The 56,269-nt window shown below is 72.6% G+C and carries 55 protein-coding genes, 1 pseudogene and 1 riboswitch (1 of these 57 cut by a window edge); of the genes and pseudogenes, 31 read left to right on the top strand and 25 right to left on the bottom strand.

Features of this window, described 5'->3' with window-relative positions; all coding sequences use genetic code 11:
* From DTL70_RS06230 to DTL70_RS06180, 10 genes are all read right to left on the bottom strand, one after another.
* On the bottom strand, nt 1–177 hold the start of the coding sequence (locus DTL70_RS06230) for an alpha/beta fold hydrolase (protein ID WP_114020841.1). The gene continues 1,137 nt to the left of window position 1, outside the view; only the first 177 of its 1,314 coding nucleotides appear in the window; its start codon is at nt 175–177; its stop codon lies beyond the left edge, outside the window.
* 92 nt (nt 178–269) lie between these two features.
* The gene (gene cobC, locus DTL70_RS06225; RefSeq protein ID WP_114020840.1) at nt 270–1,400 is read right to left on the bottom strand and encodes an Rv2231c family histidinol phosphate aminotransferase CobC; all 1,131 of its coding nucleotides are present in this window, start codon (nt 1,398–1,400) and stop codon (nt 270–272) included.
* Entirely contained in the window at nt 1,397–1,882 is a 486-nt protein-coding gene (locus DTL70_RS06220) for a cobalamin biosynthesis protein (RefSeq protein ID WP_342776462.1), read from the bottom strand. Before DTL70_RS06220 ends, cobC begins: the two co-directional genes overlap by 4 nt.
* Entirely contained in the window at nt 1,879–3,252 is a 1,374-nt protein-coding gene (locus DTL70_RS06215; RefSeq protein ID WP_114020839.1) for a cobyrinic acid a,c-diamide synthase CobB, read from the bottom strand. The genes DTL70_RS06220 and DTL70_RS06215 overlap by 4 nt, the downstream gene beginning before the upstream one ends.
* Nucleotides 3,253–3,283: 31 nt before the next feature.
* Nucleotides 3,284–3,892, bottom strand: a complete 609-nt coding sequence (cobO, locus tag DTL70_RS06210; protein WP_114020838.1) for a cob(I)yrinic acid a,c-diamide adenosyltransferase — start codon at nt 3,890–3,892, stop codon at nt 3,284–3,286.
* Complete coding sequence (locus DTL70_RS06205; RefSeq protein WP_114020837.1) at nt 3,892–6,078, bottom strand: putative cobaltochelatase; 2,187 nt, start codon at nt 6,076–6,078, stop codon at nt 3,892–3,894. Before DTL70_RS06205 ends, cobO begins: the two co-directional genes overlap by 1 nt.
* Nucleotides 6,079–6,253: 175 nt before the next feature.
* Nucleotides 6,254–7,825: a cobyric acid synthase gene (locus DTL70_RS06200; RefSeq protein ID WP_114020836.1), complete on the bottom strand. Its 1,572-nt coding sequence runs from the start codon at nt 7,823–7,825 to the stop codon at nt 6,254–6,256.
* Entirely contained in the window at nt 7,822–8,928 is a 1,107-nt protein-coding gene (locus DTL70_RS06195) for a CobD/CbiB family cobalamin biosynthesis protein (RefSeq protein WP_181860815.1), read from the bottom strand. Before DTL70_RS06195 ends, DTL70_RS06200 begins: the two co-directional genes overlap by 4 nt.
* 427 nt (nt 8,929–9,355) lie before the next feature.
* Nucleotides 9,356–9,475: riboswitch (cobalamin riboswitch) on the bottom strand.
* A 232-nt stretch (nt 9,476–9,707) separates the two neighbouring features.
* On the bottom strand, nt 9,708–9,920 hold the full coding sequence (locus DTL70_RS06185) for a hypothetical protein (RefSeq protein ID WP_114020835.1): 213 nt from the start codon (nt 9,918–9,920) through the stop codon (nt 9,708–9,710).
* A gap of 64 nt (nt 9,921–9,984) precedes the next feature.
* Nucleotides 9,985–11,328, bottom strand: a complete 1,344-nt coding sequence (locus DTL70_RS06180) for an inorganic phosphate transporter (RefSeq protein WP_114020834.1) — start codon at nt 11,326–11,328, stop codon at nt 9,985–9,987.
* Nucleotides 11,329–11,615: 287 nt separating this feature from the next.
* Between DTL70_RS06180 and DTL70_RS06175 the strand changes: the two genes are divergently transcribed.
* The 5 genes from DTL70_RS06175 to DTL70_RS06155 all read left to right on the top strand — a co-directional run bounded on the left by DTL70_RS06175 (nt 11,616) and on the right by DTL70_RS06155 (nt 17,642).
* Nucleotides 11,616–12,773 (top strand): alpha/beta hydrolase family protein, encoded by a 1,158-nt coding sequence (locus tag DTL70_RS06175; RefSeq protein ID WP_114020833.1) that lies wholly within the window; start codon nt 11,616–11,618, stop codon nt 12,771–12,773.
* Nucleotides 12,774–13,039: 266 nt separating this feature from the next.
* A complete protein-coding gene (locus DTL70_RS06170) occupies nt 13,040–14,317 on the top strand; it encodes a hypothetical protein (protein ID WP_114020832.1) in 1,278 nt (425 codons plus the stop codon).
* A gap of 214 nt (nt 14,318–14,531) precedes the next feature.
* Nucleotides 14,532–16,130, top strand: coding sequence for an ABC-F family ATP-binding cassette domain-containing protein (locus tag DTL70_RS06165; RefSeq protein ID WP_114020831.1), 1,599 nt, complete (start codon nt 14,532–14,534; stop codon nt 16,128–16,130).
* Between the two features lie 384 nt (nt 16,131–16,514).
* Entirely contained in the window at nt 16,515–16,742 is a 228-nt protein-coding gene (locus DTL70_RS06160) for a helix-turn-helix domain-containing protein (protein WP_181856496.1), read from the top strand.
* Between the two features lie 120 nt (nt 16,743–16,862).
* Nucleotides 16,863–17,642, top strand: a complete 780-nt coding sequence (locus DTL70_RS06155; protein WP_114020830.1) for an enoyl-CoA hydratase/isomerase family protein — start codon at nt 16,863–16,865, stop codon at nt 17,640–17,642.
* A 35-nt stretch (nt 17,643–17,677) separates the two neighbouring features.
* On the opposite strand, the gene DTL70_RS06150 is transcribed toward DTL70_RS06155, so the two are convergent.
* Complete coding sequence (locus DTL70_RS06150; RefSeq protein WP_181860805.1) at nt 17,678–18,481, bottom strand: hypothetical protein; 804 nt, start codon at nt 18,479–18,481, stop codon at nt 17,678–17,680.
* 191 nt (nt 18,482–18,672) lie between these two features.
* On the opposite strand from DTL70_RS06150, the gene DTL70_RS06145 reads away from it, so the two are divergent.
* From DTL70_RS06145 to amaP, 5 genes are read left to right on the top strand one after another with little or no spacing between them, the layout of a single operon-like run.
* Nucleotides 18,673–19,191, top strand: a complete 519-nt coding sequence (locus tag DTL70_RS06145) for an Asp23/Gls24 family envelope stress response protein (protein WP_114020829.1) — start codon at nt 18,673–18,675, stop codon at nt 19,189–19,191.
* A 60-nt stretch (nt 19,192–19,251) separates the two neighbouring features.
* Nucleotides 19,252–19,440, top strand: coding sequence for a hypothetical protein (locus tag DTL70_RS06140; RefSeq protein ID WP_114016966.1), 189 nt, complete (start codon nt 19,252–19,254; stop codon nt 19,438–19,440).
* A 4-nt stretch (nt 19,441–19,444) separates the two neighbouring features.
* Entirely contained in the window at nt 19,445–20,035 is a 591-nt protein-coding gene (locus DTL70_RS34925) for an Asp23/Gls24 family envelope stress response protein (RefSeq protein ID WP_342776461.1), read from the top strand.
* A complete protein-coding gene (locus DTL70_RS06125; protein ID WP_220183591.1) occupies nt 20,032–20,646 on the top strand; it encodes a DUF6286 domain-containing protein in 615 nt (204 codons plus the stop codon). Before DTL70_RS34925 ends, DTL70_RS06125 begins: the two co-directional genes overlap by 4 nt.
* Before the next feature lie 17 nt (nt 20,647–20,663).
* A complete protein-coding gene (gene amaP / locus DTL70_RS06120) occupies nt 20,664–21,260 on the top strand; it encodes an alkaline shock response membrane anchor protein AmaP (protein ID WP_114020828.1) in 597 nt (198 codons plus the stop codon).
* A gap of 108 nt (nt 21,261–21,368) precedes the next feature.
* On the opposite strand, the gene DTL70_RS06115 is transcribed toward amaP, so the two are convergent.
* The 4 genes from DTL70_RS06115 to DTL70_RS06100 all read right to left on the bottom strand — a co-directional run bounded on the left by DTL70_RS06115 (nt 21,369) and on the right by DTL70_RS06100 (nt 26,001).
* The gene (locus tag DTL70_RS06115) at nt 21,369–22,148 is read right to left on the bottom strand and encodes an SDR family oxidoreductase (RefSeq protein WP_114020827.1); all 780 of its coding nucleotides are present in this window, start codon (nt 22,146–22,148) and stop codon (nt 21,369–21,371) included.
* 92 nt (nt 22,149–22,240) lie between these two features.
* Nucleotides 22,241–23,062, bottom strand: a complete 822-nt coding sequence (locus DTL70_RS06110) for an SURF1 family cytochrome oxidase biogenesis protein (RefSeq protein WP_114020826.1) — start codon at nt 23,060–23,062, stop codon at nt 22,241–22,243.
* 54 nt (nt 23,063–23,116) lie between these two features.
* Nucleotides 23,117–24,163: a DEDDh family exonuclease gene (locus DTL70_RS06105; protein WP_245979052.1), complete on the bottom strand. Its 1,047-nt coding sequence runs from the start codon at nt 24,161–24,163 to the stop codon at nt 23,117–23,119.
* A 293-nt stretch (nt 24,164–24,456) separates the two neighbouring features.
* A complete protein-coding gene (locus DTL70_RS06100; protein WP_181860804.1) occupies nt 24,457–26,001 on the bottom strand; it encodes a S8 family peptidase in 1,545 nt (514 codons plus the stop codon).
* Between the two features lie 297 nt (nt 26,002–26,298).
* On the opposite strand from DTL70_RS06100, the pseudogene DTL70_RS06095 reads away from it, so the two are divergent.
* The 4 genes and pseudogenes from DTL70_RS06095 to DTL70_RS06080 all read left to right on the top strand — a co-directional run.
* Nucleotides 26,299–26,634, top strand: a pseudogene (locus tag DTL70_RS06095) (DUF485 domain-containing protein); the annotation flags it as partial.
* A gap of 125 nt (nt 26,635–26,759) precedes the next feature.
* Nucleotides 26,760–28,406 (top strand): solute symporter family protein, encoded by a 1,647-nt coding sequence (locus tag DTL70_RS06090; protein ID WP_181860803.1) that lies wholly within the window; start codon nt 26,760–26,762, stop codon nt 28,404–28,406.
* A gap of 186 nt (nt 28,407–28,592) precedes the next feature.
* Nucleotides 28,593–29,582, top strand: coding sequence for a GTP 3',8-cyclase MoaA (moaA, locus tag DTL70_RS06085; RefSeq protein WP_114020823.1), 990 nt, complete (start codon nt 28,593–28,595; stop codon nt 29,580–29,582).
* Between the two features lie 129 nt (nt 29,583–29,711).
* Nucleotides 29,712–31,319, top strand: a complete 1,608-nt coding sequence (locus DTL70_RS06080) for a serine/threonine-protein kinase (protein WP_245979050.1) — start codon at nt 29,712–29,714, stop codon at nt 31,317–31,319.
* Between the two features lie 206 nt (nt 31,320–31,525).
* On the opposite strand, the gene DTL70_RS33200 is transcribed toward DTL70_RS06080, so the two are convergent.
* The 4 genes from DTL70_RS33200 to tyrS form a co-directional block, all read right to left on the bottom strand.
* The gene (locus DTL70_RS33200) at nt 31,526–31,729 is read right to left on the bottom strand and encodes a hypothetical protein (RefSeq protein WP_147266734.1); all 204 of its coding nucleotides are present in this window, start codon (nt 31,727–31,729) and stop codon (nt 31,526–31,528) included.
* A 550-nt stretch (nt 31,730–32,279) separates the two neighbouring features.
* Complete coding sequence (locus DTL70_RS06070) at nt 32,280–32,534, bottom strand: hypothetical protein (protein WP_114020820.1); 255 nt, start codon at nt 32,532–32,534, stop codon at nt 32,280–32,282.
* Nucleotides 32,535–32,726: 192 nt separating this feature from the next.
* The gene (locus DTL70_RS06065; protein WP_181860802.1) at nt 32,727–33,104 is read right to left on the bottom strand and encodes a DUF3099 domain-containing protein; all 378 of its coding nucleotides are present in this window, start codon (nt 33,102–33,104) and stop codon (nt 32,727–32,729) included.
* A 294-nt stretch (nt 33,105–33,398) separates the two neighbouring features.
* Entirely contained in the window at nt 33,399–34,817 is a 1,419-nt protein-coding gene (gene tyrS, locus DTL70_RS06060; protein WP_114020819.1) for a tyrosine--tRNA ligase, read from the bottom strand.
* A 230-nt stretch (nt 34,818–35,047) separates the two neighbouring features.
* On the opposite strand from tyrS, the gene fabG reads away from it, so the two are divergent.
* Both fabG and fabI read left to right on the top strand, forming a co-directional pair.
* Nucleotides 35,048–35,752 (top strand): 3-oxoacyl-[acyl-carrier-protein] reductase, encoded by a 705-nt coding sequence (gene fabG, locus DTL70_RS06055; protein ID WP_114016956.1) that lies wholly within the window; start codon nt 35,048–35,050, stop codon nt 35,750–35,752.
* A gap of 4 nt (nt 35,753–35,756) precedes the next feature.
* Nucleotides 35,757–36,527 (top strand): enoyl-ACP reductase FabI, encoded by a 771-nt coding sequence (gene fabI / locus DTL70_RS06050; RefSeq protein ID WP_114020818.1) that lies wholly within the window; start codon nt 35,757–35,759, stop codon nt 36,525–36,527.
* 25 nt (nt 36,528–36,552) lie between these two features.
* On the opposite strand, the gene DTL70_RS06045 is transcribed toward fabI, so the two are convergent.
* A complete protein-coding gene (locus DTL70_RS06045) occupies nt 36,553–37,275 on the bottom strand; it encodes a FadR/GntR family transcriptional regulator (RefSeq protein WP_114020817.1) in 723 nt (240 codons plus the stop codon).
* Between the two features lie 29 nt (nt 37,276–37,304).
* On the opposite strand from DTL70_RS06045, the gene DTL70_RS06040 reads away from it, so the two are divergent.
* From DTL70_RS06040 to DTL70_RS06020, 5 genes are all read left to right on the top strand, one after another.
* A complete protein-coding gene (locus tag DTL70_RS06040) occupies nt 37,305–38,831 on the top strand; it encodes a CynX/NimT family MFS transporter (RefSeq protein ID WP_181860814.1) in 1,527 nt (508 codons plus the stop codon).
* A gap of 17 nt (nt 38,832–38,848) precedes the next feature.
* Nucleotides 38,849–38,965: an SGM_5486 family transporter-associated protein gene (locus DTL70_RS34740; protein WP_274709432.1), complete on the top strand. Its 117-nt coding sequence runs from the start codon at nt 38,849–38,851 to the stop codon at nt 38,963–38,965.
* A 205-nt stretch (nt 38,966–39,170) separates the two neighbouring features.
* Nucleotides 39,171–39,395 carry a hypothetical protein gene (locus tag DTL70_RS06035; RefSeq protein WP_181860801.1) on the top strand — a complete coding sequence of 75 codons (225 nt, stop codon included), beginning with the start codon at nt 39,171–39,173 and terminating at the stop codon, nt 39,393–39,395.
* A gap of 138 nt (nt 39,396–39,533) precedes the next feature.
* Nucleotides 39,534–40,049, top strand: a complete 516-nt coding sequence (locus DTL70_RS06030) for a SixA phosphatase family protein (protein ID WP_114020815.1) — start codon at nt 39,534–39,536, stop codon at nt 40,047–40,049.
* Nucleotides 40,050–40,388: 339 nt separating this feature from the next.
* On the top strand, nt 40,389–40,862 hold the full coding sequence (locus tag DTL70_RS06020; RefSeq protein ID WP_114020814.1) for a carboxymuconolactone decarboxylase family protein: 474 nt from the start codon (nt 40,389–40,391) through the stop codon (nt 40,860–40,862).
* Between the two features lie 71 nt (nt 40,863–40,933).
* On the opposite strand, the gene serB is transcribed toward DTL70_RS06020, so the two are convergent.
* A complete protein-coding gene (serB, locus tag DTL70_RS06015; protein ID WP_114020919.1) occupies nt 40,934–42,190 on the bottom strand; it encodes a phosphoserine phosphatase SerB in 1,257 nt (418 codons plus the stop codon).
* 320 nt (nt 42,191–42,510) lie between these two features.
* On the opposite strand from serB, the gene DTL70_RS06010 reads away from it, so the two are divergent.
* From DTL70_RS06010 to DTL70_RS05995, 4 genes are all read left to right on the top strand, one after another.
* Entirely contained in the window at nt 42,511–45,276 is a 2,766-nt protein-coding gene (locus DTL70_RS06010; RefSeq protein WP_245979048.1) for an FHA domain-containing protein, read from the top strand.
* 164 nt (nt 45,277–45,440) lie between these two features.
* Nucleotides 45,441–46,625 carry a GAF domain-containing sensor histidine kinase gene (locus DTL70_RS06005; protein ID WP_425470319.1) on the top strand — a complete coding sequence of 395 codons (1,185 nt, stop codon included), beginning with the start codon at nt 45,441–45,443 and terminating at the stop codon, nt 46,623–46,625.
* Entirely contained in the window at nt 46,618–47,256 is a 639-nt protein-coding gene (locus DTL70_RS06000) for a response regulator (protein ID WP_114020812.1), read from the top strand. The genes DTL70_RS06005 and DTL70_RS06000 overlap by 8 nt, the downstream gene beginning before the upstream one ends.
* Nucleotides 47,257–47,506: 250 nt before the next feature.
* Complete coding sequence (locus DTL70_RS05995) at nt 47,507–47,755, top strand: chaplin (protein ID WP_114020811.1); 249 nt, start codon at nt 47,507–47,509, stop codon at nt 47,753–47,755.
* Between the two features lie 86 nt (nt 47,756–47,841).
* Here the strand turns inward: DTL70_RS05995 and DTL70_RS05990 are convergent, their stop codons facing one another.
* Nucleotides 47,842–48,669, bottom strand: coding sequence for a hypothetical protein (locus DTL70_RS05990; RefSeq protein WP_114020810.1), 828 nt, complete (start codon nt 48,667–48,669; stop codon nt 47,842–47,844).
* Between the two features lie 115 nt (nt 48,670–48,784).
* On the opposite strand from DTL70_RS05990, the gene DTL70_RS05985 reads away from it, so the two are divergent.
* From DTL70_RS05985 to DTL70_RS05970, 4 genes are all read left to right on the top strand, one after another.
* Nucleotides 48,785–49,576: an ABC transporter ATP-binding protein gene (locus DTL70_RS05985; protein ID WP_114020809.1), complete on the top strand. Its 792-nt coding sequence runs from the start codon at nt 48,785–48,787 to the stop codon at nt 49,574–49,576.
* 13 nt (nt 49,577–49,589) lie between these two features.
* The gene (locus DTL70_RS05980; RefSeq protein WP_114020808.1) at nt 49,590–50,021 is read left to right on the top strand and encodes an NfeD family protein; all 432 of its coding nucleotides are present in this window, start codon (nt 49,590–49,592) and stop codon (nt 50,019–50,021) included.
* Between the two features lie 84 nt (nt 50,022–50,105).
* Nucleotides 50,106–51,083: an SPFH domain-containing protein gene (locus DTL70_RS05975; RefSeq protein ID WP_114020807.1), complete on the top strand. Its 978-nt coding sequence runs from the start codon at nt 50,106–50,108 to the stop codon at nt 51,081–51,083.
* A gap of 111 nt (nt 51,084–51,194) precedes the next feature.
* Nucleotides 51,195–51,962: a sulfite exporter TauE/SafE family protein gene (locus DTL70_RS05970; RefSeq protein ID WP_114020806.1), complete on the top strand. Its 768-nt coding sequence runs from the start codon at nt 51,195–51,197 to the stop codon at nt 51,960–51,962.
* 69 nt (nt 51,963–52,031) lie between these two features.
* Here DTL70_RS05970 and DTL70_RS05965 read toward each other — a convergent pair whose 3' ends face one another.
* Together DTL70_RS05965 and DTL70_RS05960 are read right to left on the bottom strand one after the other, a co-directional pair.
* Entirely contained in the window at nt 52,032–52,544 is a 513-nt protein-coding gene (locus tag DTL70_RS05965; protein WP_114020805.1) for an HNH endonuclease, read from the bottom strand.
* A 608-nt stretch (nt 52,545–53,152) separates the two neighbouring features.
* Nucleotides 53,153–53,692, bottom strand: a complete 540-nt coding sequence (locus DTL70_RS05960) for a YbhB/YbcL family Raf kinase inhibitor-like protein (RefSeq protein ID WP_114020804.1) — start codon at nt 53,690–53,692, stop codon at nt 53,153–53,155.
* A gap of 177 nt (nt 53,693–53,869) precedes the next feature.
* On the opposite strand from DTL70_RS05960, the gene DTL70_RS05955 reads away from it, so the two are divergent.
* Nucleotides 53,870–54,301: a barstar family protein gene (locus tag DTL70_RS05955; protein WP_114020803.1), complete on the top strand. Its 432-nt coding sequence runs from the start codon at nt 53,870–53,872 to the stop codon at nt 54,299–54,301.
* Between the two features lie 73 nt (nt 54,302–54,374).
* On the opposite strand, the gene DTL70_RS05950 is transcribed toward DTL70_RS05955, so the two are convergent.
* A complete protein-coding gene (locus DTL70_RS05950; protein ID WP_114020802.1) occupies nt 54,375–55,157 on the bottom strand; it encodes a sporulation protein in 783 nt (260 codons plus the stop codon).
* A 103-nt stretch (nt 55,158–55,260) separates the two neighbouring features.
* Between DTL70_RS05950 and DTL70_RS05945 the strand changes: the two genes are divergently transcribed.
* The gene (locus DTL70_RS05945) at nt 55,261–55,956 is read left to right on the top strand and encodes a DNA-3-methyladenine glycosylase (RefSeq protein ID WP_114020801.1); all 696 of its coding nucleotides are present in this window, start codon (nt 55,261–55,263) and stop codon (nt 55,954–55,956) included.
* Nucleotides 55,957–56,269: the final 313 nt, after the last annotated feature.

Raw genomic sequence — 56,269 nt, 5'->3', positions numbered from 1 at the left:
CCCCGGGCCGCCCTGGAGGAACAGCAGCCAGGGCAGCTCTTCGCGCTCGCGCCCCGCCGCGACGACCTCGCGCGCGTACACCTCGATCAGTTCACCGTCCGGCCGGTCGTGGTCCAGCGGTACGGGGAAGACGTGGTCGGTCAGCACGGTGCCGGGGTGCCGCAGGGTGGCGGGCATTAAAGGCCTCCTGTGGTGGGCGGTGGGGTGGTCGCCCCCATTCGATCAGGAGCCGGGCGGGACGGGCAGAGGGCGGTTGCCTCGCAGGCCCGTCACCGGCCCGCGGGCAGCGACTCCAGCACTTCGCCGAGCGCCGCTGTGAAACGGTCGGTCGTCGCGCGGTCCCTTACCGCCATCCGGAACCACGCGGCGCCGAGCCCCGGAAAGGTGTCACCGCGCCGTACCGCGAACCCCGACTCGCGCAGCCGCTCCCGCACGGTCGCCGCCCGCGGGTGCCCGACCAGGAGGAACGGGCCCTGCGGCTCCGGCGTGGCCTCGCGGACGCCCGCGCCGCGCAGCGTGGCCAGCCGTTCGAGCAGGTGCGCACGGTCCCGCGTGAACCGGTGCGCCGCCGCCTCCGCCTCGGCAAGCGCCCCGGGTGCGCTGCACGCCTGCGCGGCCGTCAGCGCGGGCGCCGAGACGGGCCACAGGGGCTGGTGGGCCGCCAGTGTCCGCACGGTGTCCGGGTCGCTGAGCACGTAGCCGACCCGCAGCCCGGCCAGCCCCCAGGTCTTGGTGAGGCTGCGGAGTACGACCGTGCGGCCCGGCAACGTGTCCAGCAGCCCTACGAGCGATCCCCGTTCGCCTGGCACCGCGTCGACGAACGCCTCGTCGACGACCAGCGTGCGCCCTGTGCGGGCGAGGCGCGCCAGGTCGGCGGCGGGGTGCAGCACGGAGGTCGGGTTGGTCGGGTTGCCGACGACCACCAGGTCGGCGTCTTCGGGCACGTCCCCGGGCTCCAGCCGGAAGGCGCGCTCGGGGCGCAGCAGCACCCGCCGTACCCGGTGTCCCGCATCGCGCAGCGCGGCCTCCGGTTCGGTGAACTGCGGGTGCACCACCGCCGGGTGCCGTGCGCGCAGGGCGCGGGCCAGCAGGACGAACGCCTCCGCCGCGCCGGCCGTCAGCAGCACCTGTTCCTCCGCCAGCCCGTGCCGGGTGGCGACCGCGCGGCGTGCGGGTCCGCTGTCCGGGTAGGCGGCGAGAGAGTCCAGCGAGGCGGCCAGCCGCTCTTTCAGCCAGGCCGGGGGAGTGCCGGTACGGACGTTGACGGCGAGGTCGGTCAAAGCGGCGCCCTCGCCCCGCACCTCCACGTCGCCGTGGTGGCGGAGCGTGGCGGCGCTGGGCTCCGGGGCCTGCGCTCCGCGGCCCGGGGCGTCGTGCGCGGTGGTCTCGTACGTGGTCATCCTTCCCTCCCCGGTACGGCGATCGCGGCGAGCGCGGCGGTGGCCCGCGCGGGGCCGCCGCCCTCCGGACGCGCGAGCGTCTTGGGCACCAGCAGTACGGGGGCGCCGCCCCGGACGTGGGAGCCGTCGCCGCCGCCCGCGGCCAGCAGCGCCGCCGCCTCGGCGACGGAGGGGGTGCCCACGGCCGCACGGGAGAAGTCCGAGGGGTGCGGCACCCTGACGCGGGCCAGTGCGCGCGCGTCGTAGGCGAGCAGCGGCAGCCCCGCCCGGCGGGCGGCGGCCAGCAGTCCGGGTTCCTCCGCGCGGGCCTGCACGGTCGCCAGTGCCGCCACGTCGCTCTCCGTCAGCCCCGCGGCGGCCAGGACACCCCGCACCAGGTCCCGCACCTCTGTGGCCGCCACGCCCGCGCAGGTGCCCACCCCGACGGCGAGGAGCCTCGGCCCCGCGCCGTCGGCGCCCCGGGGCGGTCCCAGCGGGCTCACGCGGCGCTCCGGGCTTCCCCGTGCCGCGCGCAGGCGGCGGTGAACCGGGCCGCCGTGCCGGGCGAGGACGCCCAGTGCACGTGCAGGTAGGAGGCGTGTACGTGGCCCTGGACGAAGCCTTCGGTGCGCCGCTGGGGCCGTACCTGCCCCCAGGCGGGCACAGGGCCTGCGCCGGGCGTCAGCTCGGTGCGGTGGAACTCGTGGCCGCGTACCCGGGTGCCGGCCCGCGCGAGGGCGCTGTCGGCCACGGCGACCGCCTCGCGGTAGCCCAGCGTGAGCCGTTCCGCCATGCGTCCCCGCGCGTCGAGCACCCCGCACATGGGCTTGCCGTCCAGTTCCCGCGCCAGGTACAGCAGTCCGGCGCACTCGGCCGCGACAGGGCCCTCGAAGGCCGCGATCTGCTCGCGCAGGGGGCGGTTTTCGGACAACTCAGGTGCGTACACCTCGGGGAAGCCGCCGCCGATGACGAGGCCCGCCGTCCCGCGCGGCAGCGCCTCGTCGCGCAGCGGGTCGAAGCCGACGACCTCGGCCCCCGCCGCGCGCAGCAGCTCCGCGTGCTCGGCGTAGGAGAACGTGAACGCCTCGCCGCTCGCGACGGCGATCCTGGGCGGTGGGCCGCACGCCGGTTCGGCGCCCGCCTCGTGCGCCGGGTCCCAGGCCGCTTCCGGCAGCGTCGGTGCCTGCCGCGCCAAGGCGAGCAGCGCGTCCAGGTCGCAGCCCTCGCGCACCCGCCGGGCGAGCGCCGCCACCGCCTCCACGGCCTCCGCGCGCCGCTCGGCCACCGGCACCAGGCCCAGATGGCGGGAGGGCGCCCGCACCACCTTCGTGCGGCGCAGCACACCCAGTACGGGCACCCCCGTGCCCTCCATCGCCTCTTTGAGCAGCTCCTCGTGGCGGTCGGATCCCACCTTGTTGAGCACCACGCCCGCGACCCGCACCTGCGGGTCCCAGGAGGCGAAGCCGTGCACCAGCGCGGCGACCGACCTGGACTGCGAGGAGGCGTCCACCACCAGCACGACCGGAGCCCGCAGCAGCTTGGCCACGTGTGCCGTCGAGGCCAGCTCGCCCGCTCCCGCGGCTCCGTCGTAGAGGCCCATCACGCCCTCGACGACGGCCAGGTCGGCCCCCGCCGCGCCGTGCGCGAACAGCGGTGCGATCCGCTCGGGGCCGCACAGGTAGGCGTCCAGGTTGCGCCCCGCACGGCCGGTCGCCAGCGCGTGGTAGCCCGGATCGATGTAGTCGGGGCCGACCTTGTGCGGCGAGACGGCCAGACCGCGTGCGGCGAAGGCGGCCATCAGCCCGGTCGCCACCGTCGTCTTGCCGCTGCCCGAGGACGGCGCCGCGATCACCAGCCGCGGTGTCCGGATCACGCGGTGCCCCCGGCGGCGCCCCGCGCGACGGTCACCATTCGATGCCCTTCTGGCCCTTCTGGCCGGCGTCCATCGGGTGCTTCACCTTCGAGAAGTCGGTCACCAGGTCCGCCGCGTCGACCAGCTCCCGCGGCGCGTTCCGGCCCGTGACGACGACGTGCTGGGTACCGGGGCGCTCCCGCAGTACGGACACCACCTCGTGCACGTCCACCCAGCCCCAGTGCATCGGGTAGGCGAACTCGTCCAGCACCAGCATCCGGTACGTCTCGGCGGCCAGATCGCGCTTGACCTGCTCCCAGCCCTCGCGGGCCGCGGCCTCGCTGCTCATCTCGCCGTCGGCGACGTTGCGCTGGATCCACGACCAGCCCTCGCCCATCTTGTGCCACGTCACGCTGCCGCCCTCGCCCGTCTCACCGAGCACCTTGAGCGCGCGCTCCTCGCCGACCTTCCATTTGGCCGACTTCACGAACTGGAACACCCCGACCGGCCACCCCTGGTTCCACGCCCGCAGCGCCAGCCCGAACGCGGCCGTCGACTTCCCCTTTCCGGTGCCCGTGTGCACCGCCACCAGCGGCCGGTTGCGGCGCTGACGCGTGGTGAGACCGTCAGCGGGTACGACACTCGGCTGACCCTTCGGCATTACGCCGCCCTCCGTGCGTTCCTGGAATCCCTTGCGTCCGTGGTGTGGCGGACGAGTTCGGCCACCGAGTCCGCGCGCAACGCGTCCAGCGTGACGGACTCGCCGCCGAGCTGGGCGGCCAACTGGGCCGCCAGCCCCAGCCGTACGTGTCCGGCCTCGCAGTCCACGACCACCGAGGCGACGCCGTCGGCCGCCAGCGCCCCCGCCGCCTGCCGGGTGCGCACCAGCGGTTCGGGGCCGCCCGTCGCCCGCCCGTCGGTGACGGTCACCAGCAGCGGGCGCCGCGCCGGGTCCCGCAGCCGCTCCACGCGCAGCACCTCACGTGCCCGCAGCAGCCCGGCCGCCAGCGGTGTGCGGCCCCCGGTCGGCAGCGACTCGAGACGGGCGGCGGCCGCGTCCACGGACGACGTCGGCGGCAGGGCCACCTCCGCTTCCTGTCGCCGGAACGTCACCAGGCCGACCTTGTCGCGGCGCTGGTAGGCGTCCAGCAGCAGCGACAGGACCGCGCCCTTGACCGCGCTCATCCGCTGCCGCGCCGCCATCGAACCCGACGCGTCCACCACGAACAGCACCAGGTTGCCCTCGCGCCCCTCCCGTACCGCCTCCCGCAGGTCGTCGCGGCGCACCACCAGGCCGCTGCCGCTGCGCCCCCGCGCGCGCTGGTACGGCGCCGCCGCCTGCACGGTGGCCGCCAGGTGCAGCTTGCCGAGCGCGCCGTGGGGGCGGCGTGCCCCCGTGGTGCGGCCGTGCGCCGTACGGGCACGTGAGCGCCGCCCGGCCGCGCCCTCACCGAGCCCGGGAACGGTCAAAACGCGCGCCTTGAACGGCTCGCCCGTCTCAGCGGTGGGCTGCTGCCCGGCGGCCTGGGCGCGCGGATCGGGCTCTCCGGTGGCCTCCCCGCCCGCGGGCTGACCGGACGGCGACCCGTCGGTCCGCTGCGGGGCAGCCGCCTCATCGGGGCCGGCCGTCCCGCTGTCGGCCCCCTCGTACGCGTCGTCCCGCGCGTCGTTTCGCGGGGCGTCGTCCTGCGGGGCGTCGTCCTGAGGGGCGTCGTGGGGGTGGGACTGCGGGGGGATGCCGCCGCCGGGGCCGCCCTCGGGCCCCTCGTCGCCGCCGTCTTCCGGTGTTCCGTTGCCGGGCCCGTCGTCCTCAGGCCCGTCGTCCTCGGGGGCGTTCTCCTCCAGCGTCCGGTCCAGCTTCTCCTCGTCCAGCCCCGGCGCGTCGAAGGGGTTGCGCCTGCGCCGGTGCGGGAGAGCCAGCAACGCGGCCCGCCTCACATCCGCCTGCTCCACCTGACCGCGCCCCGCCCACGCGGCCAGCGCCGTCGCCGTACGGGCCATCACCAGGTCGGCGCGCATGCCGTCCACCTCGAACGCCGCGCAGGTCGCGGCGATCTGCCGCAGCGCGGCGTTCCCGAGCCGCACCGTGGGCAGCAGCGCGCGGGCCGCCACGATGCGCTCGCGCAGCCGCCGCTCCTCCTCGGCCCAGCGCGCCGCGAACCCCTCCGGGTCGTCGTCGTAGGCCAGCCTGCGCCGTACGACCTCGACCCGCTCGTCCGGCTCACGCGAGGCCGCCACCTCGACCGTCAGCCCGAACCTGTCGAGCAACTGGGGGCGCAGCTCACCCTCCTCGGGGTTCATGGTGCCCACCAGCAGAAAGCGGGACGCGTGCCGTACCGAGACGCCCTCGCGCTCCACGTAGGAGGCGCCCATCGCGGCGGCGTCGAGCAGCAGGTCGACCAGGTGGTCGTGGAGGAGGTTGACCTCGTCCACGTACAGCACGCCCCGGTGCGCGTCCGCCAGCAGTCCCGGCTCGAACGCCTTCACGCCCTCCGACAGCGCCCGCTCGATGTCGAGCGCGCCCACCAGACGGTCCTCCGAGGCGCCGACCGGGAGCTCCACCATCCGTGCCGGGCGGGCCTCGGCCGCGTCCGGGTCGGTGCCCGCGTGCGGGCCATCAGGGCAGTCCGGGTCGGGTGCGGCGGGGTCGCAGGAGAAGCGGCAGCCGGGCACGACCCCCACGTCGGGCAGCAGCGCCGAGACGGCCCTGACGGCCGTGCTCTTCGCCGTGCCTTTCTCGCCGCGCACCAGGACGCCGCCAATGGCAGGGGAGACGGCGTTGAGCAGGAGGGAAAGCTGCAAGTCGGCTTGGCCGACGAGGGCTGTGAAGGGATAGGGAGGCGTCACGTGGTCACTCCTTCGAGTGGCTTGGATCGAACAGGTCGGGCTCACGGGCAGGCGACCGCGAGTGTGGAGCTTTCGGCTCCTCGCCGTCGCGGGGGTGATCCGGGCACCGTGAACTCGACAGCGGTTCGGGCACTGTGCTCCCCACCGATGTGGGGGTTCCAAGACTGCGGAACCTTCACGGCGGCGCCCCCGGCGGCACGAAGGGCAACCCCTCCGGCACGCCCTCCTCGATGAGGCGCAGCAGCGCCGCCGTGTCCGCGTGCTCCTCGATCAGATCGCCCAGCAGGTCGAGCTGCTCCTCGCGCAGGGCGGCGAACCGGGTGTCGGGCGCGGGCTCGAAGGCGCGGCCCGCGTCGGCGGCGACCCGGCGCAGGAAGGCGCGGCGGAAGCCGTCCGACTCCAGCGAACCGTGCCAGTGGGTGCCCCACACGGCCCCCACCCGGCACCCGTCCAGCTCCCCGCCGCCCGCCGAGCGGAAAAAACCCTCACCGCCGTGCACCTCGGCCACGCCGTGGTGGATCTCGTAGCCCTCCACCGGCTCGCCCAGCGCCGTGCCGTGCGGACGGGCGAGGGTCTTGCCGTGGGCGAACCGCACCCGAACGGGCAGCAGTCCGAGCCCGTCGACCAGCCCCGCACGCGACTCGACCTCGTCCTCGATCCGCTCGCCGAGCAGCTGATAGCCGCCGCAGATGCCCAGCACAGGGCGCCCCTCGGCGGCCCGCCGCGCCACCGCGTCCGCCAGGCCCCGCTCGCGCAGCCACTCCAGCGCCCCGACCGTCCCGCGCGTGCCGGGTACGACGACCAGGTCGGCGTCGGCCAGCTCCTCCGCACGGTCGCAGAAGCGCACCACCACGCCCGGCTCGGCCGCCAGCGCGTCCACGTCGGTGAAGTTCGACATCAGCGGCACCGCGAGCACCGCGACCCGCAGCACGTCGGCACCGTGCGGAGCCGCGACGGACGAGTCCCGCACCGCGCCCCGCAGGGAGACCCGCAGGCCGTCCTCCTCGTCGATGCCCAGACCGTGCCGGAACGGCAGCACCCCGAGCGTCGGCCGTCCCGTCAGCCCGCGCAGCATCTCCAGACCCGGCTCGAGCAGGCTCACGTCGCCGCGGAACTTGTTCACCAGGTAGCCCGCGACCAGCTCCTGGTCCTCCGGGGCCAGCAGCGCCGTCGTACCGAACAAGGAGGCGAAGACGCCGCCCCTGTCGATGTCGCCGACCACCACGACCGGCAGCCGGCACGCCCGCGCCAGACCCATGTTGACGATGTCGCTGCGCCGCAGGTTGATCTCGGCCGGACTGCCCGCGCCCTCGCACACGACCGCGTCATGGGTACGCCGCAGCTCCTCCAGGCAGCCCGCCACCGTCTCCAGCAGCTCCTCGCGCCGCCCGAACCGCACGCCCTGACCCTCGCCGGTGCGCCGGCCGAAGTAGCCCTGTGCGGACATCTCGCCCACCGGCTTGCCCAGCAGCACCACCTGACTGGTGCGGTCGCCGCCCGGCTTCAACAGCACCGGGTTCATCAGCGCGCTCGGCTCCGTGCGGGCCGCCGCGGCCTGCATGGCCTGCGCCCGGCCGATCTCGGCGCCGTCGAGCGTGACGTAGGAGTTCAGCGACATGTTCTGCGCCTTGAAAGGCGCCACGCGCAGCCCCTTGCGGGTCAGCCAGCGGCAGATGCCCGCCGTCACCACGCTCTTGCCCGCATCCGAGGTCGTCCCCGCGACCAGCAGTCCGCCCCCGCCGCTCACCGTGCGCCTCCCGCGCTCCTTGCGCCCCGTGGGCGCCGCGTCGTCCCACTCACCGCGCCTCGCCCGGCGCCGAACGCGCCTCGCCCGGCGCCGAACGCGCCGCGCCCCGCGCCGACCGCGCAGCAGACCGCCAGCGCCAGCACGCCGACACGGCGGGACAACCGCACCGCCCGCTCGATGTCAGCCGTCCGCACCTGAGCGCCGGGCCCGTTGAGGACCGGACGGTGCTCGACGCGCCCGCCGTAGGAGAGCGTCCCACCGAGCCGCACACCGAGCGCCCCGGCGAACGACGCCTCGACCGGGCCCGCGTTCGGACTCGGATGCCGGCGCGCGTCCGACCGCCACGCCCGCAGCGCGCCGCGCGGGTCGGACCCGGCCACGGCGGCCAGTACGGCGGTCAGCCGCGCCCCCGGCCAGCCCGCCGCGTCGTCCAGCCGGGCGGCGGCCCACCCGAACCTGCGGTGGCGCGGCGAGCGGTGACCGACCATCGCGTCCAGCGTGTTGACCGCCCGGAAACCCAGCATCCCGGGCACGCCCGCCAGCGCCCCCCACACCAGGGCGCCGACCACGGCGTCCGAGGTGTTCTCCGCGACGGACTCGACCACCGCGCGCGCCACGCCCTGCGCGTCGAGCCCCTGCGGATCGCGGCCGCACAGCGCGGGCAGCCGCTCGCGGGCCAACTCCAGATCACCGGCTTCCAGCGCCGCGGCCACGGCGCGCGCCTCCCGCGTGAGGGACGTACCACCGAGCACGGACCACGTGGCGGCGGCAGTCACCACGACGGCCCACACCGTCGCCCCCCTCGCCGCCCGCGACCCGCCGCCCGCACCGGGCTCGGCGAGCGCGCCTGCGCGGCGCCACGCGGGTGTGCCGGTGCCGGCCTTTGCGGGTGTGCCTGTGCCGGGCCACGCGGGTGCGCCCGCACCGGGCTTGGCGAGCGTGCCCGTGCCGGGCCCGGCGGGTGCGGCCGTACCGCGCCTGGCGGGTGCGCCTGTGCCGGGCTTGCCGGGTGCGTCCGCGCCGAACCCGGCGTGTGTGCCTGCGCGGCGCCACGCGGGTCTGCCCGTGCCGCGCTTCGCGGGCGCGCCCGCGCCCCGCGGCACGGCTCCCGCGGCACGCGCTGGGCCCCGGTCCGCGGTGGCGCGCCCCGCACCCCTGCCGGCTGCGGGGCCTCCCGCAGCCGCGCTCGCGTGTCCCACCGCGAGCGTGCCGCCCGCGCACAGCGCCACGTACAGCGCTCCCACGCCGCGGTGGTCGCGCCACATCCGTCGCTCCAGTGCGCCCGCGGCGCGGCCGAAGGCGGCGACGGGGTGGCCGCGTCGCGGATCGCCGAGCAGCGCGTCGATGAGGAATCCGGCGACGGCCCCACCGGCCTGGACGCCCACGGTCCGCTTCACGCGAGAGGTCCGGCGCACACATCCACGACGACGGAGGGTTCGGCCCGCAAGGGGGCGAATACGGCAGCGCAGCCACGCATGGCGGTGTCCTCACTCAGGGTCCTCGCCCTGGCTCGACTCGACCGGCGGCGAGAGTCTCCTGGCTCCCGGATCCGCGCCACCCCGCCTTCCAGCCCGCAAGGGCCGTGGCGTCGCTGGGATGGCGCTCCCCGGTGACAGTGGCGGGACCGCGCCGGATTCGCACCGGCTTCCTCTCCATGCCGCCGTTTGGGCACCGGCAGTCCACCACGCCCGACTGACCCCGTCAACTCGCCCTTGACCTGCGACGGGAGAGTGTGTGATCCCCCACGCCCACGGCGTCGGCCCGCCGCCGGCGCCGGGGGCGGCGTCCGAAGCGAAGCGCCCCCGGGGCGGTTTCCCGGGGGCGTTCGGAGCGGAGCGTGTATCGGGTCTCGGGGCGGGTCGAGGCTGGTCGGGCCGGGAGGTTACGCCGCGATCAGGTAGATGCCGTACGCCACCGCCGCCAGGCACAGCGCGTAGCAGGCGTACGCGCCGGTGCGGGCGAGCGTGGTGGGCCCGGCGCCGCCGGTGCGCGGGGAGTTGGTGACGATGCCCAGGGTGAAGACGCCGACGAGCCCGACGGTCGCCAGCAGGCTGACGCCGAAGACCTGGCCGAGGGCGGCCCAGTCGATGTTCATGCGGTCACTCTTTCTGGCTGGAGGCCCGGCAGGCGGGCTCGGGACGCTGCCCTGTTCGAGGGGGTCAGGAGATGCTGCCCGCGGAGGCGGGGCGGCTCGGGGCGGCGGCGGGTGGTTCACCGGGCAGCTGCTCGCCCGCGTCCGGCCGGGCGGCGGCCGACGTGGCGGATCCCGCGCCCACTCCCGCCGGTGCCGGGGGAGGATAGACGGCGCGTACGGCGGTGGTGACCACCCCCGCGGGCTCCGGCTCCGCAGCCGGCTCCCGCTCCGGAGACGGCGCCGGCATGGCGGCCTCCGTCGCGGGCTCGACCTCGTTGACGTTGGTGTGGTCCACCGGTGTGCGCCGGGAGCGGAGCCAGATGGCGCCGCAGATCGCCAGGGTGATGACGGCGACCGCCGCCACACCCCAGTCGCCCTGCTCGGCCAGCAGCGCGGCGCCCGCCGCGACGAGTCCGGCCGCCGGGAGGGTGAGCGCCCAGCCGACGACCATGCGGCCTGCCGTGCCCCAGCGGACCACGCTGCCCTTGCGGCCGAGTCCCGATCCCATCACGGCGCCGGAGCACACGTGGGTGGTCGAGAGGGAGAAGCCGATGTGCGAGGAGGCCAGGATGGTGGCCGCCGCGCTCGTCTGGGCGGCGAAGCCCTGCGGGGGCTGGATGTCGGTGATGCCCTTGCCCATGGTGCGGATGATGCGCCATCCGCCCAGGTAGGTGCCGAGCGCGATGGCCATGCCCGCCGAGGTGATGACCCACACGGGCGGGTTCGCGCCGGGGGCCAGGGCCCCGCCGGTGACGAGCGCGAGGGTGATGACGCCCATGGTCTTCTGCGCGTCGTTGGTGCCGTGTGCCAGGGAGACCAGCGCGGCGGAGGTGATCTGCCCGGCGCGGTAGCCCTTGGCGGTCTGCCCCTCGTCGGCGTTGCGGGCGAGGCGGTAGGTGACCCGGGTGGCGCACACGGAGGCGATGCCGGCGACCAGCGGTGCGGCGAGCGCGGGGATGAGCACCTTCATGACGACGACGTCGCCGTTGACCGCGCCCGTGCCGACCGCCGCGACCGTCGCCCCGAGCAGGCCGCCCATCAGCGCGTGGGAGGAGCTGGAGGGGAGTCCGGCGAGCCAGGTCAGCAGGTTCCAGATGATCGCGCCCACCAGCCCGGCGAAGATCACTTCGGGCTTGATGCCGGAACCTTCATCGATGATTCCCGAGGAGATGGTCTTGGCCACCTCGACGGACAGGAACGCGCCGAGGAGGTTGAGGACCGCGGACATGGCCACCGCCGCGCGGGGAGCCAGGGCCCCGGTGGAGATGGTGGTGGCCATGGCGTTGGCCGTGTCGTGGAAGCCGTTCGTGAAGTCGAACACCAAGGCCGTGACGATCACGATCCCGATGAGAAGCGTGATGTGTTCCATTCACCAGGCACAATCAGTTCGAGGGGCAGTCACGCCGTGAACGTAAGGACGGCGAGTGAACAGAAGGTGAACTGGGGCGGGCGTCGAGGTGTCACCCCCTGACGACATTTGTGTGTTCCAGGTCACACCGTGTTCCGGTGGGTCTGTCAGCGCAACACGACACCCCGGTCAGGGCGTCGGCGGCACCGACCGCACCCCCTCGGGCACCCGCCGTTACCCCGCACGGACGTCACCCTCCCGGCCCGGCCCACTGGTTTGCCCTGGCGCCTCGCGTCAACCTGGAGAGGATGCGTCTGCGAACCGCGGCACTGGCCGCGACCACCGTGCTCGGCACCGGCGCGGCCGCTCTGGCGGCCGGACGGTACGCCGCCGACCTCGCGCTGCGCCCCGTGCGTGCCCGCGGGGAATCCGCCGGCAGGCCCACCGCCGGGTTCGAGGGCACCAGGCTGACCGTACAGTCGCACGACGACGGCCGGATCGCCGTCACCCGCTCGCTGGCCGCCGGGCTGCCGGGGATCTACGGCCTGACCGGCCGTGGCACCCACGCCGTCGTCGGCCCCGTCGTGGAGGACGAGACGGCCGCGCGGTCCAGACCGCACACGGTCGTCCGCGAGCTGCGGCGGGTCAGCCGCGGCCGGCTCAGCACCGGCGCGACCGTCCGCCTCACCCCGCAGGTACACGTCGGCGACCCCGGGGAGGCGCTGGGCCTGGAGTACACGGACGTGCGGATCCCGGGCGAGCTCGGGCAGCTGCCCGCCTGGTTCGTCCCCGGCGCGCGCGGCAGCTGGGTCATCACCGTGCACGGCCTGGGCGCCACCCGCGAGCAGCCCATGACGCTGTTCCCCTTCTACGTGAGCCGGCGGATGCCGGTGCTCGGCATCGGCTACCGCGGCGATCCCGGTGCGCCCCCCTGCCCCGACGGCATCGGCCACCTGGGCAACTCCGAGTGGCGTGACCTGGACGCGGCGATCCGCTACGCCGTCGAGCACGGAGCCGCGCGGGTGATCCTGCACGGCTGGTCGAGCGGGGCCACGATGGCGCTGCACGCCGCCGCGCACTCCCCGCTGCGCGACCGTGTCGCAGGCCTCGTCCTGGACTCGCCCGTCCTGGACTGGCAGCACACCGTCCGCGCGCTGGCGTCCTCGCACGGCACCCCCAGGGCGCTGCTGCCACTCGTCGTGCGGGCGGTCCAGGGCCGGGCCGGGCTGCCGGAGGACCGGGAAGCGCCGCTGGTGGACCCGGCCGGGCTGACGGTGCCGACACTGCTGCTGCACGGCCCCGCCGACACCATCGCCCCCTGGGAGAGCTCCCGCGAGCTCGCGGCCCGCCGCGAGCGGCTCGTCTCCCTGCACCGTGTCCCGTACGCCCCGCACGCGGCGATGTGGAACGCCGACCCCCACGGGTACGAGGAGAAGCTGCGCCGCTTCCTGACGCCCTTCATGTGAGCGCACCCCGGGCGGGAGCGCGGCTGAGACGGCGTCACGCTGAGGCCCCCTCAGGAGCCGCCGTGTGCGGCGAGATGGCGCCCGGCGACCGGATATGGCACCCCAGGTTTGGGTTTCCCGGGAACAGCGTGAAGACTGCTCCTGTGACGACGTCCCGTACTCCGCGAGACAACCGGCTCCGCCTCGTCCCCCGACAGCCCGTCGCAGCCGCCCGGCGCACGGTGACGACCAGGCGCGCCGCCCGGACGCCCCGGCCTCCGGACGGCATGCTCCCCCGCGACCAGCTCGCCCGGCACGCCCGTGCCTCCCTCGCCGACGCCGTCCGCGTCGCCCACTGGGCCGCCGGCGCCGGTACGTCGCCGCACGCGGGCGACGGGGGACTCCACCGGGCCGCCGACGAGCTGCGCATGACCGTCGGGCAGGTGCGCGCGCACTGGGGGAGGGCCAAGCTGGCAGGCCTGATCGAACTGCACGGGGACACCGCGCGCGCCGGCTGGCGGCTGCGTGCCTGGGACCGGGACGACAGCGCGGTACTGCGCGGCTGGGTCGCCCTCTTCGACGCCTGGTCGCTGGCCCATCCCGCGCCGCTGCCGCACGAACAGACGCTGGTGGCGGAGGTCGTCGAGGCGGTGCCCCAGTTCCTGTCCGTGATGCACCTGTCCGGCGGGCCCGTCACCTTCGCGCTGCTGCACGACCTGCTGGGACGGCGCATGGCCGAGCTGCGCGCCGAACGGGACGGCGGCGGGCACGCGGCGAGCCGCGCCGTCGTCGGCGTCGCGCTGCCGGGCCTGCTCGACTGGGCGCTCGACGGGCTCTCCGCCGTCGGCGCCCTCACCCGCTGCGCCGACGAGGAGCCGGGCGGGGAGTCCGTACTCCGCCAGGGCTCGGCCGTCCTCACCCCGCTGGGGACCTGGGCGGTGTGGACCAAGCTGGAGCAGATCTGCGTGGCGGCCCAGAGCCCGGCCGGCAACATCGAGCAGTCGGCGGAGGAGATGCTCCGCGGCTGCGCCCGGATGACCCCGGGGCCCGCCCGCGACGAGTACCGCGCCTGGCTGGCCGCGCGCCCCACCTCGCACGCCGTCACCGAACTGCTGGAGGCCGCGCGCGGCGAGGACGCGCTCCTCAGAGGGCTGGCCTTCGAGGCGCTGCGGGTGGTCGGCGCGCCGGCGGAGGAGGCCGTGCAGGAGGTCGCGGACGAGCCCGCGCTGCGCCCGTACGCGCTGCTGTGGCTGGCCGAGCAGGCCGGTACCGACCCGGAGGACCTGGCGGGCGGCGCCCCCGGTGTGCTCACCCGCGAGGAGGCGACCTGGCTGTGGGTGGACACCGCGGCCGCCGTCACCGACCACGGTGAGGAACAGCTGCTGGTCGACCACCTGGGCACGGCCGTACAGGGTTCGGTGCCGGGGCTGCTGGAGGAGGTGCGGGCCACGGGCCACCCGCGCACCGTGCAGGTCCTCGTCGCCCTGGCGGCCGCGCACCCCGACCCCGCTCTCGCCAAGGCCGTACGCCGCGCCGCGTTCCAGGTGCACACCGGCGGGGAGTGAGCCGGCCGGTCCGCGTCGGGCCGGGCGGCCGCCGGGCCGCACCGCGCCCAGTGCCGGTGCGTACGGGCAGGGCGGCCGGTCCTGAAATGGGTTTGCGCTCCGCCGGTAGACTGGCTTCATGCCTCATCTCCTCGTGCATTAGGCGTGCGTACGCCGTCTCCGCTTCCGCACCGCATCCGTACGCACGTCCCACAGTCCTGCCTTGGAGTAACCAGTGATCACCGCTACCGGTCTCGAGCTGCGCGCCGGCGCCCGTATCCTCATCGAGTCGGCCACCTTCCGCATCGCCAAGGGCGACCGCATCGGCCTGGTGGGCCGCAACGGCGCGGGCAAGACCACGCTCACCAAGTGCCTGGCGGGCGAGGGCACGCCCGCCGCCGGGAGCGTGACCTCCAGCGGCGAGGTCGGCTACCTCCCCCAGGACCCGCGTACCGGCGACCTCGACGTGCTGGCGCGTGACCGCATCCTCTCCGCGCGCGGTCTCGATCAGGTGATCCGCAAGATGCAGGAGAACGAGCAGCGCATCGCCACGGGACAGGGCGCCACCCGCGAGAAGGCGATGAAGAAGTACGAGCGTCTGGAGACGGAGTTCCTCACCAAGGGCGGTTACGCGGCCGAGGCGGAGGCCGCCACCATCGCCGCGAGCCTCGGCCTGCCCGACCGGGTGCTGGGCCAGCCGCTGCACACCCTCTCCGGCGGTCAGCGGCGCCGCGTCGAGCTGGCCAGGATCCTGTTCTCCGACGCCGACGTGCTGCTGCTCGACGAGCCGACCAACCACCTGGACGCCGACTCCATCGCGTGGCTGCGGGACTTCCTCAAGACCTACCGCGGCGGCCTCATCGTCATCTCCCACGACGTCGACCTGATGCAGACGGTGGTCAACAAGGTGTTCTACCTGGACGCCAACCGCTCCACCATCGACATCTACAACATGAGCTGGAAGCAGTACCAGACCCAGCGCGAGGACGACGAGAAGCGGCGGCGCAGGGAGCGGGCCAACGCGGAGAAGAAGGCCTCGGCCCTCAACTCCCAGGCGGACAAGATGCGCGCCAAGGCCACCAAGGCGGTCGCGGCGAAGAACATGGCGCGCCGCGCGGAGAAGCTGCTGGCGGGTCTCGAGGCGGAGCGCCAGGACGACAAGGTCGCCAAGCTGCGCTTCCCCGATCCGGCGCCGTGCGGCCGTACGCCGCTGATGGCGGAGGACCTGTCGAAGTCGTACGGCTCGCTGGAGATCTTCACCGGCGTGGACCTGGCCATCGACAAGGGCTCCCGGGTGGTCATCCTGGGCCTCAACGGCGCGGGCAAGACGACGCTGCTGCGGCTGCTGGGGGGCATCGAGGACCCGGACACCGGCAAGGTCGTGCCCGGTCACGGGCTCAAGCTGGGCTACTACGCGCAGGAGCACGAGACGCTGGATCCGGACCGCACGGTCCTGGAGAACATGCGCTCGTCCGCGCCCGACATGGACCTGGTCGCCATCCGCAAGACGCTGGGCTCCTTCCTCTTCTCCGGGGACGACGTCGACAAGCCCGCCAGGGTGCTCTCCGGCGGCGAGAAGACCCGGCTGGCGCTGGCCACGCTGGTGGTCTCCTCGGCCAACGTGCTGCTGCTCGACGAGCCGACCAACAACCTGGACCCGGCCAGCCGGGAGGAGATCCTCGGCGCGCTGCACACCTTCACCGGCGCCGTCGTGCTGGTCACCCACGACGAGGGCGCCGTCGCGGCCCTCCAGCCGGAGCGGATCATCATGCTCCCGGACGGCGTGGAGGACCTGTGGAACGAGGAGTATGCCGACCTCGTCGCCCTCGCCTGAGCCCTCCTCGGCACCCGCACCGCCCCTCTCCTTGATCCACCCCCTTATGGATCATTCGGCCGACGGTTGATCCTTCATCTGAGTGAGAGCGGCTCGTACCCCCGGCGCGGTCTCGCGCCGGGGGCGCGCCTGTGTGGCAGGGGCGGCCCCGGTGCGCGCGCTTCCCGCCCGGTGCGTCCCTGACCTGCCGGTTCCCGGTGATGAACGGCTCCGAGGCGCGGTTGCACGTGCATCTGCATACGGCCGGAATCTCCTCCTCCCGGACACTCGTGCCGTGCACAAGTTCCCAAGCACTCGACGAAGACCTTGCCGAATGGGTGGCCAGATGGGGAGGGAGGGGTGATCATGAGAGTCACAGAGCGCACTTCCCATGAGGAGGCACGGGTGGCCGAGACTCTGAAGAAGGGCAGCCGGGTGACCGGCGCCGCGCGCGAAAAGCTCGCGGCAGACCTCAAGAGAAAGTACGACGCCGGGGCCAGCATCAGGTCGTTGGCGGAGGAGACGGGCCGTTCCTACGGGTTCGTGCACCGGATGCTCAGCGAGTCCGGCGTGACCCTGCGTGGCCGCGGCGGTGCGACACGGGGCAAGAAAGCCTCCTCGTCCTCGTCCTGAGCGGTCCGGTGAGTCGGATCTCGTCCGCCGGCGGACGCCCGCCGGTGAGGCTTTCGAGCGCCTGCTCCGGTGGTTACTCTTCAGTTAACCAAACTGCCGAGTAACCACCGGAGGACCTCGATGCCCCTGCTCGACAAGGACGGCGTGCACGTCACCGCCGACGGCGAGGTGGCCACGGTCACCCTCGCCAACCCGGCCAAGCGCAACGCGCAGACACCCGCGACCTGGCGGGCACTGGCCGAGGCGGGCCGCATACTGCCCGGGGCGGTCAGGGTCGTCGTCCTGCGCGGCGAGGGCCCGTCGTTCTCCGCCGGGCTCGACCGCGCCGCGTTCGAGCCCGAGGGCATCGAGGGTGAGCTCTCCTTCCTGCAACTGGCGCGCGGCTCCGACGAGGAACTGGACGCGGCCGTCGCTGAGTTCCAGCAGGCCTTCACCTGGTGGCGCCGCCCCGACGTGGTGAGCATCGCCGCCGTCCGGGGGCACGCCATCGGCGCGGGCTTCCAGCTGGCGCTCGCCTGCGACCTGCGGGTGTGCGCGGACGACGTGCGGTTCGCCATGCGCGAGACCAGCCTCGGCCTGGTCCCCGACCTGGCCGGCACCCACCCGCTGGTGGGCCTGGTCGGCTACGCGCGCGCGCTGGAGATCTGCGCCACGGGACGCTTCGTGCAGGCCGACGAGGCCGAACGAGTGGGCCTGGCCAACCTCGTGGTCGGCCACGGGCAGCTGGAGGACGCCGTCGCCGACCTGACCGCTGCCCTGCTCGCCGCCCCGCGCGACGCCGTGGTGGAGACCAAGGCACTCCTCGCCGGCGCCCCCACCCGCACGTACGACGAGCAGCGCGCCGCCGAGCGCGCCGCGCAGTCACGCCGCCTGCGCGACCTGGCCGGGCTGGGCGACTGAACGGAGCCGGTCCCGCCCCGGCCCGACCGTCCCGCTCACGCCCGGTCAATGGCGGTGATCAGCACCGCGACGGTCGCGTGTTCACCACCGTTGCCGCTGCCGCGCTCGCCGTCGCCGCCGTCGGCGAGCGCGGCGCGCGCCGCCTCCCGCGCGGCGCGTGCCGTATCGAGGGCCCGGCGGGTGGGGGAGAGGGCGAGCTGCACCAGGACGTGACGGCCCCGGTCCGCGCCCGTTTCCGTGACGTCGACGGCGTGGGGCGCGGGTCCGGCGGCCACCCGGGAGAGGGCCGGGCCCACGACCGGGGCGAGCCGGGCGACGCCGTCCACCGCGAGCACGGCCCGCGCCAGGTGCTCCGCGCCGTCGTGCGCGCCCCCCTCACCGCCGTGTGAGTCCCCTGGCGGCCCGGACGTGCGGGAGGAGTCCCCGGCGGCGCCCGCTTCCTCTCCCGCGGCGCTCTCCAGCCACTCCGTCACCCGCAGGTCCACCGTCTCCAGGGCCAGCCCCAGGTCCCGTTCGGCGGCGCTCAGCAGGGTGGCCCGCACGGCGTCGGCGGCGTCTCGCACCGGGCGGCTCTCCGTGACGGCCAGGTCGGCGCTGAGGGCGAGCGGACCGGGACGCAGGGCACTGGGCGGCGGCGGCACGGCTGGCTCGGACGTACGGCCCGGGTCGGCGAGCCCGATCCGTACCCCGCTCAGCCGGCTCCCGCGCACCGGGCGCAGCAGCACGCCGACTGCCGCCTCCTCCGCCACCCACACCCCGTCCGCGGCCTGGCCCAGCGGCAGGAGCCGCCCCAGTCCGAGCTGCTGCCTGACCACCTGGGTGAGTTTCTCCGTCGGCATGCCCTCACGTCCTTTCTCCGCTCTCCGCGCCAAGAGCGTTCCGCCCGCGGGCCCGCCGGGAGGGCTTCGGGCGTGCCGGTCACCCGGTCGGCCGGGGTGGCGCCCCGCGTGCCGAGCGGCGGAGGCTTCCCGCGCTTACCGTGAGCAGCGGAGCGGCAGGCCGCTCCGAACCTCCGAAAGGGGCGCAGGAGATGTCCGAGAGCAGCACGTCCAACCGCTCCGAGAACCGCCCGTCCGGCGGGGCCTCCGGCGAGCAGGGCGGTGGCAGGAGCGAGCCGGCGCGGCGCGGTTCCGGCGGCGGTCCCGCGGGGTCCAGGGGGCGCACCACCATCGCCGACGGGGTGGTCCAGAAGATCGCGGGCATGGCGGCACGCGACGTCGTCGGCGTGCACGCCATGGGCGGCGGCATGGCCCGCACGTTCGGAGCCGTCCGCGACCGGGTGCCCGGCGGCGGGCAGTCGTCGTCCGTCACCCGCGGCGTCAAGGCCGAGGTCGGCGAGGTGCAGACCGCGCTCGATCTGGAGATCGTCATCGATTACGGCGTCTCGATCTCCGACGTGGCGCGCTCCGTGCGTGAGAATGTCGTCTCAGCGGTCGAGCGCATGACGGGCCTCGAGGTCGTCGAGGTCAACATCGCGGTCAGCGACGTCAGGCTGCCCGACGAGGAGGACGACGACGAGGACGACCAGGACCGGCCCCGGCTGCAGTAGACCCGTGCCGGATGAGGGCGCGCCGCGCACGTGGCCGCGGTGCCGAGCGAAGGAGCGCAGATGAGCATGGCCCTTGTCGGCCTGATCGCCGGCCTGGCGCTGGGCTTCGCCGGATACTTCGGCGGATTCGGGGCCTTCCTGCTGGTGGCGGCGCTGGGCGCCGTGGGTTTCCTGGTGGGCAGGTTCGTCGACGGAGACCTGGACGCGGGGGACTTCTTCCGCGGCCGTGACGACGAACGCCGCAGGTGACCTCATGACCGACGGGCAGGCCCCCGTGGCCGGGCGGCACCCGCTGAGCGAGCGCGTCGGCGCGGCGGAGCGGGGCGCGACCCGGATCGCCGACCGGGTCGTCGCCAAGGTCGCGGCACAGGCGGCGCGGGAAGCGCTGCGCGCCCACAGGGACGAGACGCCGGGACAGGCCTCGGGCTCCGCACCGGACAAGCACCCCGGCCGGGCGCCCGGCCGGGACTCCGGCCACACGCCGGACGAGCATCCCGGCCGGGCGCCGGACGAGGACGCAGGCCGGGTGCCGGGTGCGGGATCCGGTACCTCGTCAGGTCAGGAGGGCGGACAGGTGCGGTCCACGGCGGGCGGCAGGGGGCCGGTGGTCGGGCGGCCGGTCCGCCGTACCTCGGTCACGGTCCGCGAGCGGACGGCGCGGGTGCGGATGGCGCTGGAGCTGCGCTACCCCTCCGACCTGGGAGCCCAGTGCAGCGCGGTCCGCCGTCGCGTCATCGCGCGGGTACGGGAACTGGTCGGCATGGAGGTGCCGGACGTGGCCCTGGAGATCGACCGGCTGCACTCCGTCCATCTGAAGGGCGACGGCTCCGGGAGGGTGACGTGAGCCAGGAGGGTGTCGTGGCCAGGGAAGGCGACGTGGCCAGGGAAGGTGCCGGCGGTGGCCACCGGCGGCAGGGCAAGGCGGGCCGGTTCTGGTCGACGCGCCGGGCGCCCGGCGGCATCACGGCGCTGCTGCTGTTCGCCGGGATCGGGTTCCTGCTCTACGACGTGGCCTCGGTGCGGGCCGGCAGGCCTGGCATGGCGTGGCGGCGCACCCTCACCGACGAGTTGGCGACCCGCCGCCTGGACGACGTCTTCGTGATGGCGGGGGCCGCGGCGGCCGCCGCACTCGGCCTGTGGCTGCTCGTGCTGGCGCTCACCCCCGGCAAGCGGTCCCTGCTGACGATGCGGCCCGACACCCCGCAGGTGCGCGCCGGGCTCGAACGCTCCGCGGCGGCGCTGGTGCTGCGGGACCGGGCGATGGAGGTGCCGGGCGTGCAGGGGGCTCGCGTCACGGTGCGGCGCCGCAAGGTCCGCGCCCGGGCGCAGGCCCACTTCAGGGACCTGGCCGAGGTGCGCACCGACCTCGAAGGCGCGCTGCGCGACGGCGTCGAGCAGCTCGGCCTGGCCCGCAGGCCCGGGCTGTCCGTCCGCGTACGACGACCCGGCAAGTGACAGGGAGACGAGAGGCCATGCTGCGGACCGTCAACCGGGTACTGACCGCGCTGATCGGACTGGTGCTGCTCGCGCTGGGGCTCGCCGTGCTCTTCGCCGCCGCAGGACTGCCGCACCGGTGGGGCGTCTCCATGCCGTCCGACTGGCCGTGGACGCGTCCGGGAGAGGTGCTGTTGACGGACGCCGACCGCACCAGGTGGCGCGACGAGGGCTGGTGGTGGCCCGTGGCCATCGCCGTGCTGGCCGTGCTGGTGCTGTTGGCCCTGTGGTGGCTGCTCGCGCAGCTGCGGCGCCGCCGGCAGAGCGAGGCGCTGATCGACAGCAGGGACGGTGAGGGCGCGGTGCTGCGCGGCCGCGCCCTCGAGGACGTCATCGCGGCCGAGGCTCAGGCCCAGCCGGGGGTGGACCGGGCCCGCGTCACGCTCACCGGGCGGCGGGACCGGTTGCGGGCCCGCATCGGGCTCGTGCTCGCCGCGCACGCCAGACCAGGACCCGTGGTGCACCAGCTGCGGGACGAGGCGATCCGGCACGCGGTGGACTCGGCCGGTCTCGGCACGCTCCCGGCGGAGGTGCGGCTGCGGACCGCACGGCACCGCGCGGAACGCGTCAGCTGACGCGCCAGGCGACCGCCGGGACCACCCCCGCGCCGCGTCGAGGCGGCGGCCGGACCCGGGTCGGAGACGGAATCGGAAACCGGGACGGCGACCGAGCCGGAAACCGGGTCAGAAGCCGTGCAGCGCCCCGCCGTCGACGGGCAGCATGAGGCCGGTCAGGTAGGACGCGGCGGGCGAGAGCACGAAGGCGGCGGTGCGGCCGAACTCCTCCGGCGTGCCGTAGCGGCGCAGCGGGATGGCCGCCGCGTTGCGTTCCCTGGCCGCGTCCCCGTCACCGGAGAGCGAGTCGAGGTACTGCAACCGCTCGGTGCCGATCCGTCCCGGCATCAGGCCCAGCACCCGGATACCGCGCGGGCCCAGTTCGTTCGCGAGTGTCTTGGCGAAGCCGGCCAGCCCGGGGCGCAGCCCGTTGGAGAGGGTGAGACCGGGGATCGGTTCGTGCACGGAGCCGGAGAGGACGAAGCCGATCACGCCGCCCTCGCCCAGCTCGCCCGCCGCCGCGCGGGCGAGCCGCACGGCGCCGAGGAAGACGCTGTCGAAGGCGCCGCGCCACTGTTCGTCCGTCAGGGCGTCCGCGGCGATGCCCGCCTGCGGCCCGCCGACGCTGACGAGGAGGCCGTCGAACCGCCCGAAGCGGTCGCGGGCCGCCGCGATCACCCGGGCGGGGGTCTCGGGGTCGGCGTTGTCCGCCTCGACGCCCAGCGCCCTGCCCTCCGCTCCCGAGGCCTCGACGCCGAGCCGGGCCGCCGCCTCCTCGGCGGACTTCTGGGACCTGCCGGTCACCACGACCCGCGCCCCCTCGGCGAGCAGCTGTGCCGCGGTGGCGAAGCCGAGGCCCCGGGTGCCGCCGGTGATGACGTAGACGCGCTCTGAAAGTCCAAGATCCATGGAACGCAGTCTGCCTGACGCCCGCCGCGCGGGGGACGGCCGGCTCCGCAGAGCTTTCCGGCAGACTGTGCGGGAAGCGCCGCGCGCCCGCCTTACGGCGCGACCTTCTCCGGCTCCCTGGCGGCGTCCTCCTCGGCCCCCGCGCCCGGTGCGGACTCCCTGGTCCGCCGGTCCTTCGCCTCTCTGCGCACCAGAATCACCCACCCCACGGGGACGGCGCCGGTGAACAGCCACCACTGCACCGCGTACGCCATGTGGGGGCCGATGCCGCTGTGGTCGGGCTCCGGCAGCACCTCGGGCTGCTTGGAGCCGGGCTTCGGCGAGGTCTCCATCAGCTGGACGAAGCCGCCGGCCAGCGGGCGGCCCACCGTGTCGGCCTGCTTCCTGCTGTTGATCAGCATGACCTGGCGGTCCGGCAGCCCCTTGGTGTCCTTGATGCCGCTGGCCTCGGTCGTCTCGTCGGGCATCATCCGTCCGGTGACCGTGACCTCGCCCTTCGGCGCCTCGGGGACCTCGGGGAACGACGTCAGGTCGCCCTCGGACTCGATCCAGCCCCGGTTGACGAGGATCGCCGAGCCGTCCTTTCGCACCAGGGGGGTGACCACGAAGTAGCCGATGGTGTCGCCGTCGGAGGCGGTGCGGTGCCGCACGACGACCTCGTGCGCGGTGTCGTAGGTTCCGCGGGCGGTCACCGTGCGGAACTTCTCGTCGTCGGCGGGCTCTCGGCCCACGCCCGTCAGCCGTCCGACCGGCACGGTCGGCGCCGCCAGGCTCGCGGCGACCTCCTCGTTGCGCGCGACCCGGCTCTCGTGGCGGTGCAGCTGCCAGAAGCCCAGCTTGATCATGGTGGGGATCAGCACGAGGCCGAGCAGGGTGAGGATCACCCACTGCCGGGACAACAGGAAGCGGTACACGCCTACTGACGGTACCCCTCGGGCCGCCGTCCGCCCGCGTGGACCCCCCCGGGTTCAGCCCTCCGGCGAGGGCGCCACATCCTGGAGCAGCTGGGTGAAGGCGGCTTCGTCGATGACGGGCGTGCCGAAGGCGCGGGCCTTGGAGAGCTTCGAGGTGGCCGCTTCGGGGTCGTTGGTCACCAGCAGGCTGGTCAGCCGCGACACGCTGGTGGCGATGTGCAGACCGGCCTCGATCGCGCGGTCCTCCAGCAGCTCGCGGTCCACCGACGTGTCGCCCGAGACGGCCACCCGCATCCCCTGCACTAGCCGGCTCCCCGGCTCGTAACGCCCCGGATTGGGGTAGGGGCAGGCGGGGCGCTTGCGTGAGGGGCGCCAGGTGCCGTAGCCGCGCGCGTGGGTGCCGTAACCGCCGCCCGCACCGCCACCGGGGCGCGGCACCACCGAGTCGGACCACTCGCTCAGCGGCGTGCACGCCAACAGGGGCAGCCGCGTCTCCTGGCTGGCCGCCAGGTGGAGGCTGGGCCGGAAGACCTCGGCCAGCACGCGTGCGTCGTCCAGCGCGTGGTGGGCCCGCTGCTGGACGACGCCGTAGTGCGCGGCGAGGGACTCCAGCTTGTGGTTGGGCAGCGGGAGTGACAGTTCCTTGGACAGCGCGATGGTGCACAGCCGCTGCCGCACCGGGGCCTCGCGCCGGGCGCGTGCGTACTCCCTGGAGATCATCGACCAGTCGAAGATGGCGTTGTGCGCGACCAGGACGCGGTCGGCCAGGCGGGCGGCGAACTCGTCGGCGATGTCGGCGAACAGGGGCGCGTCGGCCAGTGCCTCGGCCGTGAACCCGTGGATCCAGGTGGGCCCCGGGTCGCGCTGCGGGTTGACGGGGGTGTACCAGTGGTCCTCGATCTCGCCGCGCGCGTCCAGGCGGTAGACGGCCGCCGACACTATCCGGTCGTCGCGCGCCAGGCCCGTCGTCTCGACGTCGACCACCGCGTAGCCGTCCGGGTAGGCGGACGGCCAGATCAGCGGTGGCGGGGCGTCGGCGGCGGGTTGCGCGGGGATGCGCTCGGACATCCCCTCGGTGCGTGCCGTCTGGTCTTCGAGCATGGTCACAGAGAATACGGGGCGGTACTGACAGTGCCGTCAGGCACGCCCCCTGGAGGGCGGTGGGGGCCGCCGCACGGTGCGCCTCTGCGGGCGAACGGCCGCCGCCCGCGGGCGAGTCGGGAGAGAAGGAGGGGCGCGGCGGGCGAAGGGGTACCGGCGGCCAAGGGCCGGGCCGCTCGTTTCGCGGGGGCCGACGGCGGAGGGGCCGGGCCGCTCGTTCCGCGGTCCGGCCCCTCGCCTCACGTCACCTCACGTCGTGCCGTGTTCCGGGCGCGCGGCCCGGGCGGCGGGCGTCACTTGGTGACGGCCGCCAGCGCGTCCACGAGCCCGTGCCCGTAGAAGCTGTTGTTGCCCCGCACGCCGGTGCACTTGGCCGCGTACGTGCCGTTGCCGTCCGGGTCGTAGGCCTCCTCGGGGCAGGGCAGGGTCTGCGCCTGCGCCTTCAGCAGCCAGGAGATCTCCTGGGCACTGGACTTGGGGTGGGTGCTCTTGAGCAGCGCCGCCACACCCGCCACCTGCGGGCCCGCCATCGAGGTGCCCTGGAGGTAGGCGTAGTCGCCGTTCGGCATGGTGGACAGCACGCCGCCGTCCTTGGCCGGCTCGTCCGGCGTCTGGAACGCGCGGTCACCGCCCGGGGCCGTCACATCGATTTCATATCGGCCGTAGTTGGAGTAGTACGACTTCAGGTTCTCCGGTCCTGTGGCCGAGACCGAGGTCGCGCTGGGCAGCATCGAGGGCACGTCAGGGCAGGCGGCCGGGTCGATGGTGCGCTTGACGGGGGTGCTGTCGTTCGGGCTGGTGTCGTCCACGATCTCGCTCGCCGCCAGGTCCTGCGAGGAGTTGCCGGCCGAGCTGACCGTGGTGACGCCCTTGCGCTGGGCGTAGTCGACGGCGCGCCGCACCGCGTCGGCGATGGCCTTCTGGTCGACCTGGTCGTCGCAGTTGTAGAGCCAGGGGTCGACGTAGTAGCTGTTGTTGGTGACCTCGATGCCGTGGTCGGCGGCGAAGACCATGGCGCAGACGACGGCCTCGCTGTAGAACAGCGACGTCTCCGGCTCGCTCACCTTGATGGCGGAGACCTTCACTCCGGGTGCGGTGCCCGCGATGCCCACGCCGTTGCGGTCGGCGGCGATGATGCCGGCCACGTGGGTGCCGTGGTAGTCCTCGTCCGGGTTGTACGGGCGCCAGGCGCCGCGCGAGGTGTCGGCCTTGCCGCCGACGCAGTTCGCGGACTGCTTGGCGGAGAAGTTGGCCTTCAGGTCCGGGTGCGTGTCGTCGACGCCGGTGTCGATGACGCCGACGGTGACCTTGCGGCTGCCCTCGTTGACCTCGGCGGCCTTGTCGGCCTTGATGGCCCGCTTGTCCCACTGCAGGGACTCCAGGGGCTCCTGGTTCTTCGCCTCGGCCTTCTTCGCGAGCGTGGACGCCTTCTTGGGCTCCTTGACGAAGACGGGCTTGCCCACCTCCGTGGTGGTCGCGGCCTTCAGCGGCGCTGTGCGGGTGGCACCGGCCGAGTCGACTCCGTCGACCGCACGCAGCGTCTCGCCGAACTGCGGGTTGGCGGAGTGCGCGACGACGACGCCGATCTTCTTGTACGCCGCGACGACCTTGCCGTCAGCCTTGCGTATCTCCTTCTTGACACGTTCGACGGTACCTCGGTCGGTATCCGTGTTGACGACGTAGCTGAGCTTCTCGCCCGCCTTCGCCTTGGGGGCCGCGGTGGAGTCGGTGTCCTGCGCGTTCGCCGCCGCGGCGCCCGCCAGGCCCAAGGAGGCGGTCAGTACCAGTCCCAGCGGCACCGCGAGAGCGCGTCGCCGTCTGGAAGGTCTCGAATGCATGGGGTCTCCGTGTCGTCTGAAGTTGTCCACAGACGACGGAAGTTATCCCTGTGGGGCGGGTAACTGCAATGGATTGATGGAGAAAGTCCGAAGGCTGTGCGGAGCCGTGATCGTTTCTCTCCGTTCTTCCGCCGACCCCCTGTCGCCGAGCCGGGCCGCGCTCTACGATGCGCACCCGTGTGCCTGCTGAGACATGAGTCACACTCTGCCGTTTTTACCGTCCCTCTGTTCCCTTTTGCCTTTCCGCGACCCGCCCCTCGCGTTTCGACCGTCCCTCCCAGTCCTCCTGGAGTCATCGTGGACACCGCACCAGAACACGCGCATTCCGGCCCACCAGGCGGCCGGGACTACACGGACGTGCAGCACAGCGCCGAGTTCTCCGAACTGCGCAGCAGCTACCGCTCGTTCGTCTTCCCGCTGACCGTCGCGTTCATCGTCTGGTACCTGCTCTACGTCCTGCTCTCCAACTACGCGGGCGGATTCATGGGCACGAAGGTCGTCGGCAACGTCAACGTCGCGTTCGTCTTCGGCCTGGCCCAGTTCCTCACCACGTTCCTGATCGCCTGGTGGTACTCGCGCTTCGCCGCCGCGAAGCTCGACCCCAAGGCGGAGGCGCTCAAGACCCGGCTGGAGGCGGAGAACCTCCAGCGGGCCACCGACGCCGGGGGCACCGCACGGCCGGAGAGCGGAACCATCGGCCACCAGGCCGACCCGCGTGACCAGGACAAGGGCGAACTCGCCGGGCAGGAGGACGACGCATGAGCGCCACCCACGCGATCGCGGCGCCCGCCGTGCAGCTGGCCGCCGAGGGCGCCAGCGCACACCGGCCGCTGATCATCACGCTCTTCTCGGTCTTCGTCGCCATCACCCTCGCCGTCACCGTGTGGGCGGGCCGGCGCACCAAGGACGCCGCCGACTTCTACGCGGGCGGACGGCAGTTCAGCGGCTTCCAGAACGGGCTCGCCATCTCCGGCGACTACATGTCCGCCGCGTCCTTCCTCGGCATCGCCGGAGCCATCGCCCTGTCGGGGTACGACGGCTTCCTGTACTCCATCGGCTTCCTCGTCGCCTGGCTGGTCGCCCTGTTGCTGGTGGCCGAGCCGCTGCGCAACTCCGGGCGCTACACGATGGGCGACGTCCTGGCCTACCGGATGCGCCAGCGCCCCGTCCGCACCGCGGCCGGCGTCTCGACCATCATCGTCTCGATCTTCTACCTGCTCGCCCAGATGGTCGGCGCGGGCGCGCTCGTCGCGCTGCTGCTGGGCATCACGGGGGAGACGGGCAAGAACCTGATCGTCGTCTTCGTCGGCGTCGTCATGATCCTCTACGTCACCATCGGCGGCATGAAGGGCACCACCTGGGTGCAGATGATCAAGGCCTGCCTGCTGATCGGCGGCACCGTGATCATCACGTTCCTCGTCTTCCACAAGTTCAACTACAACCTCTCCTCCCTCCTCGGCGCGGCGGCCGAGAACAGCGGAAAGGGCGCGGCCTTCCTCGAACCGGGCCTGAAGTACGGCGCCACGACCACCTCGAAGATCGACTTCATCTCGCTCGGCATCGCCCTCGTCCTCGGCACCGCGGGACTGCCGCACATCCTCATCCGCTTCTACACCGTGCCCACGGCCAAGGCCGCACGGAAGTCCGTCAACTGGGCCATCGGCATCATCGGCGTCTTCTACCTGATGACCATCGCGCTCGGCTTCGGCGCCGCAGCGCTGCTCAGCCCCAAGACCATCACCGACTCCAACGCGGCCGGCAACACCGCCGCGCCCCTCCTGGCCCAGGAGATCGGCGGCGGCGCGGACTCCACCGGCGGTGCCGTGCTGCTCGCGATGATCTCCGCCGTCGCGTTCGCCACCATCCTGGCCGTCGTCGCCGGACTCACCCTCGCCTCCTCGTCCTCGTTCGCGCACGACCTGTACGCGAACGTCATCCGCAAGGGCAACGCCACCGAGAAGGAGGAGGTCAAGGCCGCACGCGTATCCGCCGTCATCATCGGCGCCGTCGCCATCGGCCTGGGCATCTTCGCCGGCAAGCTCAACGTCGCGGGCCTCGTCGCCCTCGCCTTCGCCGTCGCCGCCTCCGCGAACCTGCCCACCCTGCTCTACAGCCTCTTCTGGAAGCGCTTCACCACGACCGGGGCGCTCTGGTCCATCTACGGCGGGCTGATCTCGTCCGTGCTGCTGGTCTTCTTCTCGCCGGTCGTCACCGGCAAGGAGTCCTCCATGTTCCCGGACGTGGACTTCGCCTGGTTCCCGCTGGAGAACCCCGGACTCATCTCCATCCCGCTCGGATTCCTCCTGGGCTGGGTCGGCTCCCTCTTCTCGAAGGACGAGGGGGCCGGCGGTGCCAAGTACGCGGAGCTGGAGGTGCGGTCCATGACGGGCGTCGGCGCCCACTGACGGAGCGCTGAGCGGACGCACCCATGGGGCTCCGCCCCTCCGACCCCCGCGGCGAGGTGCCGGCGGGGTCGGGGAGGGCGGAGCCCCATGGCGTGTGCGAGGCCTGCCAGGAGCACGCCCTGGCAGGTGCGAGGCGCCGGAAGTGGGAGCTGTCGGATCGCACAAACGTGACTTACGCTGCAAAGTATGCTGCTCGACACCTACGGCCGCACCGCCACCGACCTCCGCGTCTCGCTGACCGACCGCTGCAACCTGCGCTGCACGTACTGCATGCCGGAGGAAGGCCTGCAGTGGCTCGCGAAGCCCGAGCTGCTCACGGACGACGAGATCGTCCGTCTGGTCCGTATCGCCACCGCGGAGCTGGGCGTCACCCAGGTCCGCTTCACAGGCGGCGAACCCCTGCTGCGCCCCGGGCTGACGGGCATCGTGGCGCGCTGCGCCGAGCTGGAACAGCGCCCCCGGATGTCGCTGACGACCAACGGCATCGGTCTGGAGCGCACCGCGGCGGCGCTGCGCGAGGCGGGCCTCGACCGGGTCAACGTCTCGCTGGACACGCTCGACGCCGACACCTTCCAGCGGATGACCCGGCGCAAGCGCCACGCGGACGTGCTGCGCGGTCTGGCCGCCGCCCGCACGGCGGGCCTGACGCCGGTCAAGGTCAACGCGGTGCTGATGCCGGGGCTGAACGACGGGGAGGCGCCCGACCTGCTGGCCTGGGCGCTGGAGGAGGGCTACGAGCTGCGCTTCATCGAGCAGATGCCGCTGGACCCCCAGCACGGCTGGCAGCGCGAGGGCATGATCACCGCGGGGGACATCCTGGCCGCGCTGCGGACCCGCTTCACCCTCACCCCGGAGGGCGAGGACGCGCGCGGTTCGGCCCCGGCGGAGCGCTGGCTGGTGGACGGCGGCCCGCAGCGGGTCGGCGTCATCGCCTCGGTCACCCGCCCCTTCTGCCGCGCCTGCGACCGTACGCGGCTGACCGCCGACGGCCAGGTGCGTACGTGCCTGTTCGCGACGGAGGAGTCGGACCTGCGGGGCGCGCTGCGCGGCGGAGCGAGCGACGCCGAGGTGGCCGGGCTGTGGCGGAAGGCGATGTGGGGCAAGAAGGCGGGGGCGGGCATCGACGACCCCTCGTTCGTGCAGCCGCAGCGCCCGATGTCCGCCATCGGAGGCTGACGGCACGGGCGGATGACGTCGCCGTGCCCTCGAAAGGCCCCAACCGTGTAGGTGATGTGTGCGGCCACGGTCTGGTTGTGGCCTCTGTGGGATATTGCCTCCTGCACGTTCACCGACGGGGGAGGGCACGTGGCAGGGTTCGTCGAGCGGGCAACAGTAGGCCCTCTGCTGGAACAGGATCCGGAAGAGATCGGCGGCTATCTGCTGCGGGGACGGATCGGCAGCGGCGGGATGGGCACGGTGTACCTGTCCGAGACACGGGGCGGGTTGCCGGTCGCGCTGAAAAGGGTGAAGCCCGAGCTGGCTGCCGACCCGATGTTCCGGAGGCGGTTCGAACAGGAGGTTCGTGCCTCCCGGCGTGTCCGAGGCCAGTACATCGTGCCGCTGCTCGACGCCAACACGGACGGCGACGTGCCCTGGCTCGCCACCGAGTACGTGCCCGGTTGCGCACTGGCGCCTTTCGTCGCCCGGAACGGACCGCTCCCGCCGGCCGCCGCGGTGCGGTTGACCGCGGGCATCGCGCAGGCGCTGGCGACTATCCATGCGGCGGACGTCATCCACCGGGACCTCAAGCCGGGCAACGTGCTGCTGACCGACGACGGCCCGGCGATCATCGACTTCGGCATCGCCAGGGCCGCCGACGCCACCGCGCTGACCGGCACCGACGTCCACCTCGGAACGCCGGCGTTCATGGCTCCGGAGCAGATCAAGGGGGGCGCCTCGGTCCTGCCGGCCACGGACGTCTTCGCACTGGGCCTGACCGTGTATGTCGCCGCCACCGGCGCCCACCCCTTCGGAACGGGCCCGCACCCAGTGGTGTTCTACCGGATAGTCAACGAGCAGCCCGACCTCAGCGCCTGTCCTGCGCAGCTGGAGGAGTTGCTCGCACTATGCCTGAACAAGGATCCGGCAGCCCGCCCCTCCCCGAGCGAGATCGTCGCACGGTGCCAAAACATCGGCGCCGACAAGGGTTTGCGCGCCATCCTGCCGACGACGGGCTGGCTGCCCGACGCGACCGGAACGACGGAACCGGGCAGCCTGGCCACCTCACCCACCGCCACAGCGGAACCGCCCGTCCCGACGCGTGGTGATCCGCCGACCCGTAACCTCACGTTTCCGGCCGCCCAGCCGACCGGGCCCCGCTCACCAGGCAGGCCCGGCGCCGCTGGATCGCCGGGGGACGAAGAGCCAGGCAGCCCGCTCCGCAAGTCCTTTCGGAGGGAGGCGGCGTTGGCGGCCGTAGCCGTCGTGGCCGTCCTCTCCGTGGTCGTGCTCACCGTGTACGGCAGGAACATCTCCGCTTCCGGTTCCCCGTCGGACACCCCGAGCTCCGGGCGGTCCTCGGCAGCGGACGGCAAGGAGGGCGGCTCCAGCAGTACCCCCAGCGCCGTGCCGAGCGGGAAGCCGAGCATCGAGATCACCGATACCTCATCCCGCTGGTCCACGACGTGTTCGTGCTACACCGTGAGCGCGAAAGTAGAGGTCTACTTTCCTGAACGCTCAGCGGTCCGTGCCCAGTGGAATGCCGCCCAGGAGGGCTCCGGTCCGACACTGAAGCACGAGCAGGAAATCAGTGTCAGGGCGGGCCGGCACAAAGAACTGCAGTACCTGTTCCAGACGGACGACTGCAACAGGTCCTACGAGTTCTGGGCCGACGACACGCGCTACAACGCAGGTTCGCACGCCGACTATCCGGAAGTGCGCGACATGGTCGTCGTCCCGGTGCCGTGCAGATGACTCGTGTGGAGTACGCCCCCGAACCTTCGGCACGACCTCCACGCTGCCGATACCGCGCCGGCCACCGAGCGATGAGCCGCCCGAGAGACACGGACTGAGCCCCGGTCTCGGTGACGCAGCGGGTACGGCCGCAAAACCACACGTGCACACGGCCGCGGCCTTGTCGCAGGCACCACCGGCCACATGATGCGGGGGCGGAGTGCGCGCTACTCCCCCCGCCGCCTCCCTCGCAGCAGACCCACGAGCGCTGGGCACAGGAGAAGGGCCAGGCCGAGGGGGACGAAGAGCAGCATCGCCACGCGGTTCCCCTCGAAGTCGCCGCTGAAGGCTGTGACGATCCCGCCGAGCATGAGGAGCACCCCGATCACCTGGAAGCGCCTGAGGTACGGGGAGTCCGTCGCGATCGACACCCACCGCTTCCTCGCGGGCTCGGGTGCCGGAGCCGCGGGCTCAGGGGCCGGAGCCGGGGCAACGGGGCGCCGATATGAGCGGCAGTCGTCGCCGACGAAGAGGCGGACCTCGCGGTCGCCGGCGTGGACCCTCCAGGTGTGTCCGGGAAGATGCACGGAGGCTTCGGACGACACGTAAGGGGGCAAGCCCCGCAACCGGTGGGCAGCCTCATCCGCGTGAGCGTCCAGATGAGCCTGGAGCCCCGCCCGAGCTTCCTCGGGAGTCGGATACGTGCGCGCGCTGAACTGTACCGTCGCGCCCTGGATGTGCACCCAACCCCAGTGGTCGATCACGCGGACCCGGCCCCCCTCGACGTCACCGCTGCCTCCCTCGTCCACCCCCCGGCTACCGGGGGAACAGACCTTTCCCCGCCGGTACGCGGCAACCCACTGGTGCGAGACGTCGGGAACCGGCCGACACCATCGTCCTGCCTCCTGCTCGCTCGGAATCGGCGCGCCGGAAGCGCCCCCAAATCGAGGCACCCTACCAGCGGTTGGCAGCGCGCCGCGTCTAGGACGGCTGTGCGCCGTCGGGCGGCTCCCACTCGCTCAGTGCCACGGTGTCCTTGAGGAAGCCGCGTACGCCGAGGAACTTCGCCAGGTACTCGCGGTGTTCCTCGCAGGCGAGCCAGGTCTTGCGCCGTTCAGGCGTGTGCAGCTTGGGGTTGTTCCAGGCGAGCACCCACACGGCCGCCGCACGGCAGCCTTTCGCGGAGCAGACCGGGGTGTCGGGCCCGTCGGCTGAGGGGGAGGCGGAAGGGATCACAGACCCATCTTCCACCACTGCCCGGACATTAAGCGACGCCGGGCAGCCACGGGGGGAGCCGCCCGGCGTCGGTCCATCGCTCCGACGGGGGATGCGGAGCGCACATGAAGTATTGCATGCGGGGGCGGTCGCAGTGCACCGGAACCGCAAGATTGATCTGAGGTTTTCCTGAGCTTCGCGTCCGGTGCGGCCTCAACTGCGTCTGTCCGCGCTCTCGTTCGCCGCCTGCCCGGCGTCGCCCGAGGAGGTCTTTCCCTCCGCTTTGGTCACGTGGGAGCCCTCCAGCACGTGGCGCTCAGGCTCCGGCACGAACGTGGACGGCGCCGAGGGCGCGTTCTCCCGCCCCGCGTTGGCGATCACCACCGCCACGTAGGGGAGGCCCCCGCCGAGGACCAGCGCCACGATGGCCAGGGGCCGTTCCACGTCCCACAGCAGCACGGCGGCGAGCACGGCGACCGTGCGGAACAGCATCGAGATCACGTAGCGGCGCTGTCTCCCGCGCACGTCCTCCTGGAGGCCTGTCCGAGCCCCGGTGATCCGGAACACCTCAGCCTGGTGCTGCTTCCGCATCAGTCCCACCACCTGCTCGCCTGCCGTTCTCCGCGGCCGTACCGGGAGATCCGGATATGTCCACGGTACGCCCCGGGTGCGTCAGGAACGAGACCGGGGCGTGGGGCCCGGACGACCGGTCGCTCTACGACGAACGAGGTGCGGCGCACTCGACGGTCTACCCAGAGCGACCGGGTCGAGCCGCCCCGGACCGGCATGAACCGGGTGGGCACGGGCCGGACGGGCAGGGACCGGGCGGGTACGAGCCGGACGGCCTGGGCCGGACGGGCCCGGAACCGGGCCCGCCCGGGCGGGTCAGAGCCCCCGGACCTCGGCGACCTTGCGGCCCGCCTTGAGGTACACCGCGTCGGCCGCGCCGCCCCCGTGCGCGGACACCGCCTCCCGGACGACGTCCGCGAGCGGCCGCAGCGCCTCCGCCTCCGGCAGCACGACGGCCTGCTGCTCCTGCCCGTCCTTCTCGACGATGAGCCGCAGCCCGTTCTGCTTGGCGATCCGGCGCGCCGCCGACGCGCTGGGGGTGAAGCCGAGCACCTTGGTGAGCACCGCGGCGATGCCCTCCTCGCCGTGCTCGGCGACCTCGACGGAGGGCAGCTCCCCGGCGTCCGCGAAGGACTTCTTGGAGAACTGGGCGACGAAGTGGGCGCGGGCCGCCATCGCCGCCGCGATGCCGTGCAGCGCCGAGACGACCTCGCCCGCCAGGACCTTCTTCAGGTCCATCGGGTGCAGGGTGCCCGCCTCGATGCGCGCGGTGGCCTGCTCGATCTCCGGGTCGGTCCACTCGGTCCAGGCCCGCAGGTACGGCACCATCAGCCGGTCCGGGATCGACATGATCTTGCCGAACACCTCGTCGGGGGTGCTGCCCAGACCCACGTAGTTGCCCTTGGACTTGGACATCTTGGCGCCGGACCCGTCGGTGCCCTCGACCAGCGGCATGGTGACCACCAGCTGCGGCTGCTGCCGGTGCGCCTCCATGATCCGGCGGCCCATCTGGAGGTTCAGCAGCTGGTCGACGCCGCCGAGCTCCACGTCGCAGGCCAGCTCGACGGAGTCGAGGGCCTGGGCGACCGGGTAGAGCAGCTCCGACATCGTCAGGCCCGAGCCCTCCGAGAGCCGGTTGCGGAAGTCCTCGCGCTGGAGCAGCGAGGAGACCGGCACCTGCGCCAGGAGCCCGAGCAGCTGCGGCAGCGTGCAGGGGGCGAGCCAGCGGCTGTTGTGGGCGAAGCGCACCTTCTCGAAGTCGAAGAAGGGGCGGACCTGCTCCTGGTAGCCGGACAGGTTCCGCTCGATGTCCTCGTCGGTCAGCGGCGGGCGCTCGGCCGTGCGGCCCGAGGGGTCGCCGATCTTGGCGGTGAAGTCGCCGATGATCAGTGTGACGTCGTGGCCCATGCGCTGGAAGCGGCTCAGCACGATGACCGGCACCGCATGGCCCAGGTGCACGTCGGCAGCCGTCGGATCGATGCCCAGTTTGACGTGCAGGCCCCTGCCCTGCGCCGCGCGCTGCTCGATCCGCTCGGCGAGCTTGTCGACGGAGGGCAGCAGCTCCACGGAGCGCGCCCCGATCAGCTCCGCCTGCTCCTTGCCCGTCAGATCACTCAGGTCCAGAGAGCGCCGGGCCCCGGTCTCCGCGAGCAGCTGCTCGACGTGGGTGTCGGAGGTGAGGTCCTGGGCCAGCAGCTCACTGGCGCGCTGTACGGAGTCGCCGAGGCGTGTCACGTCACTGTCCTGGTGGTGGTTGCTGAAAACGGTCAGGCGAAGTCTATGCGCCGCCGCAGGTGCGCGTGCCCGCGGCCGCCGCGGCGGGCGGCGGTTTCTGTAGGGACTCCACAGGTCGCTGTCGGTGCCCCTGTCCGTGCCCGCGTGCTCGCCGAGCACCGCCGCCGGATAGGTTCTCTTTGGGACAGACCGTGTTGGACAGTGACAGCAGCAGAGAGGGTGGTCACACCGTGAGCCGCTCAGTGCTCGTGACCGGAGGGAACCGCGGCATCGGCCTCGCCATCGCGCGGGCCTTCGCCGAGGGCGGCGACAACGTCGCCGTCACCTACCGCTCCGGAGAGCCGCCCGAGGGCTTCCTCGGCGTCAAGTGCGACATCACCGAGCCGGAGCAGGTGGAGCAGGCGTACAAGGAGATCGAGGAGAAGCAGGGGCCGGTCGAGGTCCTGGTCGCCAACGCGGGCGTCACCCGCGATCAGCTGCTGCTGCGGATGTCGGAGGAGGACTTCACCTCCGTCCTCGACACCAACCTCACCGGCGCGTTCCGGGTGGTCAAGCGCGCCTCCCGGGGCATGCTGCGCGCCCGCAAGGGCCGTATCGTGCTGATCTCCTCGGTCGTCGGCCTGATGGGACAGGCCGGGCAGGTCAACTACGCCGCCTCCAAGGCCGGTCTGGTGGGCTTCGCCCGCTCGCTCTCCCGCGAGCTGGGCTCCCGCAACATCACCTGCAACGTCGTCGCTCCCGGGTTCGTGGACACCGACATGACCCGGGCGCTCAGCGACGAGCAGCGGGCCGATTTCGTCAAGCAGGTACCGCTGGGCCGTTACGCCGAACCCGCCGAGGTCGCCTCCTCGGTGCGGTTCCTGGCGTCCGACGAGGCCGCGTACATCACCGGAGCCGTCATTCCCGTCGACGGCGGATTGGGCATGGGTCACTGAAACAATGAGCGGAATCCTGGCGGGCAAGCGCATCCTTGTCACCGGCGTCATCACCGACGGGTCGATCGCCTTCCACGCGGCGAAGGTCGCCCAGGAGCAGGGCGCTGAGGTCCTCCTCACCGGTTTCGGCCGGCTCTCCCTGGTGGAGCGGATCGCCAAGCGGCTGCCCGAGGCCGTGCCCGTGATCGAGCTGGACGTCAGCAACCAGGAGCACCTGGACGGGCTCGCTGACAAGATCCGCGAGCACTGGGGCGAGGACGCGCGGGTGGACGGCATCGTCCACTCGATCGCCTTCGGCCCGCAGGGCGCCTTCGACTTCCTCGGCGCCGCCTGGGAGGACGTCAGCACGGCCGTGCACATCTCGGCGTACTCCCTCAAGTCGCTGACCATGGCCTGCCTGCCGCTGATGCACGAGGGCAGCTCGGTCGTCGGGCTGACCTTCGACGCGCAGATCGCCTGGCCGAAGTACGACTGGATGGGCGTGGCCAAGGCGGCGCTGGAGTCCACCAACCGCTACCTCGCGCGCGACCTGGGCCCCCAGGGCATCCGCTGCAACCTCGTCTCGGCGGGCCCGATCAAGTCCATGGCGGCCAAGTCCATTCCGGGCTTCGAGGAGCTGGCCGACGTGTGGAACCACCGCGCGCCCATCGGCTGGGAGCTGTCGGACCCGGAGCCGGCCGGACGCGGTGTCGCCGCCCTGCTGTCGGACTTCTTCCCGCGGACCACCGGCGAGATCGTGCACGTCGACGGAGGGGTGCACATGATGGGGGCCTGACGCCCTCGCCGGGGCCGCGCGGGTGCTACAGCGCCCCGCGGCTCCACTCCGCCGTGTGGGAGGCCGCCTCGTGCGAGGCGGCCTCCGCGTCCTGTGCGCGGATGGCTTCCAGCAGCCGCGAGTGGTCCATGTAGCCCTCGGGGCGCAGGGTCTCTCCCACGTCGTGCCGCAGGAAGGCGCGCAGCACCTCGGCGAGGTCCGCGTACAGCGCGCTGAAGACCTCGTTGCGCGACGCCGCGACGACGCCCATGTGCAGGCTCTGGTCCGCGTCGATGAAGCGTTCGACTTCTCCCGACTCCCACGCCGCCTCCCGGCGGGCCAGCAGCCCGTCGAGCTGTGCGAGGTCGGCGTCCGTGCGCCGCCGCGCCGCCAGCCTGGCGCCCGCCGTCTCCAGCGCGGAGCGCAGCTCGGCCACGTGCCGCAGGTCGGTCCCCGCGAAGCGCCGGTGCATCACGCCCGCCAGCTCGCTGGTGGCCAGCACGTAGGTACCCGAGCCCTGTCTGATGTCGAGCAGGCCGTTGTGGGCGAGCGCGCGCACCGCCTCGCGCACCGTGTTGCGGGCTACGCCCAGCTGCTCGACCAGCTCGGGCTCGGTCGGGATGCGGCTGCCCACGGGCCACTGCCCCGAGGCGATCTGCTGGCGCAGTGTGGCGATCACCTGGTCGGCCAGCGGTGCGCGCTGGGGCGCGGACAGCGGGGGAGCGGAGCCGCGGGACGGGGACGGGGGAAGGGATTGGCCGCGATTCATCCCATGATTCTATGATGGGCCTCATGGCCATGGCAGACGACGACCGCAGGAATCCCCCGCACGAGCCCGACCGCCGACCCGCCGCCACCGGCGTACGCGAACGTCCCGACGCGGCACGTACCGCCGACGCGCCGGTGTCGCCACCCGAGCCCGGCGGCCCCGCCCCCGTGGCCTCCCCCTGGATGCTCCGCCTCGTCGCCGTCGGGCTCGTCATCGCGGCGCTCAACCTGCGTCCCGCCATCTCCGGGCTCGGCCCCCTCCTGGAGGAGATCCGCGGTGGGCTGCACATGAACGGCGCCGTCGCCGGACTGCTCACCTCCGTACCGCCGCTCTGTTTCGCGCTCTTCGGCGGCCTCGCGCCCCGGCTGGCCCGCCGCCGCGGTCCGGCAGCGGTCGTGCTGGCCGGCATGGTCGCGGTCACCCTCGGGCTCGCCCTGCGCCCGTTCGCGGGCGGCACCGGCACCTTCCTCGCGGCCACGGCGCTCGCCCTGGCCGGTATCGCGGTGAGCAACGTGCTGATGCCGGTCGTCGTCAAGCACTGGTTCCCCGACCGCGTCGGCTCCATGACAGGGCTCTACTCGATGGCGCTGTCCATGGGCACGTCGGCGGCCGCCGCCGTCACCGTGCCGCTGACCGGCGCCCTCGGCGGCAGTTGGCGTGCCGGACTGGGCGCCTGGGCGGTGCTGGGCGTCCTCGCCGTCGTCCCGTGGCTCCTGATCACCCGTGACCGTTCGGCGCGGGGCCCCGAGCCGCGGGCCGAGCAGGAGGCCGTCCCCGAGGAGACGATCGAGGGCGAGGCGCGCAGCGAGTCCGAGGCGCGCAGCGAGGGCGAGGCGCGCCATCACGAGGCCGAGGCGCCCGCCGCCGGACGTCACCCCGGAAGCGAGACCGGCTCCGGGGCCCCCGCAGGCACCGGAGCTCCCGCAGGCACCGGAGCTCCGGCCGGCTCCGCGGCCCCCGCCGGGAAGGCGTCCGCGCTGCGTATCGCCAAGTCGCCCACCGCTTGGTGGCTCGGCGTCTTCTTCGGGCTCCAGGCCTCCGCCGCCTACATCACGATGGGCTGGCTGCCGCAGATCTTCCGCGACGCGGGGGTCTCCGCCTCCGCCGCCGGTGCGATGCTCGCGGTGACGATGGGCATGGGCATCCCCCTCTCCTTCGTCCTGCCGAAGATGGCCGCACGGATGCGGCACCAGGGTCCGCTGGTCCTGGCACTCGGCGTCTGCGGCCTGGTCGCGTACGCCGGTCTGTGGCTGGCCCCCGCCTCGGGGGCATGGGTGTGGTCCCTGGTCCTCGGCGTCTCCAACTGCGCGTTCCCGCTGGCGCTCACCATGATCGGCATGCGGTCGCGGTCCAGCGCGGGCGTGGTCAAGCTCTCCGCCTTCGCGCAGAGCACCGGCTACCTGCTCTCCATACCGGGACCGCTGCTGGTCGGCTCCCTGCACGATCTGAGCGGCGACTGGCGGATGCCCCTGGTGCTGATGGCGGCGCTGATGGTCGCGCAGATGGCGTCGGGGCTGCTGGCGGGCAGGGACCGTGTCATCGAGGACGGACGCTGAGTGGGACACTGGCACACATGCCAGTCCTCGAACCGCATCCCCCCAAACCGCAGAAGAAACTGCTGATGATCTTCGGCGCGATGATCGCCGTCACGGTCGTCATCGGGGTCATCGCCAGCATCGCCTCGCCCTGATCCGGGCCGGGCCCGGATCGGGACCACCGTCTTCGACGTCGGGCCGTCGGGTCTTCGCCGCAGCAGGTGTACCCAACCCCCCATCCCCTAGGGGGTTGGCTTCAGGGGTAACTGGGTGGCTCACCGGATGGGGCGACCCCCCGAAGCTTCGTAGCGTCGCCTTACAGCGACGAAAACGAAGCAGAGGAACCCGGAGGCGAGCCCCATGACGGCCCCCGCGCACGGCATGACAGACGGAAGCCGGACGCGCCCTGCGGCGCGTGCCGTACAGACGAGGCTGCCGTGGTGGGGGGCCGTGCTCCCGGCGCTCGGCTTCGCACTGCTGCTGGTCCTGCTGCTCGGCGCCGGCCGGGCCGACGCCGCCGAGCAGACCGCGGGCAGCCCCCTGGTCTCCTTCCTCGTCCACCTGTGGAGCAGCCTGCCGGGCTGACCCGCGGCCGGGCCCGCACGGTTCCCCGAGACGTGCACGGGGCGCGTAGGGGGAAGTCATCACTGTCCGTCACCCACCCCGGGATGAACCGTCCAACACCATGCGCCCGGCACCGCGTTTCGTGCGAAGCTGGGAAACATGAGCGTCGATGTGCCCCGCAAGATCGTCCTTCTCCGGCACGCCAAGGCGGACTGGCCCCAGGTGGCGGACCACGAGCGGCCTCTCGCCGAACGCGGCCGCCTGGACGCCCCCGCGGCGGGCGAGTGGCTCGCCGGTCAGGGCATCACCCCGCAACTGACCCTCTGCTCGACGGCGACCCGCACACGCGAGACGTGGAAACTGGTCGTCTCCCACCTTTCGCAGCGCCCCAAAACGGTCTACGAGGAGCGGCTGTACGACGCGCCGCCCGGAGCGATCATCGAAGTGGCGAACGAAGTCGCCGACGAGGTGCGGGATGTGCTGATCGTCGGCCACAACCCGGGTATGCAGTCCGTCGCCGACGTGCTCGCCGGGAGCGCCGACCACGACGCGCAGGAGCGGATGGCACGCGGGTTCCCCACCGCGGCCGTCGCCGTCCTGCGGTTCACCGGCTCGTGGAAGTCCCTGGAGGCGGGCGGCGCGGAGCTCACCCACTTCTGGTCCCCGCACGAGTGAGCCGCGGCTGAGCTCCTTCCGCCGACCGTCCCGTCGCCGCGGCACTCCGTCGGGTGCCGCGGCGCTTTCGTCCGCCTGCAGGCCCGGTTCGGCGGCGAACGAGCCGCCTCCCAGCCCCTGTTCGACCGCGGCGAGACGGCGGGCCGCGTCGGCCCCGTCGACCAGGCGGTGGTCGTACGAGAGCGCGGGGTGGGTCATGCGGCGAGGCGCTCGTGCGCCTCTCCCCGCCGGTCCGGCCCGGCAGCAGGCGAGACGCACGTCACACCGGCTCGTGTCACACTGGGCCGAGACGCCTCGTCAAGGGTGTGTAACCGTCGGCACGACGCTGTGGAGCGCATCATGGAAGCACGCCTGAACGCCTTCGCCAACCCGGTCCTCACCAAGGTCTTCAAGCACCTCATCGCCGCCGACAAGGTGGTCGGGGACTCGACGCTGCCCGCCGCCACACAGGAGCTGGTGAAGCTGCGCGCCAGCCAGATCAACGGCTGCGGCTTCTGCACCGACATGCACTTCAAGGACGCCGTGCACGCGGGGGAGTCCGCTGAGCGCCTCAACATGGTCGCCGCCTGGCGGGAGGCCACGGTGTTCACCGAGGCCGAGCGCGCGGCGCTGGAGCTGGCCGAGGAGGCCACCCGCGTCGCCGACGCGGCCGGCGGGGTCACCGACGAGGTCTGGGCAGGCGCCGCCGAGCACTACGACGAGGAGCAGCTGGCGGCGCTGGTGGGGGTCATCGCCGTCATCAACGCGTTCAACCGCGGCAACGTCATGCTCCGGATGCCGGCGGGCGACTACCAGCCCGGCCAGTTCGGCTGACGGTGACGGCGCCGCCCGAGGGGAGACGGTGAGCGCCGCTGCGGGGTCCGCCCGCCGCGGCGCGCTCCGGGTCAGTACAGCTGGGCGCGGTCCTCGCCGGCTGCCTCGACGAGGCCGTCAGCGGCCTCGACCTCTTCCCGGGTGACGCCCAGCAGGTAGAGCACCGTGTCCAGGAACGGCACGTTCACCGCCGTGTGGGCCTTCTCCTGCACCAGGGGCTTGGCGTTGAAGGCGACACCGAGCCCCGCCGTGTTCAGCATGTCCAGATCGTTGGCGCCGTCACCGATGGCGACCGTCTGCGCCAGCGGGAGACCCGCCTCGGCGGCGAAGCGGCGCAGCAGCCGCGCCTTGCCCGCGCGGTCGACGATCTCGCCCGTGACCCGGCCCGTCAGCCTGCCGTCGACGATCTCCAGGGTGTTGGCGGAGGCGAAGTCGAGACCCAGCTCTTCTCGGAGCGCGTCCGTGACCTGGGTGAAGCCGCCCGAGACGACGCCCACCTGGTAGCCGAGCCGCTTGAGCGTACGGACCAGGGTGCGCGCGCCCGGCGTCAGCCGCACCTGCTCGCGGACCTTGTCCACGACCGAGGCGTCCAGCCCGGCCAGCAGCGCCACGCGTGCGTGCAGGGACTGCTCGAAGTCCAGCTCCCCGCGCATGGCCCGGGTCGTCACCTCGGCGACCTCCGCCTCGCAGCCCGCGTGGGCGGCGAACAGCTCGATCACCTCGTCCTGGATGAGGGTGGAGTCCACGTCCATGACGACCAGCCGCTGGGCCCTGCGCTGGAGCCCGGAGGCGACGACGGCGACGTCGATGCCGTACTTCTTCGCCTCCAGCGCCAGCGAGGTGCGCAGCAGCGACGTCTGCGCCCCCGAGACGTCGAACTCGACCGCCAGCACCGGGTACTTGGCGAGCCGGAAGATGCGGTCGATGTTGCCGCCCGTGGAGGTGATGCTGGCCGCTATGGCGGCGGTCGACTCCGAGGTCAGCGGGTGGCCCAGCACCGTGACGTGCGAGCGGCCCGTGCCGCGCGGCCGGTTGTCGCCCGTGCCGGAGATGATCTCGGCTTCCATGCCCATCGACTCGGCCCAGCTGTGCACCGTGGCGCGCAGCTCGCCCTCTGTGCCGGTCCCCGCCGTGGGAGCGGTCACCAGTGCGCACAGCGTGATGCGGCCGCGCGTGACCAGCTGCTCGATGTCGACGACCTCGACGGCGAACGCCGCGAGGGTGTCGAAGAGCCCGGCGGTGATACCGGGCCGGTCCCTTCCGAAGATCTTGACGAGGAGGGTCGGGGTGTCGGCGTACGACGGAGGCGTGGCCACATCTGCGCTCATGGTCCTGCCACAGTACCGCCGCCCCGCCGGGCGCCCCGCCTCGGCCCGGTCGCCGACCGCCCGCGAACCGGCCACGGCACCCGTCCGCACCCGTCACGCGGCTTGTCCGTATCAGTCGGGATCGGTGCCGATCCGCCCCGCATCGACGGCCAGGACCCTTTCTCCCGCACAGCTCAACCGAATGGTCACAGCCTGGTCCCTGTCGCTGGCCCGGCTTCCTGTCGGAGGGCCGCGCCTGGAATAGTTCCCCACGATGTTCGCCATCCCTAGACTCCCTCTCGGCAGGGGGTACCTCGGGGGACAACTTTGTGGGGCATGGAGTGCCGGAACTCGTACTGGAATTGAACGGACAGACCTGGACGCTCGATCCGTCCAGGGCGTACACCCTCGGCCGCGATCCGCAGGGGGACGTCGCGATCGACGACGCCAGGGTCTCCTGGCGACACGCCACGGTGCGCTGGGGAGGGCGTGCCTGGGTCATTGAGGACCACGGCAGCACCAACGGCACCTATGTGCAGGGGCGCCGGCTCCAGCAGTTGGAGCTCGCCCCCGGCATGAGCGTTCACCTGGGCAACGCCAGCGACGGGCCGAAGCTCACCTTCTCCGCCGGCGCGGGCGGGCAGGCCCCGGCAGGCGGCATGTACGCGCAGGGGGCGGCAGCCGGTCAGGCGGCGGCCGCGCACAGCGCCCCGACGCAGCAGCCGGGCATCGTGCCCGGTGGTCAGGGTGCCGGCTGGGGTCAGCAGCCCCAGCAACCCCCGCAGCAACCCCAGCAGCCGCACCCGGGCTGGCAGCAGCAGGCGCCCCAGATGCCGCAGCAGATGCAGCAGGCACCGCAGATGCCCCAGCAGGGTTACGCGCAGCAGGCGCCTCCGCAGCAGTACCCCCAGCAGCACGTGCCGCAGCAGGGCGTGCCGCAGCAGCACGTGCCGCAGCAGGGCGTGCCGCAGCAGCACGTGCCGCAGCAGCACGTGCCGCAGCAGGGCGGCCCTGTGCCGCACGGTGCGCTGGGCCCGCAGGGGACGGGCCCGCAGGGGAGCGGTCCCGCCGCGGGCGGCCAGACCGGTGGTGGGGACCGCAGCCCGACGACGTTCCACCAGCTCTCCCTCGGCCGGGTGATGCGCATCGGCCGTGCGCTGGAGAACGATCTGGTCGTCTCCGACCTCCAGGTCTCCCGGAACCACGCCGAGTTCCACGCCTCACCCGACGGACGCGCCGAGATCCGCGACCTGGGCAGCCACAACGGCACCTACGTCAACGGCCAGCCGATGCCCAAGTCCGGGACGGTGACGATCACCCCCCAGGACATCGTCGGCATCGGCCACTCCACCTTCCGGCTGGTCGGCGACCGGCTGGAGGAGTTCGTCGACACCGGTGACGTCTCCTTCTCCGCCCGCCACCTGACGGTGAAGGTGGACGGCGGCAAGGTCATCCTCAACAACGTCACCTTCGGCGTACCGGAGAAGTCGCTCATAGGCGTCATCGGCCCCTCCGGGTCCGGCAAGTCGACGCTGCTGCGCGCACTGACCGGGTACCGGCCGGCCGACGCGGGCGAGGTCCTCTACGACAACCGCAACCTCTACAAGCAGTTCGCCGAGCTGCGGCAGCGCATCGGCCTCGTCCCCCAGGACGACATCCTGCACAAGGAGCTGAAGGTCCGCACCGCGCTGCGCTACGCGGCCAAGCTCCGCTTCCCCGGTGACGTCGCCGAGGCCGAACGCAACGCCCGCGTCGAGGAGGTGCTGGCGGAGCTCAAGCTCGACATCCACGCCGACAAGCGCGTCACCTCCCTCTCCGGCGGCCAGCGCAAGCGCGTCTCGGTCGCCCTGGAGCTGCTCACCAAGCCGTCGCTGATCTTCCTGGACGAGCCGACCTCGGGTCTCGACCCGGGCATGGACCGCGACGTCATGCAGCTGCTGCGCGGCCTGGCCGACGACGGCCGCACGGTACTGGTCGTCACCCACTCGGTGGCCGAACTCGGCCTGTGCGACAAGCTGCTGGTGATGGCGCCCGGCGGCGGTGTGGCCTACTTCGGGCCGCCCGAGGAGGCGCTGAACTTCTTCGGCTACGACTCGTGGGCCGACGTCTTCTCCGCCTTCGAGAACTACCGCGACTACGACTGGATGGGCCGCTGGCAGGGCTCGCAGCACTACCAGATGTACGCGGCCGACATCGACCAGCAGTCGCCGCAGGACCCCTACGCCGCGCAACAGCAGGCGATGCAGCCGCAACGGCTGCAGAAACCGCAGAGCTGGGGCAGTCAGCTGTGGACGCTGATGAGACGCTACATGTCGGTGATCGTCTCGGACCGCTCCTTCCTCGTGCTGTCCTTCGTCACCCCGCTGATCCTCGGCTTCGTCAGCACACTGATGCCGTCCGACTACGGGCTGACGGCACCGGCGGGCAAGACCAACGGCGACGCGGGGCCGATCCTGCTCATCCTCGCCATCGGCGCCTGCTTCTCCGGCGCGGCCAACTCGGTACGTGAGCTGATCAAGGAACGCGTCATCTACGAACGCGAACGGGCCACAGGACTGTCCCGTTCGGCGTACCTGATGTCGAAGGTCATCGTGCTGGGCGTCGTCGCCGCCATCCAGGGCGTGCTCATGTGCGTCGTCGGCTTCTTCCCGCGCGACCTGCCCGAAGAGGGCCTGCTGATCACCAACCCGGCCCTCGAGATGGCCCTGGTCATGATCGCCCTCGGCGCCACCTCGATGATGTTCGGCCTGATCATCTCCTCGCTGGTGAAGACCTCCGAGAAGACGATGATCCTGCTCGTCCTCTTCGCGGTCATCCAGGTCGTCTTCACCGGCGTGCTCTTCAAGCTGTTCGACAGCCCGGGCGTCGAGCAGTTCGCCTGGCTGATGCCGTCCCGGTGGGCCATCGCGGGCCTGGGCACCACGGTCGAGCTCGGCCGCCTGATGCCGCAGGACAAGAAGGACCCCACCAACACCGACCCGCTGTGGGACCACTCCCTGGACCAGTGGGCGATGGACGTCGGCATCCTCGTCGTGATGGGCATCCTCTGCTACTTCGTGGTCATCCGCCTGCTGCGCCGCCACGAGCCGGAGATCATGCGCAAGTAAGCCACGCGGACACGTCCGCACGGAGCGAGGGGGCACCCGCCCGAGGGTGCCCCCTCGCGCGCTGTTCCAGGGCCCTGGGACCACCGACCTAGGACCACAGGGCGGCCACGCCCCTGGCCGCGGTCCGATCCCGCGAGACCCCTCCCGCGAGTACGGTGATCCGCATGGTCCCCCGCTCCGGGCTCGCCGCGGTCAGCGCGGCGCTGCTCGCCATGAACCGCAGGCTGGAGGTGCGCGACGTCCTCCAGACGATCGTCGCCTCCGCCCGCGACCTGCTCGACGCCGAGTACGCGGCACTCGGCGTCCCCGACGATCACGGCGGCTTCGCCCAGTTCGTCGTCGCCGGGGTCAGCGACGAGCAGTGGAAGGCCATCGGCCCGCTGCCCCGCCAGCACGGCATCCTCGCCGCGATGCTGCACGACGCCACCCCGCAGCGCCTCGCCGACGTCCGCAAGCACCCCCGCTTCGGCGGCTGGCCCTCGGCGCACCCGATGATGGCCGACTTCCTCGGCATGCCCATCGCCGACGGCGAGCAGGTACTCGGCGCGCTCTTCTTGGCGAACAAGCGCTGCCTCGCGGACGAGCGCGGCTCCGCCGAGAAGGCCCCCAGGCGCCCCGCTTCCCAGGAGCGGCCCTGCGCCTTCACCGAGGACGACGAGGAACTGCTGCGCCTGCTCGCCCAGCACGCGGCGCTCGCCCTCACCAACGCGCGCCTCTACGAGCGCAGCCGCGAGCTGACCATCGCCCAGGAGCGCTCCCGCATCGGCCATGAGCTGCACGACGCCGTCGCCCAGAAACTCTTCTCGCTGCGGCTGACGGCCCAGGCCGCCACCGCGCTGGTCGACCGCGACCCCGCCCGGGCCAAGGCGGAGCTGCACGAGGTCGCGCGGCTGTCCGGGGAGGCGGCCGACGAGCTGCGGGCCGCCGTCGTGGAGCTGCGCCCCGCCGCGCTCGACGAGGACGGGCTGGTGGCGACCCTGCGCACCCAGGCGCAGGTCCTCGACCGCGCGCACAGCGCCCGCGTCGACTTCGTGTGCGACGGTGTCAGGGCTCTGCCCTCGGCGCAGGAGGAAGCGCTGCTGCGCGTCGCCCAGGAAGCGCTGCACAACGCACTGCGGCACGCGGACGCCGCACACGTGCGGGTCGCTCTCGCCCGCCGGGGGCCTGCCGTCGTCCTCACCGTCACCGACGACGGCGCCGGCTTCGACCCGGCCGCGGTCCGCTCGGCGGGCCGGCACCTCGGGCTCGTCTCGATGCGGGACAGGGCCTCCGGCGTCGGCGGTGCGCTGACCGTTCACTCGGAGCCCGGCAAGGGCACCGTCGTCTCCATGGAGGTGCCAGGTGGCTGACCGGATCCGGGTCCTGCTCGTCGACGACCACCAGGTCGTACGGCGAGGACTGCGCACGTTCCTGGAGGTGCAGGATGACATCGAGGTCGTGGGGGAGGCCTCGGACGGCGACGAGGGAGTCGCCCGTGCCGAGGAGCTGCGCCCCGACGTCGTCCTGATGGACGTCAAGATGCCCGGCACCGACGGTGTCGAGGCCCTGCGCCTGCTGCGGGAGCGCGGCAACCCGGCCAGGGTGCTGATCGTCACCAGTTTCACCGAGCAGCGCACGGTCGTGCCCGCCCTGCGCGCCGGCGCCGCCGGATACGTCTACAAGGACGTCGACCCCGAGGCGCTGGCGGGCGCCATCCGCTCCGTGCACGCGGGTCACGTGCTGCTCCAGCCCGAGGTCGCCGGCGCGTTGCTCACCGATGACCAGGGCGGCGGCGCGGGTCGCGGCCCCGCACTCACCGAGCGGGAACGCGAGGTGCTCGGCCTGATAGCGGACGGCCGCTCCAACCGGGAGATCGCGCGGGCCCTCGTGCTGTCGGAGAAGACGGTCAAAACGCACGTCTCCAACATCCTGATGAAGCTGGACGTGGCCGACCGTACCCAGGCCGCCTTGTGGGCAGTCCGCCACGGGGTGACGGGGTGACGGGGTGACGGGGTGACGGGGTGGCTCCGCTGAACGGTCACCGGTTGAGGGGGTGACGCGCCGACCGCGCCGGTGCGCGTCACGGAGAGCCAGAGAATTCGGTCTTCCGTTCGCTCCGGCCCGGTCGTTCATACCGTCGTGTGGTCGTCATCTTTTCTGCGTATCCCCACCGGCGGGTGCCCGTTCTCCCTGGTGTGCCCGCGGCGCCCGTCCGCGGTGCGATCAGCTGATTCCACAGGGAGAACACCCCATGAACACTGCCAAGAAGGCCGCCCTCGTCATCGCCGCCGCCGGTGTCGCCGCCGGTGCCTCCGCCGGCACCGCCTTCGCCACCGGGCACCATGCCGACGCCCGCGGCGCGGCCACCAACTCGCCCGGTGTCGGCTCCGGCAACCTCGTCCAGGCCCCGATCCACGTTCCCGCCAACGTCTCGGGCAACTCCGTGAACGTCGTCGGCGTCCTCAACCCCGTCTTCGGCAACCACGCCGTCAACCACTGAGGCGCCGCGCCGGAAGGGCGGGCCCCGGGCCACGGAGCCTCGGGGCCCTGAGCCCCGCGGTCCTACAGCCCGACAGCCCCCGAGCCTCAGGGCCGCCCGCCCTCCCGGCGCCGCTCCAGCTCCTCCGCGTACGCGTTGTACGCGGCCACCTGCGCCCGCCGCGCCGTACGCTCCACGGGGCGCAGCGCCTCAGCGCGCGCCGCGATCGCCGACGCGCTCAGCGCCCCGCCGTGCTCACGCCCGTCACCACCGCCGCCGTACGCGATCGCCACCAGCGCCCCCACCCGCTGGGCCAGCTCCAGCACCCGCACCGCACGCGGCGGATAGCCGGGAGCCAGCAGCTGCCTGCCCGCCTCCATCCGCGCGCGGTACGCCTCCAGCGCCGCGTCCGCGACCGGCCCCGAACCCGCCACGTCCAGCCGGGTGAGCACCTCGGTGGCCTCCCGCAACGCCTCCGCCAGCTCCCGCTCGGCCTCCGCGAGCGACGGCACGTCGGCGGGCGGCGTCTCGCGCACCGGCAGGCACTCCCACACCACCTCGGTGTGCACGTCCTCGGGATCCGCCCCCTGGGGGCCCGCCTCGTGCACGGCGGGAACCAGACCCAGCGCGGCGCCGTGCACCAGCACCGCCTCCTCGGCCGCCACCGCCCGCGCGTTGAACCCCGGCGGTCCGCTCAGCCCCAGCGGGTGGCCCGGCACCGGCAGCGCCACCCGCAGACCGACCGCGCCCAGCGACCGCAGCCGGCCCAGCGCCAGCGTCAGCCCCACCGGCGCGCCCTCCTCATCCGGCAGCGCCACACGGTGCACGGCGTCGCCCGCAACGATGCGCTCGGCGGCCTCGTCGGGCGAGACGAGACCGGCGAAGAGCGCGTTTCCCCAGGCGGCCAACCGCCCGGAACGAGGTTCAGTGAGCATGGACCCAGCCTAGGGAAGCCTAGGGAGAGGCTTTCGCACACGGTGGCGTAGGTTTTCCCCTGGGGAATGTGCCCACAGGCACTCAAACGCGACTGCAATAGGAGACAACGCGCTCATGAGCGAAGTACTGGAGCTGGTGGACGTATCCGTGGTCCGCGACGGACGCGCTCTGGTGGAAGACGTCTCCTGGTCGGTCAAGGAGGGCGAGCGCTGGGTCATCCTCGGTCCCAACGGAGCGGGCAAGACCACCCTGCTCAACGTCGCCTCCAGCTACCTCTTCCCGACCTCGGGCTCCGCCCGCATCCTGGGCGAACAGCTCGGCGGCGTCGACGTGTTCGAGCTGCGCCCGCGCGTCGGCATGGCCAGCATCGCGATGTCCGAGAAGCTCCCCCGCCGCCAGACCGTGCTGGAGACCGTGCTCACCGCCGCCTACGGCATGACGGCGCACTGGCAGGAGAACTACGAGAAGGTCGACGAGGACCGCGCCCGTGCCTTCCTCGACCGCCTGGGCATGTCCGAGTACCTCGACCGCAGGTTCGGCACCCTTTCCGAGGGCGAGCGCAAGCGCACCATGATCGCCCGCGCCATGATGACGGACCCCGAACTGCTGCTCCTCGACGAGCCCGCCGCCGGACTCGACCTGGGCGGGCGTGAAGACCTCGTCCGCCGCCTCGGACGGCTCGCGCGCGACTCCTACGCCCCCTCCATGCTGATGGTCACCCACCACGTCGAGGAGATCCCGCCCGGCTTCACCCACGCCCTGATGATCCGCCAGGGCCGGGTGCTGGCCGCGGGCCCGCTGGAGACGGAACTGACCTCCCGCAACCTCTCGCTCTGCTTCGGCCTCCCGCTCGTCGTCGAGACGCAGAACGGCCGTTGGACCGCACAGGGCCTGCCGCTGCGCTGAGCTCGCGCCTACCATGGGACCCGTGGATGCATGGGTCTGGTGGCTGGTGGCCGCCGCAGCGCTGGGAATCCCGCTCGTCATCACGGCCATGCCCGAGTTCGGCATGCTCGCGGTGGGCGCGGTCGCGGCCGCGGGAACGGCCGGGCTCGGTGGGGGAGCCGTCCCCCAGGTCGTGGTCTTCGCCGTCGTCTCGGTGGCCCTGATCCTGGTCGTACGACCGCTCGCGCGCCGCTCCCGTGCCGAACGGCCCGCGTTGGCCAGCGGCGTGGAGGCACTCAAGGGCCGGCAGGCCGTGGTGCTGGAACAGGTCGACGGGCGCAGCGGCCGCATCAAGCTCGCCGGCGAGATCTGGTCGGCCCGCGCGCTCGACGCGTCGACGACCCACGAGCCGGGCAGTGAGGTGGATGTGGTCGAGATCGACGGAGCCACCGCCGTCGTGATGTGATGGCGTGAGCAACCGCACAGCGAGCGGCAGTTGCACGAGCGGCACGTACACAAGAGGCGATAACAAGATGCAGGGGGCAAGGCCGTGGACGCCATCATCATCGTCCTGATCATCCTGGTGGTGCTCGTCTGTATCGCGCTCATCAAGACGATCCAGGTGATCCCGCAGGCCAGCGCCGCGATCGTGGAGCGCTTCGGACGGTACACCCGCACCTTGAACGCGGGCCTCAACATCGTCGTCCCCTTCATCGACACGGTCCGCAACCGCGTGGACCTCCGCGAGCAGGTCGTGCCCTTCCCACCGCAGCCGGTGATCACCCAGGACAACCTCGTGGTGAACATCGACACCGTCATCTACTACCAGGTCACCGACGCCCGGGCCGCCACCTACGAGGTCGCCAGCTACATCCAGGCGATCGAGCAGCTCACCGTCACCACGCTGCGCAACATCATCGGCGGCATGGACCTGGAGCGCACCCTCACCTCCCGCGAGGAGATCAACGCCGCGCTGCGCGGTGTGCTGGACGAGGCCACCGGCAAGTGGGGCATCCGCGTCAACCGCGTCGAGCTCAAGGCCATCGAGCCGCCGACCTCCATCCAGGACTCGATGGAGAAGCAGATGCGCGCCGACCGTGACAAGCGCGCCGCGATCCTCCAGGCCGAGGGTGTCCGCCAGTCGGCGATCCTCACCGCCGAGGGCGAGAAGCAGTCGGCCATCCTGCGCGCCGAAGGTGAGTCCCGCTCCGCGGCGCTCCGCGCCGAAGGTGAGGCGCAGGCCATCCGTACGGTGTTCGAGTCCATCCACGCAGGGGACCCGGACCAGAAGCTGCTCTCCTACCAGTACCTCCAGATGCTCCCGAAGATCGCCGAGGGCGACGCCAACAAGCTCTGGATCGTCCCCAGCGAGATCGGCGACGCGCTCAAGGGCCTCGGCGGTGCCCTCGACAACTTCCGCCCCGACAGCGGCGGCGGCAACGGCGGCAGCCGTGGCGGCGTCCCCAGCCAGATGACCCCGCCGACCGTCACCAAGCCCCCGCGCGAGCAGCCCCCGCTCGACTCCTGAGCGCACACCGCCAGGGAGGCGCGTCGTCCGGAAGCCGGACGCGGCGCACACGCGCATCCGCCCCTCGGGCATGATCAGTGGCACTGACACCGATCACCGGAGGGGCTTCGCGTGACCATATGGGAGGCAGTCGCCGTCTGCGCCGCGGGAATCGCCGCCGGCGGCATCAACACCGTCGTCGGCTCCGGCACCCTCATCACCTTTCCCGTCCTGCTCGCGGTCGGCCTGCCGCCGGTGACCGCCAACGTCTCCAACACCATCGGTCTCGTCCCCGGCTCCGTCAGCGGAGCCATCGGATACCGCAGGGAGCTGCGCGGCCAGCGCGGCCGCGTCCTGCGGCTCGGCGGCGTCGCCCTCGTCGGCGGACTGACCGGCGCGATCCTGCTGCTCACCCTCCCCAGCAGCGCCTTCGACATGATCGTCCCGGTGCTGATCGCGGTCGCGCTCGTCCTCGTCGTCTTCCAGCCACGGCTGGCCGCCGCCGTCCGCCGCCGGCGCGCACGCAAGGACAGCACAGGACACCCGCACGGCGGCGTCCCCCTCCAGAGCGGCATCCTGGTCGCCAGCGCCTACGGCGGATACTTCGGCGCCGCGCAGGGCGTCATCTACGTGGCGCTGATGGGGCTGCTGCTCAACGACGACCTCCAGCGCATCAACGCCGTCAAGAACGTCCTCGGAGCCGTCGTCAACGGCGTCGCCGCCGTCTTCTTCGTCTTCGTCGCCGACGTCGACTGGACGGCCGTCCTGCTGATCGCGTTCGGATCGGCGGCCGGGGGCCAGCTCGGCGCCCGCATCGGACGCAAGCTGGCCCCCGGGGTGCTCCGCGGCGTCATCGTCGCCGTCGGCCTGGTCGCCATCGTCCAGCTGATACTGGACTGACCCGAGGGGGACCGCCCCGGCCGGCGAGGCCCCTGCCGCCGTCCGGGCGCGCGGGCCGCGGAAGGGACCTCACGCCGTGGCCGCCGGCACCGTCAGCCACTCGGGCAGCGTGTCGCCCTCCCCGAGCCCCAGCGCCAGCAGCAGGGAGTCCGCCGGCGTCGGCTCGAACGGCTTCACCAGCAGCCGCATCCCCGCCTGCGCGGGCGTACGGTCCGCCTTCCTGTGATTGTCCGCCGCACACGCGGCGACCGTGTTCAGCCACGTGTCGCCGCCCCCGTGGGACCGCGGAACGACGTGGTCCACCGTGGTCGCCCGGCGCCCGCAGTACGCACACCTGTGCCGGTCCCGCACCAGCACGCCCCGCCGCGACCACGACGCCCGTTGTCGGAACGGCACTCTCACGAACCTGCGCAGCCTGATCACCTGGGGCACCGGTATCTCCAGCTGCGCCGCGCGCACCCTCAGCCCGGGATGCGACTGCTCGACGACGGCCTTCTCCCGCATCACGAGCACCACGGCACGCCGCAGCGACACCGTCGACAGTGGCTCGAAGCTCGCGTTGAGCACCAACGTCTCCCGCATCCCGCCCGCCTCCCCTTGGACCCCCTCGGATCCCTCGGTCTTTCCCGATTCCTTCGGCTTCTTGCCGGTTCCTCCGCTTTCACCCCGTGCGCCCCTGCGCCGGGTGGCTCCACTGTGCCGCTGTCCCCGCAGGCCGACAACGCAATTTCTGCCCGCTGTACGGCGCGTGAAGAGTCCGGGAACACCAGGTCGAGAAGGAAAGGGAGCCCCGGGGAGACGGGGAGGACCGCCGGCCGCCGGAAGCGCGGGAGAGGCAGGGGAGCGGGCGCGGGAGGAAGGGCGCGAGTGCCCAGTGGGGCGGGCGGCAGGGGAGGCGCGTCGAAGGCAGCCGGCGCGGTCGTCCGACCCCCGGCCGGACTCCGGCGGACGGCGGCGTCGATGAGCGCCTGCCGTCCCCGCTCGCGGTGGCGTACCGCGCCACGGTGCCGACTGCCCGTGATACACGTTGCGCCGCGCACGAGGCGCGGCGCAACGGAATTGTTCCGGCCAGTCGGCCGGAAGCCGGTCTCCCGCTCCCCCGGGAGAGCGGGAGACCGGCTTCCGCTCTTCCGGGGAACCGGACTGCCGGTCAGCCGGGGAGCCGGTCAGTCGGTGAGCCGGGCTGTCGGTCAGCCCTCCGCAGGGATCTCGTACTCGGCGATGACGTGGCCCCGCGCGAGCGTGTGGAAGCGCAGGTTGAACCCGACGAAGGCGGGCGTCGCACCGGCGTCGGGACCGAGCTTGTCCGCGTCCACGGCGTAGACGGTGAACACGTAGCGGTGCGGCCCGTCCCCGGGCGGCGGCGCGGCTCCGCCGAAGTCCCGCGTCCCGAAGTCGTTGCGCACGTGCACGGCGCCCTCGGGGAGCCCCTTCATCTCACCCGTACCGGCACCCGCGGGCAGCTCGGTCACCGAGGCCGGGATGTCGAAGACGGACCAGTGCCAGAAACCGCTGCCGGTCGGCGCGTCCGGGTCGAAGCACGTCACGGCGTAGCTCTTCGTCCCTTCCGGGGCGCCGTCCCACCGCAGGTGCGGAGAGATGTTCCCCTCCGCGTACACCTGTGCGGAACCCAGATGGCCGCCGTCCGCCAGATCGTCGCTCACCACACGAATCGACGGCACCGGGGGGTGGAAGTCATGGGGAAGCGGGCGCCGTTGCTGGTCGGTCACGTCGGAACCTCCTCGTCACGCGAATCGCTGTACCGGCCAGCCTAACGATCGAGGCAGCCTCTCTTTGCCACCATGTCCAGGGTGCGTAAGCACACCCCGTACACCCCAGCCCCACGCCCGCAACCGCGGGCGCCTTCGAGCGAGTGACCACGACGAGACCCGAAGCGGTGGTATGAGATGACCAGCCCCGTGGAACTGCCCGAGCTGCCCCAGGCCGACCTTCCCGGCCTCTTCGACGCCTCGGTGCCCCCCGGCGTCTACCGGTTCCCCTCCGTGGGGCCCGACGCCCTCATGCAGGCGGACGCAGCCGGCTGGTTCGACGCGGTCGTGGACCTGACCGGCGTCGGCAGCAAAGCCGACTTCATGGAGCGTTGCGCCACCGGACTGGAACTCCCCGACTACTTCGGCCGCAACTGGGACGCCCTCGCCGACCTCCTCACCGACCTGTCCTGGTGGGGCGAGACCCGCGGCTACCTGTTCCTGGCCACCGGCTGGACGGAGTTCGAAGCGGCCGACCCCGAGGACGCGGCCGCCGCAGCGGAGGTCTTCACCGCCGCCGTCGGCTTCTGGGCGGTACGCGAGACCCCGCTCAGCATCCTGCTGGGCTGAGCGGGGTCCGCGGTGCGCCGCAGCCGGCGTCCGGCCGGGAGAGTCGAGCGGGGCCGAACCGCCACCGGCCGCGTCAGAACCAGTTGCGCTTCCCGCCGACCTCGGCCAGCCACTGGTTGAGGTACCCGGCCCAGTCCGTCAGCTGGTAGGTGTCGAAGTCCACGGGGAACGCGCGGAAGGTGTCACTGCCCTCCGAGAACAGCCCCGGCTTCTTGTCCATCTCCAGCACCACGTCCATCCCGCGCGAGTCCGCGACAAAGGACAGCTCGACCTGGTTGAGCCCCCGGTACTGCTGCGGCGCGTGGAACTCGATCTCCTGGTAGAAGGGCAGCCGCTGCCGCGTGTTGCGGATGTGCCCCTTCTCCATGTCCGCCGACTTGAAGCGGAAGCCCAGCTGCCCGAACGCGTCCAGAATCGCCTGCTGCGCGGGCAGCGTATGGATCTCCACGGGGTCCAGGTCGGTCGAGTCGACGGCCCGCGCGATCGCCAGCTCCGTGCACACCCCCAGCTGCATCCCCCGCAGCTGCTGCCCCAGGAACGTGGTGACCGGCGTCTCCCACGGAACCTCGAGGCTGAAGGGCACCACGTGCGAAGCGCCCTCGTGCAGGGTCAGCTCGCCCCCGAGCTGCTGGGTACCGAACTCGATGTTCTGATGCATCTCGCCGTCGTCCGTCTCGACCTCGACCCGGGCCTGCAGACCCACGGACAGCGCCTGGATCTCCTGCTCGACGGAGCCGCCCTCGATCCGCACCTCACCCTGGACCACACCCCCAGGCACGGCGTGCGGCTCGTGCAGCACGGTGTCGACGGACGCGCTGCCCATACCCATGCTCGCGAACAGCTTCTTGAAGCCCATCCCTCGTCCTCCCCATCCGGCTTCCCGGCGGAAGCGCGGCCATTTCTCGTGGCGCGGCGCTCGCACGCCGCTCCTTCGCGCGGTTCTTGTACGCTCGGAGGGCATGATCGCAGGCCGAGACAGCAATCCCAGCACGACCGGCGACCACCCGTACCTCCCCCGAACCTTCTTCGACCGTCCTGTCCTGGATGTCGCTCCCGAGCTCCTCGGCCGCATCCTGGTACGCACGACGCCGCAGGGACGCATGCAGTTGCGCATCACGGAGGTCGAGGCGTACGCGGGTGAGGCCGACCCGGGCTCCCACGCCTACCGGGGCAAGACCGCACGCAACGCCTCGATGTTCGGCCCCCCGGGGCACGCGTACGTCTACTTCATCTACGGCATGTGGTACAGCCTGAACCTCGTGTGCGGCCCCGAGGGGCACGCCGGCGGTGTGCTGATCCGCGCGGGTGAGGTACTCGAAGGGGTGGACGAGGCCAGGCACCGCCGGCCCAAGGCCCGCAAGGACGCGGAACTCGCCAAGGGCCCCGCCCGCCTCGCCACGGCACTGGCCGTGGATCGCGAGCTGAACGGCGCCGACGTGTGCTCCCACGACGCCACCGCGCCGCTGAGTGTCCTGGCCGGAGAGCCGGGTGACGCCGACGCGGTACGCAGCGGCCCCCGCACCGGAGTCGGCGGAGAGGGCGCCCACCACCCCTGGCGCTTCTGGCTCGCCGACGATCCGACGGTCAGCCCGTACCGCCCCCACAAACCACGGCACCGCCGCCCGGCGCTTGACGCGAACCGCTCGACCCCTTAACGTAGACCGAGCCGCTGAAGACGGGACGGCTTGCCACGGGTTCACAGCCCAGTGAGAGCGCCCCCGTAAGAAAAGCGGCACATCACTACCCAGGAACGTACACCCCTTCGCCGGGGTCGCTTTCGGTGCGCCGAAAAACGACTCGGAAAGATCTCGATTATGAGTCTCGGGGAGAACGAGCTAAAGTAGTGAACACCGAAAGGGCAAACGTCCGGAGAAACCCGTGAGACGGTTTTGAAGGAAGCGTCCGTTCCTTGAGAACTCAACAGCGTGCCAAAAGTCAACGCCAGATATGTTGATACCCCGACCTGCC

Origin of the sequence: Streptomyces diacarni (genome assembly GCF_003323715.1) — a bacterium.
Classification (GTDB): Bacteria; Actinomycetota; Actinomycetes; order Streptomycetales; family Streptomycetaceae; genus Streptomyces; species Streptomyces diacarni.
The sequence above is the reverse complement of the archived record's forward strand: the minus strand, read 5'-3'. Positions and strand labels throughout refer to the sequence as shown.

Bases quoted from the DNA above. Each gene is read 5' to 3' on its own strand.
- cobC (WP_114020840.1), bottom strand. From the start codon at position 1,400: ATGACCACGTACGAGACCACCGCGCACGACGCCCCGGGCCGCGGAGCG.
- cobO (WP_114020838.1), bottom strand. From the start codon at position 3,892: ATGCCGAAGGGTCAGCCGAGTGTCGTACCCGCTGACGGTCTCACCACG.
- DTL70_RS06185 (WP_114020835.1), bottom strand. From the start codon at position 9,920: ATGAACATCGACTGGGCCGCCCTCGGCCAGGTCTTCGGCGTCAGCCTG.
- DTL70_RS06180 (WP_114020834.1), bottom strand. From the start codon at position 11,328: ATGGAACACATCACGCTTCTCATCGGGATCGTGATCGTCACGGCCTTG.
- DTL70_RS06175 (WP_114020833.1), top strand. From the start codon at position 11,616: ATGCGTCTGCGAACCGCGGCACTGGCCGCGACCACCGTGCTCGGCACC.
- DTL70_RS06170 (WP_114020832.1), top strand. From the start codon at position 13,040: ATGCTCCCCCGCGACCAGCTCGCCCGGCACGCCCGTGCCTCCCTCGCC.
- DTL70_RS06155 (WP_114020830.1), top strand. From the start codon at position 16,863: ATGCCCCTGCTCGACAAGGACGGCGTGCACGTCACCGCCGACGGCGAG.
- DTL70_RS06150 (WP_181860805.1), bottom strand. From the start codon at position 18,481: ATGCCGACGGAGAAACTCACCCAGGTGGTCAGGCAGCAGCTCGGACTG.
- DTL70_RS06145 (WP_114020829.1), top strand. From the start codon at position 18,673: ATGTCCGAGAGCAGCACGTCCAACCGCTCCGAGAACCGCCCGTCCGGC.
- DTL70_RS06140 (WP_114016966.1), top strand. From the start codon at position 19,252: ATGAGCATGGCCCTTGTCGGCCTGATCGCCGGCCTGGCGCTGGGCTTC.
- DTL70_RS34925 (WP_342776461.1), top strand. From the start codon at position 19,445: ATGACCGACGGGCAGGCCCCCGTGGCCGGGCGGCACCCGCTGAGCGAG.
- amaP (WP_114020828.1), top strand. From the start codon at position 20,664: ATGCTGCGGACCGTCAACCGGGTACTGACCGCGCTGATCGGACTGGTG.
- DTL70_RS06115 (WP_114020827.1), bottom strand. From the start codon at position 22,148: ATGGATCTTGGACTTTCAGAGCGCGTCTACGTCATCACCGGCGGCACC.
- DTL70_RS06105 (WP_245979052.1), bottom strand. From the start codon at position 24,163: ATGCTCGAAGACCAGACGGCACGCACCGAGGGGATGTCCGAGCGCATC.
- DTL70_RS06100 (WP_181860804.1), bottom strand. From the start codon at position 26,001: ATGCATTCGAGACCTTCCAGACGGCGACGCGCTCTCGCGGTGCCGCTG.
- DTL70_RS06090 (WP_181860803.1), top strand. From the start codon at position 26,760: ATGAGCGCCACCCACGCGATCGCGGCGCCCGCCGTGCAGCTGGCCGCC.
- moaA (WP_114020823.1), top strand. From the start codon at position 28,593: ATGCTGCTCGACACCTACGGCCGCACCGCCACCGACCTCCGCGTCTCG.
- DTL70_RS06065 (WP_181860802.1), bottom strand. From the start codon at position 33,104: ATGCGGAAGCAGCACCAGGCTGAGGTGTTCCGGATCACCGGGGCTCGG.
- fabI (WP_114020818.1), top strand. From the start codon at position 35,757: ATGAGCGGAATCCTGGCGGGCAAGCGCATCCTTGTCACCGGCGTCATC.
- DTL70_RS06045 (WP_114020817.1), bottom strand. From the start codon at position 37,275: ATGAATCGCGGCCAATCCCTTCCCCCGTCCCCGTCCCGCGGCTCCGCT.
- DTL70_RS06040 (WP_181860814.1), top strand. From the start codon at position 37,305: ATGGCAGACGACGACCGCAGGAATCCCCCGCACGAGCCCGACCGCCGA.
- DTL70_RS34740 (WP_274709432.1), top strand. From the start codon at position 38,849: ATGCCAGTCCTCGAACCGCATCCCCCCAAACCGCAGAAGAAACTGCTG.
- DTL70_RS06035 (WP_181860801.1), top strand. From the start codon at position 39,171: ATGACGGCCCCCGCGCACGGCATGACAGACGGAAGCCGGACGCGCCCT.
- DTL70_RS06030 (WP_114020815.1), top strand. From the start codon at position 39,534: ATGAGCGTCGATGTGCCCCGCAAGATCGTCCTTCTCCGGCACGCCAAG.
- DTL70_RS06020 (WP_114020814.1), top strand. From the start codon at position 40,389: ATGGAAGCACGCCTGAACGCCTTCGCCAACCCGGTCCTCACCAAGGTC.
- serB (WP_114020919.1), bottom strand. From the start codon at position 42,190: ATGAGCGCAGATGTGGCCACGCCTCCGTCGTACGCCGACACCCCGACC.
- DTL70_RS06005 (WP_425470319.1), top strand. From the start codon at position 45,441: ATGGTCCCCCGCTCCGGGCTCGCCGCGGTCAGCGCGGCGCTGCTCGCC.
- DTL70_RS05995 (WP_114020811.1), top strand. From the start codon at position 47,507: ATGAACACTGCCAAGAAGGCCGCCCTCGTCATCGCCGCCGCCGGTGTC.
- DTL70_RS05990 (WP_114020810.1), bottom strand. From the start codon at position 48,669: ATGCTCACTGAACCTCGTTCCGGGCGGTTGGCCGCCTGGGGAAACGCG.
- DTL70_RS05985 (WP_114020809.1), top strand. From the start codon at position 48,785: ATGAGCGAAGTACTGGAGCTGGTGGACGTATCCGTGGTCCGCGACGGA.
- DTL70_RS05980 (WP_114020808.1), top strand. From the start codon at position 49,590: ATGGGACCCGTGGATGCATGGGTCTGGTGGCTGGTGGCCGCCGCAGCG.
- DTL70_RS05965 (WP_114020805.1), bottom strand. From the start codon at position 52,544: ATGCGGGAGACGTTGGTGCTCAACGCGAGCTTCGAGCCACTGTCGACG.
- DTL70_RS05955 (WP_114020803.1), top strand. From the start codon at position 53,870: ATGACCAGCCCCGTGGAACTGCCCGAGCTGCCCCAGGCCGACCTTCCC.
- DTL70_RS05950 (WP_114020802.1), bottom strand. From the start codon at position 55,157: ATGGGCTTCAAGAAGCTGTTCGCGAGCATGGGTATGGGCAGCGCGTCC.
- DTL70_RS05945 (WP_114020801.1), top strand. From the start codon at position 55,261: ATGATCGCAGGCCGAGACAGCAATCCCAGCACGACCGGCGACCACCCG.